Raw genomic sequence first — 55,218 nt, 5'->3', positions numbered from 1 at the left:
CGAGGCCGGCGAGCTTGCTGACGTCCGCGCGCTCCAGCTCCACCAGGACCCGGCCGTCCCAGTCCCGGACGGTCGTGACCGGCGGCGTGTCCACAGCGGACGCGGAGTCCACGAAGAACCCCTCGCCGACGGTGGCGACGTGGTCGAGCCCATCGTCGGTGAGCTTCGTGAAGCCGGTACCGTCGAGGCCGATGCGGCAGATCGTGCGACGGTACGGGTCGGACTGCACCAGCCCGGACGCCACGAAGTACACCACCCGGGCGGACGGGTCGACGTGCAGGATCTGCCGGACCGCCCACGCGCCGGACGTGATCTGCCCGTGCAGCGCGCCGGTCGCCAGCGAGTACCGGTACAGGTGCCCCCAGCCGTCGCGCTGCGAGTACCAGAGCACGTCGTCGCCGCTCACCCGCACGATCGGTGGCTCGTAGCCCCGCTGGTTCGGCTCGACGCGTGTCGCGCCCGATTCGCTCAGGACCGTGGTGACCTCGCCGGTGGTCGCGTCGAGGCGGTGCAGCGACAGCGTGCGCCGGTCACGTGGGCGATCGAGGTAGTAGACGGCCGTGCTGTCCTCGGCCCACCACGCCCAGCGGCTCGCGATCGGCGACATCAGCGGCATGTCCAGCGGCGCGGTCCTGGCGTGCACGGTCGTACCCGTGGCAAGGTCGAGGATCAGCAACTCCGCCTTCGGCAACACCGCATCCCCGGGGTACGCGAAGCGCTGACCACGCAGCTCGGGCGCGCCGCCGCCGGCCGGAGCGGCGTCGAGCAGATGGGTCCGCCGCACGTCGCGCTCGTCCGTGCGGTGGGTGAGCACCTTCGTCGAGTCCGGCGACCAGGCGAGCGTCGGCGGCAGGTGCGGGATGCCGAACGTGCGCAGCAGGCTGGCGTTCCCGAGCGCCTCCGGCCCGGTGCCGTAGCCGTAGGCGGGCGCGCCGTCCGTGGTGAGGGCCCACTCAGGACCGTCCGGCAGCGATTGTGCCCACAGGTCGTGCCCGCGCCGCGACACCGCGGTCTTCCCGTCCGGTGACGGCACCGCGAGCGGGTTGCCGACCGGCGGTGCCTCGATGCGCGCGCAGGTGTATTCGCCGAGGTGGCAGCGCCAGCGCTCGCCGAACGCGTCGAACTCGATCGCGTTCCCGGCGACCACGATGCTCCGGAACGGCAGCGCGGCCGCGTCGACCGGTGCTCCGGCCGCCGCCGCGAGCGCGACGGCGAGCCGGTCGTGGTCGAACGCGGGTGACCGCGTCCCGGCGGCCGGGTCGGCGAGCATGAACCGCTTGCCGGTGCCGGTGTGCACGCCGTACCAGAAGCGGCTTCCGCCGTCGATCCACTGTGGGCTTATCCGGTCGCCGACGACGAGCTCGCCGGGGCGGGCGGCGCGGCGGAGCAGCTTCTCCGCGGCCTGGTAGTTCCGAGTCGTACCCATGTGGCCTGATCCTTTGATCTGGTTTTGGGCATGGGGGTGCCCTGGGAAGGGGTTTTGCGGGGGTCAGGAAGCGCGGTCGAAGAGGCGCTTGGACCAGAGGTAGCCGCCGAGCGCGATCACGGCGCACCACGCGAGCGCGATCCAGACGGTGTTGCCGACCGGCGCGTCCGTCAGCAGGCCGCGCAGCGCCTCGATGATCGGGGTGAACGGCTGGTACTCGGCGAACCACCGCACCGCGGCCGGCATCGAGTCGGTGGGGACGAAACCGCTGCCCAGGAACGGCAGCAGCACGAGGACCATGGGCGTGTTGCTGGCGGTCTCGACCGTGCCGGCGGCCAGGCCGAGCGCGACGCACAGCCAGACGAACGCGAACGCCAGCACGGTCAGGAAACCGGCCGTGGCCAGCCATTCGAGCGGGCCGGCGGTGGGCCGGAAGCCGACTGCCAGCGCGACCAGGGTCACGATGCCCACCGCGAGCATCGCCTGGAGCACGCTGCCGATCACGTGGCCGGTCAGCACGGAGACGCGGGCGATGTGCATGGTGCGGAACCGGGTGATGATGCCCTCGGTCATGTCCATCGCGACCGAGATCGCGGTGCCCTGCACGGTGGACATCACGGTCATCATGATGATCGCCGGTGCCACGTAGTTGGCGTAGGCGGCACGCCCGCCGCCGTTGATGCCGGCGCCGAGCGTCTCGCCGAGGATGAACACGAACAGCAGCAGGAAGATGACGGGCATGGCCACGAGCGTCACGGTCATCGAGGGGTATCGGAGCATGCGCTTGAGGTTGCGGCGCAGCATCGTCGCGGAGTCGCGCACCGGATAGGTCGTCATGTCGGTTGTCCCGTCAGCGCGAGGAAGACGTCGTCCAGGTCGGGGGTGTGCACGGACAGCTCGTCGACCTCGACCGCGCGGTCGTCGAGCCGGTCGATGAGCGTCTTGAGCGCGCGCATGCTGCCGTCGTTCGGCACGCGGAGCGCCAGCGTGTCGGGGTCGGGAACGGCCTCGGGCAGCGCCTGCCGTGCCGCCTCCAGATCCTGCGGCGCGGCGAACGTCAGGCGCACGTGGCCGCCGGGGATGCGGCGTTTCAGCTCCTCCGCGGTGCCCTCGGCGACGATCCGGCCGTGGTCGAGGACCGCGATCCGGTCCGCCAGCTCGTCCGCCTCCTCCAGGTACTGCGTGGTGAGGAAGATGGTGACGCCGCCGGCCACCAGGTCGCGGACGATCTGCCACATGTCGCGGCGGCTGCGCGGGTCGAGCCCGGTGGTCGGCTCGTCCAGGAAGATCACCTGCGGGCTGCCGGCCAGCGTCATCGCCAGGTCGAGTCGGCGCAGCATGCCGCCGGAGTAGGCCGAGGCCGGTTTCCGCGCGGCCTCGGTGAGGCCGAACCGCGCCAGCAGATCGGTGGTGGTCCGGCGGCCCTCGGCCCGGCCGAGGTGGTGCAGGTCCGCCATCAGGCGGAGGTTCTCCTCGCCGGTGAGCAGCTTGTCGACGGCGGAGAACTGGCCGGTGACGCCGATCGCGGCGCGCACCGCGTCCGGCGCGCGGACCGGGTCGTGCCCGGCGACCCGGACCTCCCCGGCGTCCGCGGCCAGCAGCGTGGACATGATCTTGACAGTGGTGGTCTTGCCGGCGCCGTTGGCACCCAGGAGCGAGAAGACCGATCCCGGGGGTACGTGCAGGTCGATGCCGTCGAGGACGGTGTGCTTCCCGAACGACTTCCGCAGCGCGGTGACGGCGATGGCCGGAGCGCCCTTCATGCGCGGTGGATGAGGACGTCGCCGAACGCGGTGCGCCCGCGGACCTCGACGGTCCGGCCGTCGCCGGCGGGGCCGGACGTGCTGGTCAGGTCGTTGCGGACGTGACCGAAGCCGGTGTTGACCTCCAGCCACGCGGCCACGCCCTCGGCGATGCCCACGTCCAGGTCGCCGTTGCCGGAGGCGAGCGTGATCGCACCGCCGTTCACCCGGCCGAGGCGGATGGCGCCGTTCGAGGTCTTCGCGTCCACGCCGGCGCCCGCGTTCCCCACCTGGATCTCGCCGTTCGCGGACCGGACCCGCAGGTCGCCGGCCACGGTCTCGACCGTGGTGTCACCGTTGGAGTTCTTGATGACCGCGCCGCCGCCCACCGCGCCTATCCGGACCCGGCCGGTCCCGGTGTGGATGTCCGCGTCACCGGCGATCTCGTCCGCCGTGACGTGCCCGGCCGAGACGTCCACGTGCAGCGCGCCGGTGCGCTCCACCCGGACGTTGCCGGCCGACAGCTTGAGCGACGACTTCCCGAGCCGGCCCGTGCACCGGTAGTCGCCCGCGTCCACCTTCCCGGACAGGCGGGAGTCGGTCGGCAGCGCGATCGTCACCTCGACGGACCGGGTCTTGCGGGAGAAGTCGAACATCCGCTTCGGGCCGGTGACCCGCAGCGTGCCGTCCGTGTAGTCGACCCGGATCTGCCCGGCCGCCTCCACGTCGGAGGCGTCGTTCTCGTCGCTGGTCCGGACCTCGACCACGGTGTCGGTGCGGTCGGCCGCGGTGACCCGGATGTCGCCGGCGCTGAGCTCGATGATGACGTCGATCGATTCGGGCGTCTGGTAAACAGGCATGGTGGTCCCCTTGTGATGAGTGGGTTGTGGTGTTTCCGCAGGTAGTTGCGGGTGTTAGCTGACCCAGCCGGTGAAGTGCTGCTGTCCGCGCCGGGTGGCGGCGGGCGGGGCCTGATCGCGGTCCGCACGCTGCACACCGGCCGCGGCGGCCCGGACCAGCCAGGCGTTGACCGAACGTCCCTCACGCGCCGCGGCCTCCTCGACCGCGGCCTTGAGCTGCTCCGGCAGCCGCACGTTGATCCGCGCGACCGGCCCGTCCTCGGCGAACGCCGGCTCGGCGTCCGTGGTGTCCCCGGTGCGGGGGGCCTGCGGCTCGGCCGGCGCCGCGGCCACGACGAACGACGGGTCCCGTCCGCGCAGCCGCAGCTCCACCGAGCCGGGCGCGAGGTCCCGGGTGATCTCGTCGGCCGCCGCCGCCAGCGCTTCCAGCAGCGTCATCCGGATCGCCGACTCCAGCGGCCCGGTCAAGCGCTCGACCAGCGCACGCGCCTCGTCGCCACCCGATTCTGCCAGCGTGGCGAACTCACGCCCGAGGTTGTTCACATACGTGGTCAAGTTCATGGCATCATGGTGGCACACGCTTGGCACCGCCCGCAAGACATCTTGGCACCATTCTGGTGCCATCCTGGCGCATCTGCAGGTCAAGGCCATGATGGCGGGCTTCTGTCGCGTGTGGGACGGATATCGTATTGTCGGGCGGTGTCAGATCCTGAAGCCAGCCGCGTCGCTGCCAAACGTCCTGCCGGCCCCTCGCGGGGAGGCGCCACCGGCCCGCCGTCGAAGACCAAGGCGGAGAAACGGGCCGAGGCCAAGGCCGCCAGGGCACGCGCGCTGGCGAGGCGGAAGCGCCGCGCGGTGCTGACCACCGCCGGCTCCGCGGTGGCCGTCGTCGCCGTCGTCGTCGGCCTGGTCGCCTGGATCGCCTACGCGATATCGCAGACCGAGACCCCCGTCGCGACCCCGAGCGCCGACCCCGCCCCGGCCGTGACCGAGTCCACCGCGCCGTTCCCGCCGGTCCCCGCCGGCGCCGACCCCGCGCTGAGCACGAAGCCGGCCGCGACCGCCGGCACCGGCCCCGTCACCGCGCTCAAGGCGACACCGATCGTCCAGGGCGCCGGCGCGGCCGTCCAGGCCGGACAGACGATCACCGTGAACTACGTCGGCGTCACCTACGCCGACGGCCAGGAGTTCGACTCGTCCTGGAACAGCGCGCAGCCGTTCACGTTCCAGCTCGGCGCCGGCAACGTCATCCAGGGCTGGGACCAGGGGCTGGTCGGCGCCACCGTCGGCAGTCGCATCCAGCTCGACATCCCCGCCGACCTCGCCTACGGCGACAACCCCAGCGGCGGCCAGCCCGCCGGCACGCTCCGCTTCATCGTCGACATCCTCTCCGCCTCCTGACTCAGTCGTCCTCCCTCAGCTGATCCCGCAGGGCCACGGCAAGAATGTCCTGGTCCTGCGGGGAGACGCGCTGCTCCTCGTCCGCGCCGAGACAGGCGAAGACGCGCGGCCCGCGGTGCTCGACCGGAAGGCCGGGCATCCGCGGGACCACGTGAAAGTGCACGTGCGCGAACCCTTCCTTCTCCGCGAACTGCATCAGATACGTCTTCGTGCACCCGGTCACGGCCCGCAGCGCCCGGGAGAGCCGCACCTGCCAGACCCCGAGCGCCGCCGCCTCCGCGTCCGTCAGCTCCGCGATCGACTCGACGTGCCGCCGCGGCAGCAGAATCAGCCACCCCGGCAGCGCCGTGTCAAAGGCGTGGGCGACCCGCCAGTACCCGTCCGCCGCGACCAGCTCACGCGGCGGCAGCGCGTCGATCGCCCGATTGTGATGACAGGCGTAACAGTCCATTGCCGGCACGCTAATGCCCTGCGCCGGCCGTGCCGGAAACCGCAAGGAACAAAACCCTGGAAGCGAATTTTCCCACTTCGCGGTGGTGGCGGTCCGCACGCCCAGCTTCGGGCACCTCTTCCACGACTGGGGATTTGATCTTCGGTGGTCAGGCGTCCCAGGTGATCGGGAGGGATTTGACGCCGAAGATGTCGGCGGTTTCGGGGCGGAGGACGACCTCGGTGGCGGGGACGGCCAGGCGGAGCGTGGGGAAGCGGGATAACAGGGCCGTCAGCGCGACGGTCAGTTCCACGCGGGCGAGCTGCTGGCCGAGGCACTGGTGGATACCGTGGCCGAAGGCCAGGTGGCCGTGGTGTTCGCGGTCCAGCGTGAGTGTGCCGGGGGAGTCGAAGCGTGCCGGGTCGTGGTTGGCCGTGTGGTAGGAGAGCACGACCGTGGTGCCGGCCTCGATCAGGTGGCCGTCGAGTGAGACGTCCTCCAGCGCGGTCCGCATGAACGTCTTGGCCACGCTCAGGTAGCGCAGCAGTTCCTCGACCGCGCGGGCCGGGTCGGTGTGCAGCGCGGCGATCTGGGCCGGGTTCTCCAGGAGCGCGAACGTGCCGAGGGACAGCATGTTCGCGGTGGTGTCGAAGCCGGCGGCGAGCAGGAGCAGCGCCATGCCCTGCAGCTCCTCGTCGGTCAGGTCGGTGTCGGTGAGCTCGCTGAGGATGTCGTCGGTCGGGTGGGCGCGTTTGGCACGCACGAGCTCACCGAGGTAGGTCTGCGTGGCCGTGTAGGCGGCGATCAGCTCTTCCATGCCGGCCTCGCCGCCCATGAACGTGTCGATCTGCTCCTGGAACGCGTCCCGGTCCTCGTAGGGCACGCCGAGCAGCTCGCAGATCATGATGGTGGGGATGGGCTTGGCGAACGCGCTCACCAGGTCGACCGGCGGCCCGGCCTTCTCCATCGCGTCCAGGCGCTCCGCGGTGATCTGTTCGACGCGCGCGGTGAGCAGCCGCATGCGCCGCACGGTGAAGCGGCGGATCAGCGGTTTGCGGTAGCGGCCGTGGTCCGGCTCGTCCATCAGCAGGAACTCGCCGGGTGGTGCGGGCGGGACCCGGAAGTCGCCGACGTTCAGCAGGTCCTTGCGGGTGCTGAACCGGGGATCGGCCAGGACCGCGCGGGTCAGGTCGTAGCCGGTGACCAGCCAGCCGGGGCGGCCGTGCGAGTGGGTGAAGCGGCTGATCGGGCCGTGGCGCTGCGCGTCGCTCAGCTCCGGCGGCGGGTCGAACGGGCACCCGGCCCGGCGTGCGGCGGGCATGGCCGGGACGGTGTGGACGGACTCGCTCATGACGTCTCCCCGTATCGCGATAGTACGCGTTTGTTCCTGGTTGAAAGCTACGGCCCTCAAAGAACGGGTGTCAATCGCCGGAACCACAAAAGCCCAGCCCAGAGCCGTAAAACTGGAGCAATGACGGTGACACCGAACGCAATGTCGCGTTGCAATGGCTGACGCCGAAGGCAATACTGTCCGCATGCCCGGAGGACGGTTGACCCAGCAGGAACGGCACCGGATCGCGGCCGGGCTCGCGGCCCGCCTCTCCTACGCGGAGATCGCCCGGCGGCTCGGCCGCCCCACCTCGACGATCAGCCGCGAGATCGCCCGCAACGGCGGCCCGGCCGGCTACCGGCCCCAGCGCGCGCACCGGGCGACCGCGGCCAGGGCGCGCCGCATCCCGGTCGCGCCGTTCCCGGCAGGTGCGCCCGAGGGGCGCATCGACGAGGAGATGGTCGAGCTCGCGGTCCGTTCCGGGCTGCCCCGGATCACCGCGCGCGTGCACATCGACCTGCTGCTGGCCGAGGACGGCCGGCGCACCGCGGCCGAGCTGACCCGGCGGCTCAAGGTCAGCCCGGCCTCCGTGTCCGTGGCCGTGAACTCGCTGGTCGAATACGGTTACGTGCGCCGCGAGCGCGACCCGGAGCGGCGGCGGGACGTGTATGTCGTGGACGACGAGTCCTGGTACGTCTCCGTCGTGATCAGCTCACGGCAGACGCTCGAGGCGGCGCGGGCCGCGATCGACGGCGCGGAGGCGGTCGGGCCGGACACCCCGGTCGGCCGGCGGCTGGCCCGGGGCGGCGCGTTCCTGCAACAGATCATCCTGGACACGCTGGAGTCGGCCACCCGCTGGCGCGGCCTGCTGTCCGAGCCGCCGCCGGGCTCAGGCCCGCGTTAGCGCCGGGATCTCCGCCGGCCACACCGGCTTCGAGAACAGGTAGCCCTGCCCGTACGGGCAGCCCATCCGCTGCAACGTCTCCCGCTGCTCCGCGTGCTCGATGCCCTCCGCGACCACGGTCAGATCGAGGTTGCCCGCGAGCGTCACGATCGCCTCGACCAGCGCCCGCTGCTGCCGGCTCTCGATGATGTCGTCGATGAACGACTTGTCGATCTTTAGCACGTCGACCGGGATCTGCCGCAGGTAGCTCAGCGACGAGTACCCGGTGCCGAAGTCGTCGATCGCGATCCGCACGCCCAGCGCCCGCAGCACCGCCAGGTCCGCGATCACCTGGTCCGCGTCGCGCAGCACCAGGCTCTCGGTGATCTCCAGCAGCAGAGACGACGGTGCCGCACCCGCGGCGGACAGCGCCTCGCGCACCCGGTCGACGAACCCGGGCTGACGGAACTGGCGGGCGGACACGTTCACGCTGACGTAGCGCAGCGTGTCCAGGTCCCACGCGGCGAACTGGCGCAAGGCCTCGCGCAGCACCCACTCGCCGATGCCGGCGATCGCGCCGCTCTCCTCCGCCAGCTCGATGAAGTGGTACGGCCCGAGCAACCCCCGCTCCGGATGCTGCCAGCGCACCAGCGCCTCCAGCCCGACGACCGCGCTGCTGTGCACGTCCACGATCGGCTGGTACTGCAGCACGAACTGCTCCTGGTCGACCGCCTCCTGCAGCGCCTGCCGCAGCGCCAGCCGCTCGATCATCGCGGTGTGCAGGTCGTGCCGGTATCGCTTCCAGTCGCCCTTGCCCGCGCCCTTGGCCAGGTAGAGCGCCAGATCGGCGTGCCGCAGCAGCTCCGTCGGGTGCTCCGCGTCCGCGCTGGTCGCCACGCCGACGCTGGCCGCGCCGCTGACCGTGAACGTGCCGCCGATGCCGTCGCTGACCTCGGCCGGCACGCCCAGCGCCGCGATCACGGCCGCGGCGATGTCCTCCGCACCGCCGTCCTCGGCCGAGTGCTCGACCAGGATCGCGAACTCGTCGCCGCCCATCCGCGCGGCCGTGTTGTACTTCCCGGCAGCCTGCGTGATCCGGTCGGCGACCGTGATCAGCAGCTGGTCGCCGATCGCGTGCCCGAGCGTGTCGTTGACCTCCTTGAAGTCGTCCAGGTCCACGAAGAGCACGCCGATGGTGGCGCCGGCCAGCGCCGCGCGCACGTAGGCCTGCTCCAGCCGGTCGCGGAACAGCACCCGGTTCGCCAGCCCGGTCAGGCTGTCGTGGAACGCCTGGTGGGTGAGGTCGTTCTCGAGGCGGCGGCGTTCGGTCACGTCCCGGATGGTGAGCACCAGACCTCGTACCGTGGGATCGTCGTGGAGGTCCCGGACGGTGCACTCGACCTGGAGCAGCCGGCGGTCCGCGCGCACCGCGGTGAGGTCCACGCCCTCGGCGGACCGGCGGCCGCGCAGCGCCTCGTGATGGGTGTCCGCGATGATCCGCAGCAGCGGCATGCCGTGCAGGTCCGGGTAGCCGAGCAGCGTGCTCGCGGACGGGCTGGCGTAGCGGATGCAACCGTCCTCGCCCACGATCAGGATCACGTCGGACGCGCTCTGGATCAGCGTGCGGAAATACGCCTCGCCGTCGCGCCGGCTGACCTCGCCCGCGAGCGCGATCCGCTGCAGCACGGTGCCGATCTGCACGTGCAGCGCCTCCAGCGCGGGCCGCACCTCACGCAGCGCGTCCAGCGGCGCGGCCAGCTGCAGCGTGGCGGCCCGCAGCGGCGCGCCCGGCAGGATCATGTAGGCCTCGAGCTGGTGCGGGAAGTCCGTGGCCGGGACCAGCCGCAGGCCGGGCCGGAACGGGCCGCACCGGGTCGGCTCGTGCCCGATCCGGTACTTCGTGCCCGCCGGCAGGAACCCCTCCACCGTGGCCGCGACCGCGGCGGCCAGCTCCTCGTGCGTGGTGGCGGCCGCCAGCCTCTCCGCGGCCCGGCGCAGCGCGCGCTCCCGGTCCTCCGCCCGGCGCTGCGCGGTCAGCAGCCCGTGCACCCGCGCCATGGCCAGCACGAACATCAGCCCGGCCGCGGCCGCGATCACCGGCGCGTCGACCACCTCACCGTGCACGAACTCGACCAGCAGCACGGCCGGCGCGATCAGCGACGCCGCGGTCAGCAGCGCCAGCCGGCGGACCGCACCCCGCGCGCCGGAGTCCGGCACCGGCGCGGCCGGGTCGGTGAGCGTGATCATCGAGGGTTGCAGCGCGGCGAGACCGGCGCAGCCGTACATGATGATCCACCCGAGGTCTATCGGTCCGCCTATCGCCCAGTTCGCGTTGAGCCGGTTGAGGCTGAACACGACGTCCGAGAAGAGCAGCCCCAGCACGGCCACGGTCAGCAGCTGCACCGGCGCCGCCTTGCGCCCCGGCACGCTCAGCAGCCGGAGCAGAAACCCCAGAGCCAGAAGATCGCAGACGGGGTACGCCACGGAGAACGCCTTCTCCACCAGCGTCAGATCGGTCGCGCGCGCGTACGGGGCGATCAGGTACACCCAGGTCAGCAGCCCGAAACTCACGGTGGGCACCATCGCGTCCAGCAGCGCGGCCCGGTTGTGGTCGCCCGCGCGCGCCCGCACGAACAGCAGCAGGCCGCCGCCGAGCAGCAGGTAGACGAGCAGGTACAACACATCGGCGACGCCCGGGTACGGCGGCTGAACGCCGACCGTCAGGTACACGTTGTTGATCAGGTCGCCGGTGATGAACACGAGCAGCGCGGACGCGATCAGCACCCACGGCAGCCACTGGTCCGGGCGGTGCAGGCGCGCTCCGGCCAGGACCGCGGCGACCCCGGAGAGGCCGATCAGGGTCCAGAGCGCGACCCGCTGGTCCGGCCACGCGTAGTAGAGCGCGCTGAGCGCCGTCAGCCAGGCCAGATAGCCCGCGCGACCGTACCTGCTCCTCATGTACCCCTGATCGGCACCCTGGGGTCGTTCCTTTGCGTTCGTCCCGCTTCCGCGGCCCGTCAGACCGTGATCGACCGCAGCAGCTCCTCCAGGTGCCGCTCGCGGTCCGGCGTCTGGGCGCCGGCCGCGAGCGCGCCCCGGAGCAGCTTCTCCGCCGCGGGCCTGATGAACTGGCCCGCCCAGGCCTCGTGCTCGCGCCGCAAGCCGTCGGCCACGTCGTGCGGCGGCAGCGCGTGCTTCACGGCCGCGATCGTGCCCTCCGGCAGGTCCGCGACATTGCGGGCGAGCCGGTCCACGAACGCGTCGATCTCGTCCGCCGGCAGCGCGCGGTTGACCCAGCCGTAGCGGGCGGCCGTCTCCGCGTCGAACCGGTCCGCGCCGAGCACGATCTCCAGCGCGCGCTGCCGGCCGACGCGGTCCAGCAGGTATTGCGTGCCGCCACCGCCGGGCACGATGCCGCCCAGTGCCTCCATCTGCCCGAGCCCCGCGCGGCCGATCGCGGCGAAGCTCATGTCCGCCGCCGCGACGAACTCGGCCCCGCCGCCGCGCGCCAGCCCCTGCAGCTTGACGATCGTGACCTGCGGCAGCGCGCGGACGGCCTCGCCGAGCGCCTGGAAGACGTTGAGCCCGTCCGGTGCGCCCGCGGTCGGGTCGATCTCCGCGTCCACCAGCGTCATGTCGACGTGCGCGATGAAGAACTCCGGGTTTGCGCTCTCGAACACGACGACCCGCGCGGTGTCGTCCGTCCGCAGCGTGGCCAGCAGCGTCATCAGCTCGGTCATCATCGGCAGGCTGAGCACGTTGACCGGCGGATTGTCGATCGCGACGGTGACGACGCCGCGGTCGTGGGCCACGTGCAGGGTGGGCTGGTTCACGCCGGTCTCCGTTCGACGGCACGGGTTGCCGCGCCGCTAGGTATCTGATGTATACCTATCGTTGAGTGGCCGCCGGAAAGCGTCAATAACGCACTTTCACCATCGTAAGGATCGCGGAGGATACCTAGCGTGATGGAGTCCGACGACCCGGACTGGGTCTTCCGCGCCGACTGCCCCAGCCGCCCGATCCTCGACCAGATCGCGGACAAGTGGTCCCTGATGATCATGGCGGTGCTGGCCGAGCCGCGCCGCTTCAACGAGATCAAGCGCCGCCTGGAGGGCGTCACCCAGCGCGTCCTGACCCAGAACCTCCGCCGTCTGGAGCGCAACGGCATGATCGAGCGCCGTGTCCTGCCGACCTCGCCGGTCGGCGTCGAGTACTCGATGACGCCGCTCGGCGAGTCCCTCCGCGAGCCCTTCTCCCACCTGTACGACTGGACCGTCACCCACGCCGACGAGATCACCGCCCGCCAGCAGGCCTACGACGCACGGCCACCGGCCGGGTAGACGCGCGCCCACCGGCCGGAGGCGAGACGCGCGCCCGCGGGCCGGTCGGCCGCCTCCGCGCGTCTCGCCTCCGCGCGTCTCGCCTCCGCGCGTCTCGCCTCCGGCCGCTCCGCGCCCGAAATTTCGGTAAATAACGGCCCGTTGGAGAGTGCAAGACCTCAGCCTGGCGCCGAGACCTATAAATCGCGAAATTTCGGGCGCAGGGCGGGCCGGCGAGCTTGACAGTGCGAGCGGCCGCCCGTCGGCGTGACCGCGACCCGGCCCGGCCCGCGCTCGCGGCGCCCGGTCTGCCCGGCGAGGTCGCGGCTCGGTGTCGGCGCACGGACCTGACGGGCGGGCCGGCTCCTCGGCGTGCGGCGTGGTGCGGGGCGGCCGTACCGTGGCGGGATCTTGATCTTGATCTGGCCCTGCGGGCAGGACGAGGTCAGGCGGAGGCGATCGCGAGCGCGAGCGTGATCACGGCGAGCGTGGAGAGGATTGCGGGCAGGGGGATTCCCGCGGTGTCCCGGACCCGGATGTGGGCGATGACCGCGCCCGCGAAGTAGAGCGCGAGCCCGGCCGCGGCGGCGATGCCGAGGGGGCGCCACGCGATGCCGATCCACAGGCCGATGCCGCCGGCGATGTTGAGCAGGGCCAGGGGCGTGAAGAGCCGCGGGGGTACGCCGACGGTCGTCAGCACGCCGGCCACCCGGTCGACGCCGCGGATCTTGGCGATGGCGCTGCTGACGTTCATCAGGCCGTAGATCACGGCGGCGACGGTGTAGGCGACGAACATGGTGGAGCTCCCTCAATCGTTTTGTACCTGCAATCGTTGGAAGGCTACAACGATTTGATCAGCACAACAATTGAGGGCGTGGTTAGGATGTGTGGGTGACCTCGCCTCCGCGTACTGCCGTGATGGACCAGCTGGGCGTGCTGCTTGCCGGGCGCGGCGCGATCGCCGGCACCCGGGTGCGGGCCGCGCTGGCCGCCGAGGGGCTGACCATGCGGTCGCTCTACACGCTGACCCGGCTCACCGACGGTCCGCTCGGCCAGCAGGCGCTGATCGACGCGCTGGGGGTGGACCCGAGCGCGGTCGTCGCCGTCCTCAACGAGCTGGAGAACCTCGGACTGGTCTCCCGCAACCGCGACCCCGCCGACCGCCGCCGCCACATCGTCTCGATCACAGCCGGCGGCCTGTCGGTCCTGCACACCATCGAGAAGCTGCTCGACGACGCGGACAACGACCTGTTCGGCGCGCTCTCACCCGCCGAGCGTGACCAGCTCAACGGCCTGCTGCTCAAGGTCGCCGACGCCGCGAGCTGCTCCGACAAGTTCTGACTCAAGGAATGCGTGCGGTCCGCGCCGGGTTGGCCCGATCGTGACGACTATCGGATTGATCGGCAGCGGGAACATCGGTGGAACGGTCGCTCGGCTGGCGGTGAACGCCGGGTACGACGTGGTCCTCAGCAACAGCCGCGGCCCGGAGACGCTGGCGGACCTGGTCGGCGAGCTCGGCCCGAAGGCCCGCGCGGCGACCGCGGCGGAGGCGGCCGAGGCCGGCGACATCGTGGTGGTGACCGTGCCGCTGAAGGCGTACCGCGAGGTCCCGGTCGCGCCGCTGCGCGGCAAGGTCGTGATCGACACCAACAACTACTACCCGGACCGGGACGGCCGGTTCGCCGAGCTGGACGCGGAGGAGACCACCACCAGCGAGCTGCTCCAGGCGCACCTGCCGGAGTCGACGGTGGTCAAGGGCTTCAACAACATCTACTACCTGCACCTGGCCGGGCTCGCGCGCCCGTCCGGCAGCGCGGACCGGTCCGGACTGCCGATCGCCGGCGACGACGCGACCGCGAAGAAGACGGTGGCGGCGTTCCTGGACGCGATCGGCTACGACGCCCACGACGTGGGCGGGCTGGCCGAGAGCTGGCGCTTCCAGCGGGACACGCCCGCCTACGTCGCGCCCTACGGCGAGCCGGCCGGCACCGCGACCGCGGCCTACCTGAGCGAGCGCCTGGCCGAGGCGAAGCGGTAGACGGGCGCGCTACAGATCGTCCGTCGTGATCAGGCCGTCCTGGAGCGCACGTGCCACCAGGGCGGCCTTGGTCGGCGCCTCACGGCCCACGTTGGCGTACTTGATCCGCACCCGCTCCAGGCACGAGTTGACCCGGTGCACCGTGATCGTCAGGCGGCGCGCCACCATCTCCTTCGACTCCGAGTGGAACCACTCGATCAGCACCTGCTGCTCGCGCGGGGACAGCCGCGGCCGGTGCGAGCGCTCGTCCGTGCCGAACGCGCCGGACAGCGTCGGCGGAACATACGGCGCACTGGCCGCGGCCGCCTGGATCGCCGCGATCAGATGGTCCTCGCCCTCGGCCTTGGTCAGGAACGTGAACGCGCCGATGTCCAGCGCGGTCAGCGCGGTCTCCCGGTCCGCCCGCATCGTGTAGACGACCACCTGCCGTCCCGCGTCGACCAGGCGTTTCAGGTCGCCGAACGCGGGCCCGGTCGCGTCCAGCTGCAGGTCCAGCACCACGACGTCGGCCTGCGCGCCCGGGTCCGTCCAGGCGACCGCGACCGTCGGCCCGGCCGCGACCACCCGGATCGGCGGGTCGGCGAGCGCACACCAGGCGCGGACGCCGGCCACGACGACCGGATGGTCGTCCACGATCACCGCGGTGACGTCCGGCGCCTCGGGCCTGCGAAAGAGGTTCACTGATCTCCCTGCCAGGTTGCCTGTATCCAGAACCGGTCCCCGTCGGCCACCGTGGACCGCCGGACACCGTCCCGGTCCGGCGCGGGCGGCGGCTGCAAGCACGCGGCCACCACGCTCACCGTCACCGTCTCGCGGGTGCCGGTCACCGAGAGCCGGGCCCGGCCCTGCGCGGTCGCGAGCGCGGCGATGGCCGGCTCGATCAACCGCCTCCGGACCGGCGGCGTCAGCGCGGGGAACGTGCCGAACTCGGTGAACGACACCGCGACGCCGTTGCGCTCCGCCTCCTCGACGCAGGCCCGCAGCTCGTGGAAGAACAACCCGGTGTCCTCCGCCATCAGCCGGCGCATCCGGGCCGCCTCCGCCTCGCACGCGCTCCGCACCGACTCGTCACCAGGATCAAGACCACCGGAAGCCAGACCCTCCAGCAGCGGTACGGCCGTGGCCGCCAACGCCGCGAGCCGCCCGGTCCGGTCCTCGTGCAGGTGCCGGTCGACCGCCTCGGCCGTGCGCTCCCGCTCGGCCGCGTGCAGCGCCCGCGCGGACGACGCGGCCATGCCCCGCAGCACGGCCGCGATCATCGCGATCGCCAGCTGGTAGGTGAGCACGGCCCAGGTCGCGCTGATCGCGCCGGCCACGCTCAGCGCCGCGTCCCACGCCAGCGCCGCCTGCCCGAACGTCATGAGGTACTGCGCGAGCAGCACCACGGCGAAGACCGGCACGCGCGCGCCCATCATGAGCAGCACCAGCGGCCAGCCCGCATCGCCCTCGGACCAGTGCGCGGGGCCGAGCAGATATTCCGGCCGGACGGACCAGGTCGCCAGCGCGGCGAGCGCGAACACCAGCACGATCAGCGGCGTGCGCCACCGGCCGAGCGGACGGTCCCGCCAGGTGGCCGCGGCCACCACCAGCACCACCGCGACCAGGCCGGACCAGGTGACCAGCTGCGGCCAGAACTGCTCGTAGGAGGCGCGGCTGGCCAGCATCCGCGGCAGGTCGAGCAGCGTCAGGATCGCCAGGCTCATCACGATCACGGCCCAGCGCAGGCCCCGCTGGAACGAGGTGGCGATGACCTCACGGTCGCCGCTGTCCTCCGCGGGGGTGTCATGCCCCGCGGTCAGCGTGACCGTGGTGCCGTGGCCGGGGGTGCTGTCGATCCGTGCGCGGCCGCCGATCCTGGTCATGCGCTCGATCAGCGAGCGCGTCACCCCGTACCGCTGCGGGTTGATGCTGTTGATCTGGAAACCGCGTCCCTCGTCGGCGATCTCCACGGTGACCAGCGCGCCGTCCGCCCGGACCCGGATCTCCGCCCGATCGGTGCCGGCGTGCCGCGCCACGTTGGTCAGCGCCTCCCGGACACCGCGGCTCAGCGACACCGCGTCGGCCGACGGCAGGACCAGCACCTCGGGGGTACGCCAGGAGACGCGCACCTGCGTGTGCCCGGCCGCCTCGCGCAGCAGCGGGATCAGGTCCGTCGCACCCTGCGCCGCGTCCTCGGACCGGTGGATCTCCTGCAGGTCACGGCGCGCCTGCGCGGACAGCCACGGCTCCCGGCCGGCCACGATGCCGCTGCCGACCATGAGCAGCGTCGCCGCGGCCGTGTCGTGCAGCGCCGCCAGGTACTCCCGCTCGCCGGCCCGGCGCGCGCCCGCGATCTCCGCGGCCCGGCGCAGCTCCGCGGCCCGCGCGATGATCCGGTCCGAGGTGCGCGCGCCCCGCCGCACGAACCGGTACAGCCCCCACGACAGCGCCGCCTCCGCCGCGGTCCACGGCCCGAGCGTCTTGTCGACGAGCCAGCCGCCCGGGTCCGCGATCGTCGCGCCCACGTAGTAGACCGCGATGATCGTCAGCGTGGCGCCGGCCAGCGCGGGCCGGCCCAGCTGCCACGGGTAGGTGATCACGACCATGTTGATCGCGATGAGCACCCAGGTCGCGCCCGCGCGCGGATCAGGCGTGACGGTCCAGATCTGGGTCAGGCAGATCGCGCAGACGGCCGCGACATCCGCCACCGGCAGGGCTTTCGACCGCGTGCGCACCATCAACACCGCGTAGAGCACGCTCCAGGCGGTGAACGCGGCGATCACGAGGGCGGCGATCGCCCGGTCCGGCATCGGGGCCAGAGCGAGACTGACCGAACTGGACAGTCCGATCACGACGATCCGCAGCCCGAGCGCGTAGATCAGCCCCTGTTGAAGGAGCCTCTGCTCCACCGCACCCGGCACATGGTCATCGTATCGCCGCCGCGCACGATGGGGGTCGATCAACCATCACCGTTGCCGATCCGACGTCGATACGTTGCGAGGGCACGAGTGACACCACCGAAGGGGGAGGCATGGTGTACCCGGTCGCGCCGCCGCACCGGCCGCGCGCGTGGCGCCGGGTGAGCGCCGTGATCGCCACGATCACCCTGCTCACCCTGGTCGTGGTCGTCATCCTGCAGACGGTGCAGATCAGCCGGCTGCGCGACGACCTGACCCGGGCGCAGCGCGGTGCCGTGCAGACCGCGGACGGCACCGACCAGCGTCTGGACAGCGTGGACGGCCGGCTCACCGCGCTCGAGGAGCGCAGCGCCCAGATCTTCGACCCGGAGGCGGTCGCCACCGCGGTGCTGCCCAGCGTGTTCAAGGTGATCGCGGGCGACTTCACCGGCAGCGCGTTCGCGGTCGGCGCGGCCCCGGAGGACGGCAAGAGCAACGTCCTCACCGCGTACCACGTGATCGAGTCGGTCTGGAACACCGAGGACAAGACCGTCAAGCTGGAACGCGACGGCAAGCGCTACACCGCCACCATCACCAAGGTCGACGAGGCGCTGGACATCGCGCTCCTGGTGGTCGGCACCGCGTTCACCGGCCTGAGCACCGCCGCCGAACCACCCGCCTCCGGGGAGAACGTGCTGGTCGTCGGCGCGCCGCTCGGCCTCGCCCAGAGCATCACCTCCGGCGTGGTCAGCGCGGTCCGCGACCGGGACGACGGCCCCGGCACCATGATCCAGTTCGACGCGTCGGTCAACCCCGGTAACTCGGGCGGACCGGTCATCAACACCGGCAAGGAAGTCGTCGGCATCGCCGACGCGAAGGCGCGCGACGCCGAGGGAATCGGACTGGCCGTGCCGATCCAGGCCGCGTGCAAGGCCTTCCACGTCTGCTGACCGATATTGTGAATGGAGGATCCGTGTCATACCCGTCGTACGGACCGGAGGGCGCCCAGTACCGCCCGCCGGAGAATCCCGCGCCGGTCTACCCGCACGCCGTCCCGGCCCCCACCTCGGTGCCGCCCGCGACGACGCCCACGTCCGGCCCCCCGACCGTCCCCTTCACGGGCCCCTATCCGCCGGCTGCCCCGCCGCCCGCCGCCCCCTCGGCGCCGCTCGGGCGGAACGGCATGATCCTCGCCGTGCTGTGCGCCGTGCTGTTCACGCTCGCCGGCATCGGCTTCGGCCTCTACCTCAACGAGCGCGGAGAACTCGGCGACACCCGGACCGAACTGCAGGAACAGCGCGAGATCGTCACCCAGCGCGACGCGACCATCGCCGACGCGGAGAAACGCGCCACCGACCTCACCACCACCCTCGACACCACCAAGGACACCCTCGCCGAGACGACGGAGGAGCGCGACGCGCTGGTGCCGTGCATGCGGGGGACACAGGACATCTTCACGGCGCTCCGTGAGGACAACGACGACAAGCTGGGGCGTGCGTTGGATGCGGCCGAGGAGGCCTGCGGCAAGGCCGAGGCCAAGCTTGATTCCTGAGGTCGCGTTGTTGGGTCCGCACGTCTGAACGGGGGCGTGCGGACCGGCTCCAGGGCAGGATCCAACACCTTTCAGCTGCGCTGGACCCAGTTCCTCAGCTGCCGATCAGGTGTGACGTTTGTGCCAGAGAGCTCAGTAGGGTGGCGGTTCCTTGTCTACCGAGGTGCCTGGTGGCTCTTTCTTGAAGATGTACTTGACGTGTTTGCTGAGTGCGGGTTGTTCCCTCTCCTCGTCCGATCGCTGCCACCAGTTGTCGCCGTTGGTGCAGACAACGAGGCTTGCGTGTCCTCGTCGTCCGTTCTCGGAGACGCGGCGGTAGGTGAATGGTTCGAGCATCTCGCCGCCGACCATGAATTTGACCATGTCGCCATGGTGCAGTAGCTCGGTTGCGGCGGGGCTTGAACAGCAGGAATGGTGGCGAAGGGGGAGGGGCGAGCGGCTCGGCCGAGATGATCGTGTCCGGTTGCTTCGGCGAGGGACTGGTCAGGGCTTGTGGCCGATGACGCTGCGCAGGCCGACGGGGAGTGGATGGGTGGCGTCGTTGAAGGAGCTGCCGATTGTGGCGGTTACTCCGCGTTCGCGCAGGAGTGCGGGTATCGGTGAGGTGTCGATGAGGATGTTGCGGTGGTGCTCGTCCTCGCGGCGGTAGGTGCCGTCCTCGCCGCGAACGAAGGTGGTGAGGTCGCGGTCGAAACGGTCCGGCGTTGGTTGGCTGAATCTGGTGATGATGGCCCAGTCGTCGCCGATCCGGGCCCGCGCCGTGGCGTCCTGGCGGGTGGTGCCCCATTCGAGGTCGCAGAGGTCGACGGCCAGCCGCTGGCTCAGTCGAGCCAGCAGATCACGGCGTCGCCCTCCTTGGCGGCCATGGCGAAGAAGGTGCGGGCGTCGGGCAGGAAGTGGGTCACCCACGCCAGTTTGCCGGGTTGTTCCCAGCTGCCGGGGTAGATGTCGGCCTGGGCCAGCTCCGCCGGGTCGACACCGTGGACGAGATCCTCGTCGGTGAACGTGTCCAGCTGCGCGGCCGCGGCGGCCACCTGTTCCGGCGTCAGGTAGGCGGGCGGGCCGTACCCCCAGTGGTGTTCGAGGTTCTCCATGAAGTCGAGTATCTCGGGACTGTCCGGGTCGACATCCGGCAGCGCGACGAAGCTCTCCGCGCCCAGCACCAGCGGGATCTCGAACCCCAGCCGGTCCAGCAGGAAGTCAACCGCGTGCCAGGCCTGGGCCGTCCCGCTCCAACGCTCGGACCGGGCGTCACGTGCGGCTCGGGCCAGCTCAAGTCCCCAGCCCAGATCCTCGCTGACCCGTTCCCATTCGGCCGGCGTGACACGCAGCCAGTTGCCGTTGATGCTCACGCCGGCAGCCTAGACGCCGGCTACGACAACTCTGCGGTGGTCCCGCCCAGCTGTGCTGGGCGGGACCGGGCGGTTACGCCACGAAGCGGGAACGGCGGCGGCGTCCGAACAGGAAGCCGAGGCCGCCGAGGACCACGAGCACACCGCCGATGGCGGCGACGGTGGTGATGTCGACGCCGGTCTTGGGGAGCTCGCCGCCGCCCTCGCCACCGGGAACCGCGCTGGCGGAGGTGACCGGGGTCGGGGACACCGGGAAGCTGGGCGTCACGTCCGGCGTCGGCGTCGGCGAGGGCTGGGCCGCGCAGTCGAGCTCACGCGCGGCGTACAGGCCCTCGTTCAGGTAGGCCAGGTAGACGTCGGAACTTCCGCCGGCGAGCACCTTCTGCGCGGCCGCCTCCACGTTGGGGCCGGCGTCCGTCAGCGTCCGGGTCACCGTGACCCGCAGCGCCAGCGACCAGGCGTTCACCACGTCATTCTTGACGAACTCGCGCAGATCCTCCTCGGTACCGCCCAGCCGATTCTGGATCGCGTCGGGCAGCACCGGCAGCGACTCCGCGTTCGCCACGGCCAGGATCTGGTTGGCCAGGACCCGTACCTCCGAATCGGTGGCGGTGTCCAGGTCAATGGTGATGAGCTTGCGGACGTCCGAGTACACCTTGCGCTCGACCGTCTGGCAGCCCGCGTCAAGCCCCGGCTGTGCCGCCTGAGCCATCGCCGGTGCCGCCGGAATCAGAAAGGCCAGCGCCACCAGGACGCTCGCCGACATCTTCCATCGCATTTGGATCTTCCTCCCCGTGACAGACAAAAACGTGGGGAGCCTACTGCCACCGCGCAAGTGCGCCTGAGACGCGGAGGCTGCTACCGGGAAGGCGTGCGCGTCCAGGGGGCGTCCGGTGTGGTCCGGGAGGCGTTCTCGCCGGGGGCGAGGTCGAGTACGTCGAGCAGCGTGGGGTCGTGCCCGACGGCGTGGTGCAGGTGGGCGAGCTTGCCGGTGGCGGGGTCGGCGTCGCTCGCGCCGATCAGTTGCCAGAGGCCGTCGTCGGCGTCGTGGCTGACGTACAGAATCGGCTCGGTTTGCGCGAAGACCTCGCCGGTCTGGATGCTGGTCGTGCTCAGCAGCCAGTGCTTCATCCACTGCGCGCGCCGGTCGCGTTCCATGACGCGGTCCACCACCCACCAGACGAACGGCAGATCCTCATGCGCGCGGGCCTCGTTCGCGGTGAGGTCGGGGCCGCCTTCCGGAACGCGCGCGAACGGCTCGTCGGCGAGCTGGCAGGCGTAGCTGCCGCCGTTGTCGAAGACGATCGCGTGGAAGCTTGCGCCGTCCGGGTTCCCGGCCCCGATCCCGACGGTGAGCCGGGCGACGTGGCGCTCGGACCCCGTCGTCCAGCCGAACGCATACGAGGCGAGCTCACCGTGCGGCCCGACGAACTCCCCGAACGCGCGCCGTTCCGCACCCGCTTCGACCTGCACCTCGGTCAGCAGGCCCTCGATCACCTTCAGCTCCACGCGGCGAGACTACCGGGGCAGAATGGGCCTCCAGCATGATTCCACCGGAGAGGGCCCTTGCAGCCGTGTCGGAGAAGTCGGAGCGACGAGCAGCGCGTGAGATGGTGGCGGCGTATCACGAGGCCGAGCTGGTCGCGCTGGTCGACCGCGTTGGCGAGGCTGTCGATAGGTATCGGGCCGATGAGATCGATGCCTTTGACGTCGACCGCGCTCTGTTCCAGTATTCGCGAGCGGCGAAGGAGCTGTGGAAGTTCTGCAACGACGGTCAGGTGGAGCTGGCGGCAATGGTGATCAGCGAGCGGCCGCCGCACGACTGGTGGGAGCGCGGCGCGCCGAGAGAGCGGCCACGGCCGGCGTTGTAGCTACCGGCGCGAAGACCTGACCGTGCCCCACTTGCGCCGGTGGGGCTCTGGTGGGGAAGAATGCGAGGATGACCGAGGACGAGGACTTTCTCCTGGAGTCCAAAATGGACAGTACGGTTCCGCACTCGGCGCGGATCTGGAACTACTGGCTGGGCGGCAAGGACAACTTCGAGGCCGACCGGGCCGCCGGAGATGTGGTGATCGCCCACATTCCGGACATTCCGATCGGGGCGAAGTCCGAGCGTGCGTTTCTCAAGCGCGCGGTCAGCTTCCTCGTCAACGACGCGGGCATCCGCCAGTTCCTCGATGTCGGCACCGGGCTCCCGTCGGCGGACAACACGCACGAGGTGGCGCAGTCGCTCGACCCGGCCTGCCGGGTGCTCTACGTGGACAATGACCCGCTGGTCATGGCGCATGCGCGGGCGCTGCTGACCAGCACGCCGGAGGGCGCCTGCGGGTACGTCGAGGCGGACCTGCGCGACCCGGAGACGATCCTGGAGTCCGCGCGTCAGACGCTCGACTTCTCGCAGCCGATCGGGCTCATGCTGCTCGGCGTGGTCAACCACATCATGGACGACGACGTGGCGTACGGGTCCGTCGCGCGGCTGGTGCAGGCCATGCCGGCCGGCAGCTACCTCGTGCTCACCCACTCCACCGCCGAGATCCACGGCGAACCCATGCTGCGGGCGATGAGGGAAACCACAGAGCGCGGGGGTACGCCGATCCGCGCGCGGACCCGGGTCGAGCTCGAAGGCTTCTTCGACGGTCTGGACCTGCTCGAGCCCGGCGTCGTCACCTGCTCCCGGTGGCGTCCCGCACCGGACTCCGCCGAGCCGGAGGTCTACCTCTTCGGCGGCGTCGCCCGCATCGGCTGATTCACGAGAAGCAGGCTTTCGTCGTACCCCCGGGAGCTTGTGCATTGGCTCTTCCGGGGGACCGATGAGAGGAGTGGCCGTGCGGGTGGTGCTGACCGGGGCGAGCGGGTTCATCGGGTCGGAGGTGCTGCGGCAGCTGGTCGCGCGGCCGGACGTCACCGGCGTCACCTGCCTGGTGCGGCGGCCGCTGACCGAGGTGACCGCGGGCAAGGTCGACGTGGTCGTGGTGGAGGACTTCGGCCGGTACGACCGGGATTTCGCGGGGCATGACGCGGCGATCTGGGCGATGGGCAGCAGGTTCGCGCCCGGCGGGGACGCAGCGCTGCACGAGCGGCTGACGGTGGACTATCCGGTGCGGTTCGCGGAGGCGGTGGCGGGGCGGCCGTTCCGGTTCTGCTATGTGAGCGCGTGGGGGTCGAGCCCGGACGGTACGCCGCGGATCCTCGGGGCGGCGTCGGCGGTGAAGGGGCGCGCGGAGAAGGCGTTGCGTGAGCTGGAGGCGCGGCAGGACGGGCTGGCGGTGTACTGCTTCCGGCCGGGACTGGTGCAGCGGGCCGGGACGAGGTCGCGGCTCGGGCCGCTGTCGGTCGGTGTGGACGTGCTGGCGGGCGCGATGATCCACGTGGCGGTGGACGGGCCACGGGACGCGCCCCCGGTGTTCTCGAACGCGCGGATGAAGGCGGCCGTGTAGATCACGTCCGCTACCGTGACGGCCACCTTCCTGAGGAGACGGGGCCGGAAACATGGGGGAATGGCTGCTGCGCATCATCAGCAACCGCTTCGTCGCGGTGCTGCTCGGGCTGCTGTTCCTGGCGCTGAGCGCGTCGGAGTTCCTGGATCCGCGGACCTACTGCGTCGAGGCGCCGATCCAGCCCGGCGACGAATGCTTCAGGCACACCCGGGGCAACGGCACCGAGCTGCGCACCTACGACCAGATCCGGACGGAGGAGACCGTCACGACCGTCATCAGCGGCCTGGTCGGCCTGGGATTCCTGGGTTACGGCGTGCACAGGTTCACGGACAGGACTAGACCGACCGGAGCCCGCGTAACAAGAAGTCCAGCCGGCGGTGGTAATCCTCGCGGGTCTGGCGGTCGCAGGCGCGGACGATCACGCCGCGGTCGAGGATCAAATGGATCAGGTCGTCGGCGGTCACGTCGTCGCGGATGACGCCGGCCGCCTGCGCGTCCCGCAGCAACTGCCGGCCGAACGCGCACGACCGGTCGAACAGCGTGGTCATCGGCTCGGACTCGGGCAGCACGCGCATCAGCACGTCGTTCGCGGCCGGCTCGTCGAACTGCAGGAGCCAGGTGCGCAGCAGGTACTGCTCGAAGCGCGGCAGCGGGCCGTCGAGCGCGTCCACCGCCTCGATGATCTCGGCGAGGCGCGCCGCGACCAGGTCGTCCACCACGGCGTCGATCAGGCCGCGGCGGCTGCCGAACCGATGGTAGATCGTGCCCTTGCTGACCCCGGCGGCCCTGGCCACCTCGTCGAGCGGGGTGGTCAGGCCGCCGGTGCGGAACACGTCCAGCGCCGCGCGGCGGATGCCCTCGGTGTTCCGCCGGGCGTCCGCGCGCAGTCGCTGTTCCTCGGTCATGCGGGCTGGGCGGCCCGGTCCTGCCGGATCAGGTCCAGCGCGCGGCGGAACGTCTCGATCGGCTGCGCGCCGGACACGGCCCGCCGGTTGTCGAAGACGAAGAACGGCACACCGCTGATGCCCAGCTGACGGGCCTGGGCGATGTCGGCGCGGATGTCCTTCTCGTACCCGCCGGTCTCCAGGACCGTGACCGCCTCGGCCCGGTCCAGCCCCAGCTCGGCCGCGAGATCGGCGAGGACCGCGTGGTCGGCCAGGTTGAGCGTCTCGGTGAACTCGGCCCGGAACAGCCGCTTGACCATGGCGGACTCCTGGCCGTGCGCCTTCGCCAGATGGATCATCCGGTGCGCGTCCAGCGTGTTGACCATGAGGACATTGTCAAAACGATAGTCCAGACCGGAACGGGCGCCCCGCTCGGTCAGGTGCGCGTGCGACGCCTCGATCTGCTCCTTGGGCAGGTGCACCTGCGCGGCGAGGTAGTCGTCCGCGCGGATCGACTGCCCCACCTTCATGCCCGGGTTGAGCTGGAAGCTGTGGTAGCGGATCTCGACGCCGTACGGGAACTGCGCCACGGACTCCTCGAGCACGGCGTGACCGAGGTAGCAGAACGGGCAGACGACGTCGCTCCAGACGTCGATCACGATCGGCTCGGCGGCACGACCGAAGACACTGGTGCTCATGCCACCTCCTCCGCTTCGCTCCCCCGTCGGCCTGAGTTCAGGCGCCGAGTTGATGATTCGCTCGCAAGCTCGCTCATGCGCACCATCCGTCCGTGGTGCAGACGCCGGCGTCGTCCACCGGCTCCAGGAAGATCAGCGGCGAGGGGGCCGGCACCGGTGTGTCGGAGACCTGGTCATCGGTCTCGTCGATCGTCGGTTCGGCGGTACTTGACTGCATGGTCAAGAAGCTAGCGCAACTTGACCGTACCGACAAGATGTCCTCGCACACGTCAGAGCCGCAGCTCCAGCAGGTCCGTCGTGGCGCCACCGCCGCAGGTGGGAGCGCCGCCGGCCAGGAACACGCGCCCGTCGACCCGGGCCGCGCCGAACCCGTGCCGTCCGCCGTGCGGCAGCGGCGCGATCGCGGTCCATCGGTCCGCCTGCGGGTCGTAGATCGTGGCGTCGGCGAACGTGCCGCCGTCGGACGAGCACTCGCCGCCGGCGTAGAGGAGTCGGCCGTCACCGAGCGCGACCGCGGCGCCGGCGGATCGCGGGGCGGGCAGCGGTGCGGCCGTGGTCCAGGTGTCCGTGCGCGGGTCGTAGACGTCGTGGCGGGTCAGGTTCTGGTCGATGTCGTCGATGCGGCCGCCGATGAGGTGCACGCGGTTACCGTCGGTGACGGCTGCGATGTGGTCGCGGGACTCGCCGGGGATCGGCTCGGTTGCCGACCAGGTGCGCTTTTCAAGATCAAATATCAGGTGGGTACGGACGGTGCCGAACCCCATCTCGAACGGCAGGCCCGGCAGCGGCACGGTGCGGCGGGAATCCCGTCCGCCGAAGACGTGCAGCTTGCCGTCGACGACGGCGGTGGCGGGGGAGCCGAGGCGATGCGGCATGTCCGGGAGCGGGGTCCACGCGTTCGCGCGCGGGTCGTACTCGAAGACGACCGCCTGGGGGTGCATGTGCACCGGCGCGGTGAAGCCGCCGACCGCGTAGAGGCGGGTGTCGCTCGCGGCCACGCCGACGTGGGTGAGGGGTGCGGGCAGAGGAGCGATGTCAGACCATTCGCCGGTACGGGGTGAGAAGGCGATCACGGTGGTGGTGGCCCAGACGGGCTCGGCGCCGGGGCGTTGCTCGGTGCCCCCGATGATGTAGAGGCGGCCGTCGAGGGTGGCGGCGCCCACCTCGGCGCGGGCGGACGGCATCGGCGCTCTGTCGTACCATGTCATGATTTTTCTCCTTGAAGGTGTGCACCTCCGAGCCTGGCCGAGCGGGTGCGCGCGCGTCCAAGACCGATCCCGACCGCGCCATACCGGCCGGGTATCGTCGCCGGTGATGGACCTTCGTGTGCTGCGCTATTTCGTGGCCGTCGCCGAGGAGCGGCACTTCGGCCGGGCCGCGACCCGGCTGCACATGACCCAGCCGCCACTCAGCCGCGCGATCAAACAGCTCGAGGCGGACCTGGGCGTGCCATTGCTGCACCGCTCACCCGCCGGTGTCGACCTCACCCCCGCCGGCCGCACCCTCCACACCGAGGCCGTCGCGCTGCTCGCCGCCGCCGACCTGCTGCGCGCCCGCGTCGCCGAGGCCGCCGACGTCACGCTCACCATCGGCGCGCTCGGCGACGACGGCGACGCCACCACCCGCCTCGCCGAAGCCTTCCGCCTCCGCCACCCCGGCATCCCCATCCGCTTCCGCGAGGCCGACTTCACCGATCCGACCGCGGGCCTGCGCAGCGGCGTGGCCGACGTGGCGCTGACCCGCCTGCCGTTCGACACCCGCGGCCTCGGCACACGCGTGCTGCGCGAGGACCCGGTCGGCGTGGTGCTGCGCGTCGGGGACCCGCTCGCGGGCCGCGGACCGCTGCGGCTCGCGGACCTGGCCGGGCGCGCGTGGTTCCAGCTGCCCGACGGCGTCGACCCGATCTGGCGCACCTACTGGAACGGCACGGTGCCGGTCGGCGGGCGTCCCGCCGGCCCGGTGGTCCGGACGGTCAGCGAGTGCGTGCAGGCCGTGCTGTGGAACGGGATGGTCGGCATCGCACCGATGACGCACGTCCTGCCGGACGGTCTGGTGTGGTCGGAGCTGAGCGACATGCCGCCGAGCCCGCTGGTGGTGGCGTGGTCGGCGGCGCGGGTGACGCCGCTGGTGCGGTCGTTCACGCGGATCGCGCTCGAGACGTATCGGGGCTGAGTTCCCTCGCCGACGACATCTCGGACGACCCGCACGGCCGGGCGACGACGGCGATACCCGCTTGTCCACGCTGTCACGCGACGTCGTGAGACCCGGCCGTCACCGTGCTCCGCATCGTGCCCGCGCAGCGGCGAGGAACGAGTCAGGTCGGCAGGCGGAGGGTGATGAGGAGGCCGCCGTCCGGGCGAGGGGTGGCGGTCCAGGAGCCGTTGTGGGCGGTGGTGATGGCGTCGACGATGGCGAGGCCGAGGCCGGAACCGTCGGTGGTGCGTGCGGCGCCGCGGCGGAACGGCTGGTGGAGGGTGGGGACGCTGTCGGCGGGGACGTGCGGGCCGGTGTTCGCGACCTCGAGGACGGCGGCGCCGGCCTCGGCACGGGTGGTGACCCAGACCGTGCCGCCCGGGACGTTGTGGCGGACCGCGTTCTCCAGCAGGTTGCGGATCAGCAGGCCGGCGAGCACGGGGTCGGCCGTGGTCACGGCCGGCGCGAGATCCGTGCGGAGCATCGGGGCCGGGACCGTGCGGGCACATTCGGCGGCGATCTCGGCCAGGTCGAGAGCGCCGGGCGCCGGCGGCCGGTGCAGGCGGGCGAGCGTGAGCAGGCTGGCGAGGAGCCGTTCGCTGCGGTGGGCGGCGGTGACGACGGTGTCCAGCGTGGCGCGGTACTCGGCCTCGGTGCGGTGCGGGCGGGAGAGCGCGCGTTCGGCGGCGGCCTGGATGATGGTCAGGGGCGTGCGCAGCTCGTGCGAGGCGTTGGCCGCGAAGAGCTTCTGCGCCTGGAAGGCGGCCCCGAGCCGGTCGAGCATGGTGTTGAACGTGTCGGCCAGCGTGGACAGCTCGTCGCGCGGGCCGGTGGCGGTGATGCGTTCCGACAGCGTCTCGTGCGAGAGGCGGTCGGCGAGCTCGGTGATGGCACGGAGCGGGCGCAGGGCGTGGCTGGCGACGAGCCAGCAGAGCAGCAGCGCGAGTACGGCCGTGATCGCGAACACGATGCCGGACTGCAGCAGGATCGCGTGCAGGGAGTCGGAGCGGGCCTGGCCGATGGCCTGGTAGACGTGCGGCGCCCAGTCCCCGTCGGCGGGCTGCCCCGCCACGCCGGGGACGACGGCCGGGAGCGGTGCGTCCGGGGCCACGGCGAGGGAACCGACCGTGGCCATCACATCGGCGTCGGCGGAGAACAGTGAGCGGCGGGCCAGCAGGTAGACCACGGTGAGCAGGACGCCGCCGGTGATCGCGGAGACGGCCGCGTAGGCGAGCGTCAGCCGGGTGCGGATGGAGAGCCGGTAGGCGCGCACGGTCACGGCAGCCGGTAGCCGCGGCCGATGACGGTCACGATCGGGTCGGGTTCGCCGAGCTTCTGCCGCAGCGTCTTCAGCGTGGTGCGGACCGCGCCGGTGAACGGGTCGGCGTGCTCGTCCCAGACGGTGTCGAGCAGGCGTTCCGCGCTGATCAGCTCGCCGTCGGCCCGCAGCAGCGCGGTCAGCACGCCGAACTCCTTGCGGGTCAGCTGGACGGAACGGTCGCCGCGGCGTACCTCGTGCCGGCCGACGTCCACGGTGATCCCGGCCCGGCGCAGCACGGTCGGTTGCCGCACCTCGCCGCGTCGTCCGAGCGCGGTGACGCGCGCGACCAGCTCGATGAACGCGAACGGTTTCGGCAGGTAGTCGTCCGCGCCGAGGGCCAGGCCCTCGACGCGGCTCTCGACCGCGCCGTCCGCGGTGAGCATCAGCACCCGCGCGGTCGAGCCGGTGCGGACCAGCGCGCGGCACACGTCGTCGCCGTGCAGGACGGGCAGGTCGCGGTCGAGCACGATGACGTCCGGGGCGATCTGGGCGGCGCGTTCCAGCGCCTCGGCACCGTCGCGGGTCACGTCGACGACCAGGTCGTGCTCGCGCAGCCCCTCCGCGATGATCTCCGCCAACGTCGCGTCGTCCTCCACCACCAGCACCCGCATGAGGACCGATTGTGCACGGGCGATGTGGCATTCGTGTGTGGCGGCGGGACACGGGGACGCCACGGGCCGACCGGCACGGTGGCGGTCATGAAGAAGCGAGTACTCGTACTGCTGCTGGCCCTTGCCCTGAGTGGTTGTGGCACCGAGGAAACAGGGCAGAAGACCGAGAGCGACCATGACCGCCGGCTGGCGTTCGCGCAGTGCATGCGGGACAACGGCGTGCCCGGCTTCGAGGATCCGAAGCCGGCCGACGGCGGTGGCGTGGCGGCGGCACAACCGGCGTCCCCGGACGATCCGGCGTTCGCCGCGGCCGCGGAGAAGTGCGCGCCGCTGCTGCCGAACGGCGGTGAGCCGGAGCCGCTGTCCGCGGAGGAGCGTGCGTCCGCGCTGACGTTCGCCGCCTGCATGCGCGAGAACGGCATCGGCGACTACCCGGACCCGGGTGCGGACGGCCGCCCCGGCGACTTCCCGCTGCCCGAGCCGGAGGACCCCGGCTACGAGGAGACGATGGAGCGGTACACCACGGCCACCGAGGCGTGCGGCGTGCCGGCCGGTGCGATCCCCGCGGCCCCGGGCAGATGAGCCGCACCCGTCGATGGATCCTGGCGACCGGCGTGCTCGTCGGCGCCGGTGCGGGCGTGGCGCGCCTGGTCCGCACCGGGCGGCCCCGCGAGGAGGTCCCGGAGGCGCCGCGCGCGACGGCCGAGGTCCAGAGCACCACGCTGGTCGAAGGGCAGACCTTCAAGGGCCGGATACGGTACGCCGAGGCGCCTGCGCTCCTCGGCCGGCTGACCGGCACGGTGACGTCGCTGCCGCGCGTGGGCACGATCCTGAAGGCCGGCGACGAGGCCTACCGCGTCGACAACGTGCCGGTGATCCTGATGACCGGTGCCACGCCCGCGTTCCGGGAGATGTCACCGGGTCTCAGCGGCCCGGACGTCATCCAGTTGGAGCGCACGCTGGCCGCGCTCGGCCACACCGGCTTCACCGCGGACGGCGTCTACCGGTACTCCACCGCGGACGCGGTGCGCGCCTGGCAGAAGCGCCTGGGGGTGGCGCAGACCGGCACGGTCCCGCTCGGCCACGTCATCTTCACCACCGCGGAGGTACGCGTGGGCGAGCACCGGGTTCGGGTCGGCGAGCAGGCCGGCACGGAGCCGCTGTACGAGGCGACCAGCACGGAACGCCGCGTGGTCGTCGCGATGGATCCGAAGCACCTGCGGCTGGCCCCGGTCGACGGCCCGGCCACGGTGGTGCTGGCGGACGGCCGGGAGATCCCCGGCACCGTGGCCGCCGTGGCCAAGCCCACCGAGGCGGGCAAGGACGCGACCGTGACCGTGAAGATCGCGGACCAGTCGCTGCCGGACGGCGACCCGGCCGACGTGCGGCTGGTCGTCCGGGAGCGGCCGGACGTGCTGGCCGTGCCGGTGGTGGCGCTGCTGGCGCTGGACGGCGACCGGTACGGCGTGGAGGTCGTCGACGGCGCCACGGTCACGCTGCTGCCGGTCGAGGTCGGGCTGTTCACGGACGGCAAGGTCGAGGTCCGTGCGGCCGGGCTGACCGCGGGCATGCGGGTGAGCGTGCCGTCATGATCGAGCTGCGTGACGTGGTCAAGTCCTACGGCGCGGTGACCGCGCTGGCCGGTGTCACGGTCCGCGTCGAGCCCGGCGAGCTGGTCGCGATCGTCGGCCCGTCCGGGTCCGGCAAGTCGACGATGCTGCACCTGGCCGGCACGTTGGACCGGCCCACCAGCGGCAGTGTGCGCGTGGCCGGCCACGAGGTGTCCGCGCTGTCCGACCGCGGGTTGTCCGCGCTGCGCGCCCAGCGGATCGGGTTCGTGTTCCAGCAGTTCCACCTCGCGCCCGGCGTGACCGTGCGGGACAACGTGGCGGACGGCCTGCTCTACACGGGCGTGGCGAGGCGGGAGCGGCGGGCGCGGGCGGCCGAGGCGCTGGACGGCGTCGGTCTCGGGCATCGGCTGACGCACCGGCCGCACGAGCTGTCCGGCGGCGAGCGGCAGCGGGTGGCGATCGCCCGTGCGGTCGCGGGCCGGCCGTCGCTGCTGCTGGCGGACGAGCCGACCGGGAACCTGGACACCGCGTCCGGCGCGGAGGTGATGCGGCTGCTGCGGGCGCTGCACGACGACGGCACCACCGTCGTGATCATCACGCACGACCGGGAGCTGGCCGCCGGCCTGCCCCGGACGATCGCGATGCGCGACGGGCGGGTGGCCGCGTGAGGCCGGCCCGGATGCCGCCGGCGGACGTGGCCCGGGTGGGCGCGGCCGGCCTGGTCACCCGGCCGTTGCGCGCGGTCCTGGCCGCGGCCGGCATCGCGATCGGCGTGGCCGCGATGGTGGCGGTGGTCGGCATCTCCGCGTCCAGCCGCGCGGGCGTGGAGCGGGAGCTGGCCGCGATCGGCACGAACCTGCTCACGGCCGCGCCGGGCCGGACGTTCACCGGGGAGGCGGCCCGGCTGCCGGACGAGGCGGTCGAGATGGCCGGGCGCCTGGACGGCGTCACCGGCGCGTCCGCGACCGGGCGGCTGGACCTGGGCGTCTACCGCTCGGACCTGATCCCGGCGGGGGAGACGAACGGGATCGGCGTGCTGGCCGTGCGCCCGGACCTGCTCGGGCCGGTCGGTGCCAGGCCGGCGGACGGCGCCTGGCTCAACGAGGTGACGCGGCAGGGCCCGGCGCTGGTGCTCGGCGCGGAGGCGGCCCGGCTGCTCGGCGTGCACCGGGCGTCCGCGGACGTACGGCTGTGGCTCGGGAACCAGTGGTTCGTCGTGGTCGGCGTGCTCGCGCCGGCTCCGCTCGCGCCGGAGCTGGACACCGCGGTCCTGGTCGGCTGGGAGGCCGCGCGGTCGCTGCTGGGCTTCGACGGCGGCATCGGCACGGTCTACGTCCGCACCGACCCGGACCGGGTCGCGGACGTGCGCGCGCTGCTGGCCCGCACGGTCTCGCCGGCCCATCCGAACGAGGTGCTGGTGGAGCGCCCGTCCGACGCGCTGCTGGCCCAGGAGGTGACCGACCGTGCGCTGACCGGGCTGCTGCTCGGGCTCGGTGCGGTCGCGCTGCTGGTCGGCGGCGTCGGCGTGGCGAACACGATGATCGTGTCCGTGCTGGAACGCCGCGCCGAGGTCGGGCTGCGCCGCGCGCTCGGCGCCACCCGTGCGCAGATCCGCACCCAGTTCCTCGCGGAGTCGCTGCTGCTGTCCGCGCTGGGCGGCACGGCCGGGATCCTCACCGGCGCGGTGGTGACCTGGGGGTACGCGTGGTCGCGCGGCTGGCCACCGGCCGTGCCGGGCTGGGCGCAGGCGGCCGGGCTCGCGGTCACCGTGCTGATCGGCGGCATCGCCGGGCTGTATCCGGCGGTCCGCGCCGCCCGCCTGCCACCCACCGAGGCGCTCGCCGCACCCTGACGAGGCGCCCGCCGCGCCTCAGGGCGTCCCCCATGTTGTTGGAGCAGCATGGGGGACGCCCTGATCACCGGGCTGGGGGTCTGGCACGATGATGGCCTCATGTCTGTGCTGAACCGGTGGGTGCCGGTGTCGTGGCTGCTGGTCCTGTGGGACCTGGTGATCGCTACCGCGGTCGCCACGATCGCGACGATGTATCTGACCGAGTCGGTGTGGAACCCGCTGATCGGCTTCGGCATGGCGGTGACGCTGATCGCCCGCAGGCACGCGCCGTTCCCGGTCTTCGTCGTGGTGACCCTGCTGGCCGTCGCGCAGCTGTTCGTGGGCGCGGACGTCCCGGCCATCTACGACGTGGCCGTGCTGATCGCGATGGTGTCGGTGGTGACGCACACGCGGTCGTTCTGGCAGGCCTACGCCGCGGCCGGGGTGGTCTCGGCCGGGCTGGTGACAGTGACCGTGGACGACATCGGCTCCTACGCCGACGGGAACGCGTTCAGCTACCCCTACATCGGCGAGCTGCTGGCGATCTGGGCCGCGTGCGCGTCGCTGTGGCTGGGCGCCTACGTGATGCGGTTCAACCGGGAGCGCGCGGTCACGGCCGAGCGGGAGCGTGATCATCTGGCGCTGCTGGCCGCGGCGGACGAGCGCGCGTTCATCGCCCGCGAGCTGCACGACGTGGTGGCGCACAGCCTGGCCGTGATGATCGCGCAGGCGGACGGCGCCAGCTATGTGGTGACGAAGGACCCGGACGGCGCGCGCGAGGCGATGCGGACCGTGGCCGGGACCGGGCGGGACGCGCTGGAGGACATGCACCGGATCGTGGCGGTGCTGCGCGGCAGCGCGTCGGCCTCGGAGCCGGACCGGCGCCGGCGTGGTCTGGAGGAGCTGGAGACGCTGGTCGCGCGGGCGCGTACCGCCGGCGTCGGTGTTGATCTTCGGGTTGACGGCGAGACGGGCGCGCTGTCCGCGGCGGACGAGCTGACCGTCTACCGCATCGTGCAGGAGAGCCTGACGAACGTGTTGCGGCACGCGGGTCAGGGCGCCAAGGCCGAGGTGTCGCTGCGGGTCGGTGGCGGGCAAGCGGTGCTGGAGATCGGTGACGACGGCGCCGGACGGCCGGCCACCGGCGTGCGGACCGGCGGGAACGGGCTGGTCGGCATGCGCGAGCGGATCGCGGTGCACGGCGGCGAGCTCAGCGCGGGCCCGCAGGCCGGGTCCGGATGGCGGATCCACGCGGTGATTCCGATGAAGGAGGCCGGGTGAGCATCCGGGTGCTGCTCGTCGACGATCAGGCGCTGGTCCGGGCCGGGTTCGCGATGGTGCTGTCCGCACAGGACGACATGGAGGTGGTCGGCGAGGCCGGCACCGGCGCGGAGGCGCTGGCCGCGCTCGCCACGACCGCGGCGGACGTGGTGGTGATGGACATCCGGATGCCGGTGATGGACGGCATCGAGGCGACCCGGCGCATCTGCGCGGCCGGCGGGGGACCGCGCGTGCTGGCGCTGACCACGTTCGACACGGACGAGGACGCGTTCGCCGCGCTGCAGGCCGGCGCCAGCGGGTTCCTGCTGAAGAACGCGCCGCCGGAGGATCTGCTGGCCGCGATCCGCGTGGTCGCGGGCGGTGACTCGGTGGTGGCGCCGCGGGTGACCCGGGCGCTGCTGGACCGCTTCGCCGGGCAGCTGACCCTGCCGGGGCGTGCGGACGACCGGCTGGCCGCGCTGACCGAGCGGGAGCGTGAGGTGCTGGAGCTGGTCGCGGGCGGGCTGTCGAACACGGAGATCGCGGCGCGGCTGCACGTGGCCGAGGGCACGGTGAAGGTGCATTTCGGGCGGATCCTGGCCAAGCTGGAGTTGCGGGACCGGGTGCAGGCCGTGGTGTTCGCCTACGAGATAGGGCTGGTCAGGCCCGCTTCCTGACGACGCGGGTACGACCCTGGTCGTACACGCGAGGCGCAGAGATCTGCTCTGGCGCAGATGTGCGGGAACCGGTCCGCACCGTTGAATTGTCGATGTTCCCAACCCACGGATATCGGCGGTAGACATGATTCAGGACGACAAAAGGCAGAACTGGGGAAAAATCGCGGCATTTGCCGTGGTCGCGGTGCTGGTGCTGGTTGGGGTCGCCTACGGGGTGACCTACATCTGGGACAAGCGCTTCGGGCCCAGCGACGCCTCGGCCGCGGACTGCCGCCTCGCCCAGCAGCTCTTCGACCGCGCCCAGACGCCGCCCAAGGATGATGCCGCGGCCGAGACCTGGGAGCAGGAGATCCGCCAGGTCCGGTACACGCAGCTCGTCGATCAGGGCATCAGCACCGAGATCGGCCACTACGTCCGCTGGCAGCGCGCCAAGGCCACCGGCCAGGGCCACCTGCCCACGGCCGAAGAGTTCGACGACATGCTGGACCTGGCGATCGGCGGCTGCGAGAACAGCGGCGTCGACCTGAACATCCCGGCGCTGCCCCGATGAGCCCGGACGGGTTCGCCGTCACCGCGACCGACCTGGTCAAGGTCTACGGCACCGGAGACTCCGCGGTCCGCGCGCTGGACGGCGTCACGGTCGGCTTCCGGCGCGGCCGGTTCACCGCCATCATGGGCCCGTCCGGGTCCGGCAAGTCCACGCTCATGCACTGCCTCGCCGGACTGGACGCGGTCACCTCCGGGCGGATCACGATCGGCGGCACCGACCTGACCCGGCTGCGCGACCGGCAGCTGACCGCGCTGCGCCGCGACCGCGTCGGATTCGTCTTCCAGGCGTTCAACCTGCTCCCGCAGCTGACCGCGCGGCAGAACATCACGCTGCCGTCCGAGATGGCCGGCCGCCGCGTCGATGCGGACCACCTGGCCCACATCGTCGACGTGCTCGGCATCGGCGACCGGCTCGGGCACCGCCCGGCCGAGCTGTCCGGCGGGCAGCAGCAGCGGGTCGCGCTGGCCCGTGCACTGGCCACCCGTCCCGAGGTGATCTTCGCGGACGAGCCGACCGGCAACCTGGACTCCCGCTCCGGCGCGGAGGTGCTCGGGCTGCTGCGCGACTGCGTGCGCGGGCTCGGCCAGACCGTCGTCATGGTCACCCACGACCCGTCCGCGGCGGCGTACGCGGACCGCGCGCTGGTCCTCGCCGACGGCCGGATCGTGCACGACCTCGACGGCCCGACCCGGGCCACGGTCACCGAGGCGCTGGGCCTGGCGGGCGTGCGATGAACGTCAGCGTGCTGCGCACCCAGCTCAGCGGCGTGCTGCGCCGGCCGGGCCGGATCCTGATGACCGGCCTGTCCGTGCTCGTCGCGGCGCTGGTCGTCTTCGGCACCGTGCTGGCGCACCAGATCGTCACCCGGACCATGCTCGACACGTTCAGCAACACGCCGGAGGCGGTCAGCCTGGTCGTGGCCTCGCAGGGCGGCACCCCGATCACACCGGAGCAGCTCACCCAGATCCGGGACACGCCCGGCGTCACCACGCTGGCGGGCCGCACGTCGGTCTACGTCACGGCCGCCGGGATCGACCTGGACGTGCACGCGGACCCCGGGACCGGGCCGATGTCACGCGTCACGCTGGTCGCCGGCACCTACCCGGACGGCGAGCGGGAGATCGCGCTGGACCGGCGCGCGGCCGAGCGGATCGGCCTCCGGCCCGGCGGCACGCTGCGGCTGGACGGCTGGCAGGAGGGGGCGGAACCGGTCAGCGTGACCGTGACCGGCGTCGTCGACGGCCCGCAGGACGCCGCCGAGCGCGGCTGGGCGCCCGACACCGTGCTCGACGCGCTCGCCGGCCGGCCCGGCTACCCGCGCGTCGACCTGATCACCGCGCCCGGCACCGACCTGGACGCCACCATGACCCGGCTCGGCGAGCAGCTGCTGCGCGACCCGAGCGTGTACCTGAGCATCACCACCGGCGAGACCACCCGGGTCCGTGAGGCCACGGACGAGGTCCGGCAGCTCGACCAGGTGTTCGCGCTGATCGGCATGTTCGTCGGCGTCGCGGTCGTCGCGGCCGCGCTGGTCGCCACGTCCACGTTCCGGATCGTGTTCGCCCAGCGGATGCGGCAGCTCGCCCTGCTGCGCACCATCGGCGCCCAGCGCGGCCAGCTCGTCGGCGCGCTGCTGGCCGAGGGCGCGGTCGTCGGCCTGGTCACCGGCGCGACCGGCGTGCTGATCGCGCTGGCCGGCGGCCTGGCCGCCCCCGTGGTCGCGGGCTGGTCCGGGCGGACGATCACCGGGCCCGGCGTCCCGGTCGGCCCCGCGATCGCGGTCGTGATCGGCGCGGTGCTGATCACGGTCGGCGCGGTGCTCGCCCCCGCGTTCGCCGCGGCCGGGGTCGCGCCGCTGCAGGCGCTGCGCAGCTCCAGCGTGGCCGGGTCCGAGCGCGGCGTCTCCGCCGTGCGCCTGGTGCTCGGCGTGCTGCTCACGGCCTGCGCGGGCGGGCTGATCCGGCTGACGCTCGACTCGATGGACTCCCAGGGGGACGGCAACCGGGAACTGCTCTACCTGCTGGGCGTGGGCACCTGCGCCTACGGCGCGCTCATCGCGCTCGGCCCGCTGCTGATCCGCCCGGTGCTGGCCGCGGTCGGCGCGCCGCTGCGGCTGCTCGGCCCGGCCGGACGCCTCGCGGTCAGCGGCATCGGCGGCACCCCGCGCCGGGCCGCGGCCGTGTCCGTGGTCGTTGCGCTCGGCGTCACCATGCTGGCCGGCACCATCGTCGGCATCTCCGGCATGCAGACCTACACGGACCGGCAGATGGCGGTGCGTACCCCCGCGGATCTGGGCATGTTCGCCGAGGACGGGCCGCTCGGCGCGGACGTGGTCACCGGGCTGCGCGCGGACGGCCGCTTCACGGACGTCACGCCGTTCCGGACCGCGGACTTCAGCGGCGGGCAGATCAGCCACGTCGCCATCGACCTCGACCCGGCCGGGCTGCCCGCGCTGGACGTGCTCGAGGCGGAGGACGGGTCGCTGGCCGCGTTCGGGCCCGGCAGGGCGATCCTCGCCGACGTGGTCGCGGCCGACCTCGGCGCACGGGCCGGTGACACGGTGACGCTGACCTCACCGGCAGGCGGCACGGTACGCCTCGAGGTCGCCGCGATCCTCACCGGCGAGGCCCCGCTGCGGCTCGGCGCGGTGCTCACCCCGGCGGACCTGACCACGCTCGGCGGCGCCGGGCCGGAGCCGACCGGCGTGCTCGCCAACATCGCGTCCGGCACCCGCAACGACGCGCTGGCCGCGTTCCGGGCCATCGGCGCGGGCGCGGAGATCGCGGTGCTCGCGGACGAGCGGGACAAGGCCGGCGCGGAGATCGAGTCGCTGCTGTTCGCCGCGCTCGGGCTGCTCGGGCTGACCGTGCTGATCGCGGTCGTCGGCGTCGGCACCACCACCGGGCTGTCGGTCATGGAACGCACGCGCGAGTCCGGGCTGCTGCGCGCGCTCGGGATGAGCCGGGGGAAGGTCCGGCTCATGATCGGCGCGGAGGCGGGGCTCTACGGTCTCATCGGCGCGGTGCTGGGCACGGCGCTCGGCGTACCGCTGGCGTGGTTTGCCCTGGACGCGCTGCGCCTGGACATTCCGTGGACGTTCCCGGCCGGTCGCCTGCTGCTGATCATCGTGGCGCTGGCCGCGATCACGGTGCTGGCCGGCATCGTCCCGGCCCGGCGCGCGGCCCGCGTCAGTCCCGTGGCGGCGCTGTCCGTGGACTGAACGCCGTCCTCCAGGATCAGGCGCATCCGGGCCAGCGCGCGCAACGTCTGGGACTTGATCGTGCCCTCGGAACAGCCCAGGTAGCGGGCCGTGTCCGCGACGCTCTGGTCACAGAGGAATCGCAGCACCAGCACGGCCCGCTGCGCCGGGGTGAGACGGCGCAGCGCGGCCCGCAGCAGCTCCCGCTCCTCGAAACCCGTGCTGGGCAACGGATCGTCCGGGGCGACGTCGCCGGGCAGGCGGACCTTCCACCAGCCCCGGCGGCGTTCGTCCAGGAAGATCCGGATCAGCATGCGGTGGACGTACCCGTTGATGTTCTCGGCCTGTGAGACCCGCGGCCACTTCGCGTAGACGCTGGTCAGCGTCTCCTGCACCAGATCGTCGGCCTGGTGCGGATCGCCGCAGAGCGCGTAGGCCCACCGCCGCAGCACGGTCATCCGCGTGCCGGCGTAACCGACGAAGTCGAGCGTCTCCATGCGGCAGACCGTATGGAGACGCCCATAAGAGCCGGATAAGGAAAACCGTCAGGGGTGAGCCGGGACTGGCCGAACGGTCATTGCCGCCGCTTCCGGCCGGCCGCACAGTGATGCCGGGACACGGATGGAGAGGAATCGGATGGGTTTGCGGCGGTACTCGTACGTCGGGTTGCCCGTCCTGGCCGTGGTGCTCCTGCTGCTCGCGCAGGCCGGCACCGCCGCGGCCGTCCGCGACCGGCAGACCCGCGCCTGCGCGCAGCTCGCGGCGCTGCCGATGGAGAACACCACGATCACCGCGGTCACCCGGACCGCGCCGGCGCACTGCGCGGTGCGGATGGTCATCGGCACGATCACGGTCGCGGTGTGGCTGCCCTCGGCGTGGAACGGCCGGTTCCTCGGCCTCGGCGGCAGCGGCTTCCACGGCGGCCTGCGCGACAGCGTGCCGAGCGCGGAGCTGCGCGACGGATTCGCGGTCGCCACCACCGACACCGGCCACACCGGCAGCAGCCCCGCGTTCGGCCTCGGAGACCGGGTCGCCGACTTCGGCCACCTCGGCGTGCACCGGATGACCGTCGCCGCCAAGGCCGTGGTGAGCGCCTACTACGGCGACTCCGACTTCCGCAGCTACTTCAACGGCTGCTCCACCGGCGGGCGCCAGGGGCTGATGGAGGCGCAGCGCTACCCGGACGACTACGACGGCATCGCGGCCGCGTCGCCCGCGATCAACTGGACCAAGCTGCACCCCGCGCAGCTGTGGGGCCAGCTGCAGATGCTGACCGGCGGCCACCGCGTCGCGCCGTGCAAGCTCAGCGCCGCCACCGCGGCCGCGATCACCGCCTGCGACCCGGCCGACGGGCTCACCGACGGCGTGATCGGCGACTGGGAGGGGTGCACGTTCGACGCGCGCACGCTGGTCGGCACGGCCACCGCCTGCGGCCCGTTCACGGCCGCGGACGCCACGGTGATCAACAAGATCTGGGACGGTCCTCGGGATCTCGACGGCACCCGCCTCTGGTACGGCCTGGAGCGCGACGCCTCGCTCGAACCGCTGCACGGCGCCGAACCGTTCTTCATCACGGTCGAGTGGCTGCGATACTTCGTCGTGCAGAACCCCGGCTGGGACTGGCGCACCATCACCTACGACCGCTACCTGCAGCTGTTCCGGCAGTCCGTGCAGCGCTACCGGGACGTGCTGGCCACGGACGACCCCGACCTGTCCGCCTTCCGCGCGTCCGACGGCAAGATCCTCATCTGGCACGGCACCGCGGACCCGGTCGTCATGTTCCGCGGCAGCGTCGACTACTTCCGCCGCCTGACGACCGCGATGGGCGGCACCGACCGTACCGCCGCCTTCGCCCGTTTCTTCGTGGCCCCCGGCGTCGCCCACTGCGGCGGCGGCCGTGGCGCCGCCCCCACCGCGCTCCTCGACGCGGTGATCCGCTGGGTCGAGAAGGACAAAGCCCCGGCAACCCTCACCGGGGTACGCACCGACAGCACCGGCCACACCCTGCTCACCCGCCCGGTCTGCCCGTACCCGCGCGTCGCCACCTACACCGGCCGCGGCCCCTCCACCACCGCCCGCAACTTCACCTGCACCGCCACCGCCCCCGGCACCCCCGCCCAGCGCACCCGGAACGGCTGACCCAGCCGTCGACGCCGTCCGGCTGGACCGTGGTCCGCCTCGCCCAACTGATCTCCGGAGGCAATCGTTGACTGATGACACGGCCGGACTGCCCGCGAAGCGGATGGCGGCGGGGGTGCTGTTCGTCGACGACGCGGACCGGGTGCTGCTGGTCGAGCCGACCTACAAGGATGTCTGGGAACTGCCCGGCGGGAGCGTGGAGGCGAACGAGTCGCCCCGGGCCGCAGCCGTGCGGGAGATCGAGGAGGAGCTGGGGCTGGTCGTGGAGCCGGGCCGTCTGCTGGCGGTGGACTGGCTGCCGCCGCGCGACGGGCGCACCGAAGGCCTCATGATCGTGTTCGACGGCGGGGTACTGACGGCGGAACAGATCGCGGCGATCCGGCTGCCGGCCGACGAACTGCGCAGCTGGGCGTGGTCGACCCGGGAGGAGCAGGAACGGTTGCTTCCACCGGTCCTCGCGCGACGGGCGGCCGCGGCCCTCACGGCGCGAGGCGGGGCCGTCACTGCGTACCTCGAGAACGGCTATCCGACGTCCTGAAGCGCGGTCGCGGCCGGCGGCATCGTGCTCCGGTCGTCCGCCACCGGCCGATCCAGGGCGGCGTGCCCGACTTCGCGCGCCGGCGTTCACCGGGAGGGCGGCTACGCCATTACGCCATGTAGCGGAAGACGTGGCCGCCGTGGCGGGGGATCTCTGCGGGCGGGGCGGGAGGGCCCGGACGGGGTGCGGAGTGGCCGGGGTCGGCGAGGCGGGTGCGGAGGCGGGTGATCGTGGTCAGGACGGTGCCGCGGTTGGCGGCGGACTTCATCCAACCGGGCAGTGTCTGGATCAGGGACATGTCGCAGCCCCCGCTGGAGCCGCGCTCGCGCAGCTCGGCGCCGACGAACTGGGCCAGCAGGTCCAGGTGCTCGCGGTTGTAGGCCCAGAAGCGGTGGCCGCGCACGGCATCGACGAGCCAGAGCGGCCGACGGAAGAAGGGGTCGACGGTGGTGGCCCACAGGGAGGGCCCGGTGGCGGTCGTCCAGTCGGCGGTGTAGCCGCAGGCGGGGCAGATCAGTCGTCGTGACCGGCTGGTCGAGTGCCGGGTGTCGGCCGGGTCGGCGAGGATGCGGGCGTGGGCGTGGGCTGCGCATCGCGGGCAGACGACGTCGATCGGGTGCGCGGCCAGGGCGTACAGCGAGTGGGAGTGGGTCGGGTCCCGGAACCGGTTCGCCTGCGTGTGCACGCCCTGGACGGTACCGCCCGGTCCTCAATCCCGGCACACCGTATTTCCGGGCGGCAGGAGGCCGTCCACGAGGTAGGTGTCGACGGCCTCCGTGACGCACGGGTTGCGGGTGTAGGCGACGTGGCCGGTGGCGTCGCGGGTCAGCAGGCGGCCGTTCGCCAGACGGCGGGCGGTCGAGACGGACCACTCGTACGGTGTGGCGGTGTCGTGGGTGGTGCCGACGACCAGGACGGGAGCGGCGCCGGGGGCGGTGACGGGGTGCGGGCGGCCGGTCGCTCTCGCCGGCCACTGGGGGCAGAGCGTGCTGGCCATCATCATGTGGCCGAAGACCGGGCGGTCGGCGGCGGCTCGGGCGTCGTCCGCCATGACCTGGGCGGCGGTGCGGTGGTCGGGCAGGTCGAGGCAGTTGATCGCGTGGTGTGCCACGTCCGCGGGGAGATCGACCGGCATGATGTCGCCGTGCAGCGCCTCGGTCAGGAAGCCGTCGAGGTCGGGCCAGGAACCGGGTGACTTCACCAGCGACGATACGACGGTGGCCAGGTAGTCCTGGGCGGGGCCGGGTGTGCTGAGCAGCCGGCCCACGGTGGTGCGCGCCTCGGCCGGTGGCAGGCCGGTCAGTGGGCAGGCGGGGCGGGCGGCGCAGCCGGCCAGGTAGTCGTCGAAGCCGCGCTGGGCGGCCAGTGACGCGCCGCGCCAGAAGTCGGCGTTGTCGCTCGCGGGGTCCGTGGCGGCGTCCAGGACCATCCGGCCGACGCGCGTGGGGAACAGGTCGGCGTAGAAGATGCCGATCCGGGTGCCGTAGGACATGCCGGTGTACGACAGCGTCGTCTCGCCGAGCACGGCGCGCAGCACGTCGAGGTCGCGGACGGTGCTGATCGTGTCGACATGGTCGAACAGCGGCCCGGACGCGGCCCGGCAGGCGCGCGCCCACGCCGCCGTCACCCGCTCGAAGGTGAGGCGTTCGCGTACCGTGGCCGGCAGCCTCGCCTCGCGGTAGGCGGCGTCGGCGCTCTCCGGGCAGGTCAGCGGCGACGATTCCCCGACGCCGCGAGGATCCCAGCCCACGAGGTCGTACGCGTCGCGTGTGCGCTGCCCGAACCGGCTCGCCGCCGTGGCCGTGAACGCGGCCCCGGACGCGCCCGGCCCGCCCGGGTTCAGGAACAGCGTGCCGAGGCGGTTGCCGGTCGCGCGGTGCCGGGTCACCTTCAGCGTCAGCGTGGCGCCGCCCGGCGCGGCCCAGTCGACCGGCACGGTGACCCGGGCGCACTCCAGCGGCACGTCACCGGCGGGGCAGGCCTGCCAGGTCACGCGCTGCCGGTGGAAACGGTCCGGTCCGGGGGCCGCGTACGCGGTGCCGGCCGTGGTCGCCAGGGCCGCGGTCAGCGCGACGACCGCCAGGTGTCGTATCGGGATCATGATGCTCCTGTCGGTGGGGAACTGTCCTCACCAGACTCGCGGAGTATCGCGGCCGGCAGAATCCGGGCAGCGGGCCGTGCCGGGGTAGGGCCTGCCCTACCGGCGGCGCAGCGCGGCGTCCAGCAGCGCCGGCGGCTGGTACGCCTGGTCGAGCGTGCCGACGTCGGTGCCGGGCGGGACGATCTCGTCGAGGCGGTCGAGCAGCTCACCGGGGAGCGTGACGTCGAGGCCGGTGAGCAGCGCGTCCAGGTGCTCCTCGGTGCGGACGCCGATCAGCGCGCTGGTGACGCCGGGGTGCGCGACGGTGAACGCCATCGCCAGGTGCGTCATCGGCAGGCCGGCCTCCTCTGCGAGCGGGATCAGCTGCTCCACCACGTCGAGGCGGCGGGCGTCGTTGAGGTGGCGGAAGACGGCGGCGCGGCGCAGGCCGTTGTCGCCGTCGCGGCGGACGCGGCCGGTGAGTAGTCCCTGGCCGAGCGGGCCCCAGACGAGCGCGCCCATCCCGTACCGCTGGATGGCCGGAAGGATCTCTCGCTCGATGCCCCGGTTGAGGATGGAGTAGGCGGGCTGCTCCGTGTGGAAGCGCGCGAGGCCGCGCCGCTCGGCGACCCATTGCGCCTCCACGATCTCCGACGCGGGGGTGTGGGACGCGCCGATCGCGCGCACCTTGCCGCTGTGCAGCAGGTCGGTCAGCGCGGAGAGCGTCTCCTCGATGTCCGTGCTCGGGTCCGGCAGGTGCAGCTGGTAGAGGTCGATGTGGTCGGTGCGCAGGCGGCGCAGCGAGTTCTCCACCGCGGTGACGATCCAGCGGCGGGAGGCGCCGCGCTGGTTCGGGTCCGTGCCGATCGGGCGGCTGAACTTGGTGGCGAGCACGACCGTGTCCCGCCGGCCCTCCAGGGCCTTGCCGACAACCTCTTCGGAGTCACCGTACGCATCGGAGGTGTCGACGAGGTTGATCCCGGCGTCCAGCGCCCGGTGGATGATGCGCGCGGACTCGTCGGCGGTGTTGCCCATCGCGCCGGCGAGCATGAGCGTGCCCAGCGCGTACGGGCTGACCTGGATCCCGGTGCGGCCGAGCGTGCGGTACTGCATGACGTCTCCTGTACGCTAAGCGGAAAGCTCTTCCGGAACTATACGGAAAGCCTTTCCGCTTAAGCAAGGGGAGGTCTCCATGACCGCGCCACGACGGCGTGCCGACGCGCGCCGCAACGTCGACGCGCTGCTGGAGGCCGCCCGCACGGTCTTCGACACCTCCGGCGTGGACGCGCCGGCCAAGGAGATCACCGACCTGGCCGGCGTCGGTGTCGGCACGCTCTACCGGCACTTCCCGCAGCGCGCGGACCTGGTCACGGCCGTGGTCGAGACCGGCATCGACGCGGTCGCGGACGCGGGGCCGCCGCTGCTGGCCGCGCACCCGCCGGTCGAGGCGCTCACGGAGTGGATCCACCGGTTCGCGGCGCTGCTGGCCACCAAGCGCGGGCTCGCGTCCGCGCTGCACTCGGGCGATCCCGCGTTCGCGGGGCTGCCGGGGTACTTCCTGCAGCGGCTGGGGCCGGCGCTGGCCTCGTTGCTGGACGCGGCGGTGGCGGACGGGAGCGCGCGCGACGACATCGGCGCGGAGGACGTACTGCATGCGATCACGCAGCTGTGCCAGCCGGTGCCGGGCCGCTCGGCGGAGCAGACCCGCCGCGTCGTGATGGTCTTCATCGACGGGCTGCGGCGGGTCTGACCCCGCCGGAGGCCGGGTCACCCGCTGCCGCCCGCCGCCTGCCGCCACCTGCTGCCCGCTGTCGCCTGTCGCCGCCTGCTGCTCGGTTGCTGCCCGCCGCCCAGCTCGCCCGCCGGTGATCGAGGCGTGCCCCTGTCGTCCTGGCGACAGGCGCACGCCTCGATCGTGCAGGCGCGGCACGTGACCGGCGCCGGGGGCCGGCGCGCCTCAGCGGAGCTTCAGCCGCGGGACAGGTGGACCACGTGACGGTCCGACATCGTTGCCGACCACGTCTGTGGGAGGTACGAGATGGTGCAGGTGGCCGCGGCTGTGCTGGCCCTGCTGTATGCGACGGCGCCCCCGCCGGCCGTGACGCTGCTGGAGTCGTCGCCCGCCGACGGGACGACCGTGGCCGCGCCGCCGCCGGTGGTGACGCTGCGGCTGGACACGCCGCGTACGGACGTGGCCGCGATCGTGCTGGACGGCTGCGGGCGCGTGGTGCCGGGCACGGTCGTGGTGCTGGACCGGAAGGTCAGCATCCGGCTGGCGGCCACGCACCGCGCGGAGACGCACACGACCTCGCACGCGGCCGCGGGCGGGATCTGGCAGGTGGCCTGGCGCTCCGGTGACGACGCGGGCCGGCTGTCGTTCCGGCTGGCCGGCGAATCGGTCTGCGGGCAGGTCGTCGCCGCGCCGGAGGAGGGAGACATAGCGGTGGGGAACGGCCAGGGCCCGGCCATGCACCGCGTCCTCTACGTGCTGGCCGCCGCCGGCCTGCTGATGACCGCGGCCCGCCTGCTCACCCGGGCTCGGCGCACGCCTCGGCCCGCCTGACACCGGCCCCTCCGACGGGAACCGCCTGACGCCGGGCTCTCCGGCAAGGCCCCGGGGTCACCGCACGCCCGGTCGCCACGCACCCGATACACCCGAAATATCCCGACATATGAGGAGCCTGATGAGAAGAACAGTCGTCGCCGCCGCGACGGTGCTGGCCGTGAGCGTGGCCTCGCCCGCGTTCGCCGTGGTCAAGACGCCGCCGGTGCCGCGGGCGGGAGCGCTGACCCAGGTCGGCCCGCTCGCCGAGCACGGCTTCCCCAGCTGGTACCGCGACAGCAACGGGCTGCGCCTCGAGCCGTGCATCACGCTCGACGACCCGCTCTGCGCCGCCCTCGCGGACGAGATCCCGGACCCGGACGCACCAATCTCGTACCCGGACAATTTTCCGGGCGAGATGTTCTACCAGCTGGCCGGCGCGGACCTGACGCTCGCCACCGGCGCGCGGGCCACGATCGGCCTGGACCTGGAGGGCGCCTGGGCGCGCGACGAGGTGATCGAGGGCGACCAGATGGTGTTCGGCCGGGTCCGGATCCGGTTCGACGCGCCGGCCGGGCAGCGGTTCCTGATCACGCACCCGTACGGCATCGACGACCTGACCGCGACGGACCGCGGCGTCAACATGACCGAGGACATCGGCACGGTCCCGGGCGCGTTCGGCGGCGCGCTGCAGAGCCGGATCGGCCCGTTCCTGACCTGGGACCCCGCGGTCGCGCCCGCGGCCCCGGCCGGCTACGTCGGTGACCCCGGCGTGGACCACCGGATCGTGGGCAGCCCGTACGGCACGAACTTCGTCCGGATCGAGCGGCTCGACCCGGCGACCGGCGCGGTGCTGAACCAGGTGGGCTTCACGGACCTGTTCAGCGTCCAGGGCCGGCACGCGACGAACGCGGGCGTGGACGTGCAGCGCGCCGCCTACACGGTCGGCGCGGACGGCACCGGCTTCGTCGACGTCTACGCGACCAGCGAGTCCGGCCAGGCGATCCAGGTGGCCGGCAGCGACCGGCTCGGCTTCCGCGGCACCCGGCTGCGCGGCCAGGACGGACGCTACTTCGGCCGGTTCCCGATCACCGGCGGCGTGCCGGCCGGGACCACGATCGAGGTGCTCAACGCGTCCGACCGCCCGGTGGCCCGCAAGACCATCGCGCTGACCGACGTGGTGCGGGTGAGCGGCGTCGCCTACGACCCGGTCGCGGCCACGCTGACCGTCACCGCGCACTCGTCCGACCCGCACGCGGTGCTCGCGGTGGACGGGTTCGGGCCGCTGACCGGGCAGCCGTTCACGCACGTGTCCGCGCCGCCGTCCGCGGTGACCGTGACCTCGTCCGGTGGCGGCTCCGCGACCGGTGCGCTCGGCGTGTCCGGCCCGGCGTTCCTGCCCGACCCGCCGGTGGCGGCCGCGACCGTGGCCGGGACCGCGATCACCGGCCAGCGCGTGCAGCTGGACAGCACCGGCTCGACCGGCGAGATCGACGTGCGGGCCTGGACGCAGACCGGCGGCCCGGCCGTGACGCTGAGTGGTGCCGGTGACCCGGTCGCCGCGTTCACGCCGTCCGTGCCCGGCGCCTACACGTTCCGGCTGGACGTCCGCGGGCCCGGTGGCCAGGCGATTCCGGCCACGGTGACGGTGACGGTGATCGCGCCGCAGCCGCCGTCCGCGGACGCGGGCCCGGACCAGACCGTGGTGCGGGGCCGGACCGTCACGCTGGACGGCTCCGGGTCCGCCACGGCCGAGAGCGTGCAGTGGCGTCAGGTGTCCGGACCGGCCGTCACGCTCAACGGCGCGGCGACCCGGAAGCCGACGTTCACCTACCCGCTGCTGGCCCAACCGGCCGCGCCGGGCCCGAATCCGGCGTACGCGTACACCAACGAGCCCTTGATCTTCGAACTGACCGTGACGAATCCGGCCGGCCGGACCACCGACCAGGTGATCATCCGCCCGCAGGCGGAGACGATCGCGGGCGTGACAGCCCGTTACCGGACCGGCAAGGGCGAGTGGCGCATCGACGGCACGACCAACCTGGTCGCGGGGCAGCGCGTGACCGTGGTCCTGGGCAGCACGCTCAACGGCCAGGTGCTGGGCACCGCGACCGTGGACGCGGCCGGCGCGTTCGACCTGCGCACCACGACCGCGGTCGCGCCGGGCACGGTCCGCACGATCAGCCTGGTCAGCACGACCGGCGGACGGCAGCTGGCGGTGACGCTGACCGTCACGAACTAGCCCGCATGTGGGCGGCGGACGCCTGAGACACCTGGGCCGCGACCGCGTCGCGAATCAGCCCCGCACGGTGCCTCAGCCGTCCGCCGTCCTCGGTCAGCAGATGTGCGTGCACCAGCGCGTCCACGCACCCGAGCACGTCCGGTACCGGCATCCCGGTCAGCGTGGCCAGCGCCGGCACCGCGACCGGCCCGAGCACCGCCGCGATCCTCAAGATCTCCCAAGCCGAGGGCGACATCCAGCGGGTACGCATCCGCGCGGTCTCCATCGCGGCCGACATCGCCACCGCGGGCGCCTGGTGCGCCACCGACACCAGCGCCGGGATCCCGCCGGTGCGTTCCAGCAGGTCAGGCGGCAGATCCGGCGCGTCCAGCGGCTCCAGGCGCAGCACCACCGGCGTGTGCAGCGACGCGGCCGGCTGCCCGGCCAGCTCCGACGGGTAGCGGTAGGCCAGCACCACCCGCAGCGCCGGGCAGCGTGCCACCAGCCAGGACAGCTCCGCCACGCTCTGCGCGTCCAGCGCGCTCGCGTCGTCCACGGCCAGCACGACCGGCGCGCCCCGGTCCAGCGACCCGGCGATCGCCTCCAGCTCGTCGCCGCCGAGCGGCCGTTCCGCGCGCATCGCGTCGTCGACCAGACTGCGTACCGGCTCCGGCACGTGCAGGCCGGCCAGCGCGCGCCGCAGCCAGGCCAGCCGCAGCACGCCCAGCGACGACGGCGCGTCACCCACGCCGGCCCGGCCCGGCACCCTGCGGCACAGCTCCTCCAGCAGCGCGGTCTTGCCGGCGCCGCCGGGCCCGGTCACGTGGGTCACCGGCACCCGCTCCGCGCCCAGGATCAGGTCCAGCTCGGCGCGCCGGCCCAGGAACGGGCGGGCCGAGGCCGCGGGCTCCACCGGCGTGATCCGCGGCGTGGCGCCCTCGTGCCGGCTGCGCAGGATCGCCCGGTAGAGGTCCGTCGTGGCCGGGGACGGTGCCACGCCCAGGTCCGTGTCGAGCACCTGCTGGCAGCGCTCGTAGACGCGCAGCGCGTCGTCCGGCCGGCCGAGCGCGACGGCGGCGGACATCAGCGACCGGTAGGCCTGCTCCACGTACGGGTCGAGCGTGAGCGCCTCCTGGGCCAGCCGCATCGCCCGCGCCGGATCGGTCGCGTGCGCCGCGTCCGCGAGGTGCAGCAGCGCGGTCATCTTCGCGGCCCGGACCTCGTCGCGGGCGTCGATCGCCCAGGTCGCGTACGGGTCCTCCGGGAACGGCAGGTCGTCGGCCAGGTCCAGGATCTCCTGGTGCAGCGTGAGCCGCCGCGGGTTGTCCGTGACGTCCAGCTCGCGCAGCCGCGACCGCAGCCGGGCCAGGTCCAGCTCCGCCCGCGCGCTGTCGAACAGGTAGCCGCCACCCTGCGTGACGATGAAACGGTCGTCCACGGCCGCGTCCGGCTGGAGACGGCGGCGCAGCATCGACACGTAGTGCTCGACCGCGGCCGCGTGGTTGCCCGGCGGCGCGTCGCCCCAGATCAGATCCACCAGCGCGTCCTTGCTCTGGATCCGGTCGTGGCGCGCCGCGAGCACGCACAGCACCTGACGGGCACGACGGGGCAGCGACTCCGCCGGAAGCCGCACGCCCTCGTGGCCGGTCACCTCGAGCCGCCCCAGCACCCGTACCCGCGTCACGCTCCTATCTTGTCCTGTAACACCCGGCCTCAGCGGCACTTCAGCGCGAGCCCGGCAGGGCGTCAGCCGCGCCGCCCACCATGGGCCTCCCGAACTCAGCCGGAGGACCACACATGACCGCACGCAGCGTCTCCCGCCGCAGTCTCTTCGCGCTCGGCGGCGCGGCCGCGATCGTCACGGCCGGCGTCGGCCTGCCGTGGGGCGAGGACGCGCAGACCAAGTCGGCCAGCAAGCTCGCGGACAAGCGGATGCCGAGGCCGTACGCCCAGGCGTTCCGCCGCCCGCCCGTGCTCGCGCCGCGCACGGTGACGACCGGCGCGGACGGCGCGCCGCTGCGGACCTACTCGCTGACCGAGCGGGCCGGCACGGCGGAGATCGCGCCCGGCATCAGCACGCCGGTCTACGGCTACAACGGCTCGCTGCCCGGCCCGACCGTCTCGCTCGACGCCGGTACCCGGTCCATGCTGCGCGTGCGCAACCAGCTGCCGGCCGTGCACCCGTCGCTCGGCCACGACTTCCACACGTCGACGCACCTGCACGGGTCCGCGTCGAAGCCGCAGTACGACGGGTACGCCAGCGACATCACGCCGCCCGGCTACTACAAGGACTACTACTACCCGAACTTCCAGGCCGCGCGCACGCTCTGGTACCACGACCACGGGGTGCACTACACGGCGCAGAACGCGTACTCCGGGCTGGCCGCGCAGTACCACCTGCACGACGAGGCGGAGCGCGCGCTGCTGCCGCAGGACGAGTACGACGTACCGCTGACGCTCTCGGACGTGATGTTCGCGGCCGACGGCGCGCTGGCCTACGACGACAACTCGCACTCCGGGCTCTGGGGCGACGTGATCCTGGTCAACGGCGTGCCGTGGCCGGTGATGAAGGTCAAGCGACGCGTCTACCGGTTCCGCGTGCTGAACGCGTCGATCTCCCGCTCCTACCGCCCGCAGCTGTCCACCGGCGATCCGCTCACGGTGGTGGCCACGGACGGCGGGCTGATCCCGGTCGCGCAGCAGGTGCTGAACTACCGGCACGGCAACGCGGAACGGTACGAGATCCTGATCGACTTCCGCCGCTACAAGCCCGGCCAGCGTGTCGAGCTGCGGAACCTGAGCAACGACAACAACCGCGACTACGACCACACCGGCAAGATCATGGCGTTCGACGTGACGGACGAGCCGATTCTGGACACGTCGCGCAACACCATCCCCACGCTGCTGGTCAGCAGCCCGGTCATGGCGCTGACCGCGGCGCAGGCGAAACGCACACGCAAGCTGCGGGTCGAGCGCGGCAACGGCGAGTGGCAGATCAACGGCAAGACCTGGCGGGACGTGGTCGACAGCGGCTACCAGATGGTGCTGGCGAACCCGGACTACAACGACGTCGAGATCTGGGAGATCGAGAACAAGTCCGGCGGCTGGTTCCACCCGGTCCACATCCACCTGGTCGACTTCCAGATCCTCAGCCGCAACGGCAAGGCACCGTTCGCCTGGGAGAAGGGCCCGAAGGACGTGGTCTACGTCGGCGAGAACGAGGCGGTCCGGCTGATCATGCGGTTCGAGCACCAGCGCGGCAAGTACATGATCCACTGCCACAACCTGCCGCACGAGGACCACGACATGATGCAGCAGTTCAGCGTGGGTCTCGCGGCCGGCGCCCCCGACCCGGACGACCCGATCAACGCGGACCCGTGCAGGCCGGACGCGCTCGGCCCGGACGCGTGATCCTTGCCCGGCGTGCTGCCGTGCCGCGGGTGATCTCGCGTGTCGTCGCTACCGCGGTCCTGCTGGTAGCGGCGGTCGTGGCGGTCGTGCTGATCCGCACGTTCGTGGCCTGGACGGTGACGGTCGGCTCCACCAGCATGGAGCCGACCCTGCACCGCGGCGATGTGGTGTTGATCCACTACGGCCGGCCGGGCCGCGGCGACCTGGTCGCGTTCACCAGCCCCGAGGACGGCGCGCTCACCATCAAGCGGGTGGTGGCGGTGCCCGGTGACACCCTGGAGATCCGCGACGCCGTCCTCTTCGTCAACGACGCCGCCGCCGACCCGCCGTTCATCGACCACGCGAGCTTCGACGGCACCTGGTTCGGCCCGGTCGCCGTGCCCGCCGGCATGCTCTTCGTCCTCGGCGACAACCGGGCCGGCTCCATCGACTCCCGCACCTACGGCCCGATCCCGGAGACCGCCGTCCGAGGCCGGGTCACGCCGCTCTTTCAGTAAGCGGCCAGACCGGTCCGGCCGGAGCTGGTGAACTGCAGGTAGAACGTGGTGTTGTCGCGCACGTTCGTGGCCGCGAGGCTCCACGCGCCGGCCTGGACCGGGCGGTACGCGTTGCAGCTGAACTCGCCGGTGGACTTCAGGAAGCAGGTGCGCACGGACGTGCTCTGGTTCATCTTGACGTTGATGTCGGCGCAGTGCGCCGTGGTCTTCGCCCAGTGCCCGTTGAGCGGCCAGGTCGGGTCGGTGCCGGTGATCGCCTTCGCGCTGCCGTAACAGGACGGTGCCGCGGAGGCGGGGGTCACGGGCGCGATGACCGCAAGCCCGGCCACGGCCGCCGCGATCGTGACGAAACGACGAATCATCATCTGCGCTCCCCGTATCGGGCGCGATCCCTACGCGCCGTCCGGGAATCAGACTTGCAGCCCGAAACACCACATAACAACCCCCGTCCCTCGGAAGAAATGCGTCTATATCGACTTCTGGGAGCTTTCGGCGTCGAGGTCCGGACCTGCCTCGGTGGTCTGATCGTGAGCCGCGCCCACCCAGGTGAGCAACGGCGGGAATCGCGGCCTCGGGCCGACCCGCGCGAACCGGCTCCGACGGGGCGGGCAAAGCGGAGCGCCGGCGAAGTCTTTGCCCGTCCCGAGGTTTGCCCGCGGGAGCATGCGGGCCGGACCACGCCGGAAGCGGGAAAATGATCTTCTGGTTTTTGGATCGTGACGTTCGCGCCTGCCTCGGGCAGCCGGACACTATGCGCCCGAAATATCACGATAAGGCGGTTGGCGGTGTGTGCGGCACGCCTGCCGGCCGCGGGTGCCGCACGGTCGGTGCGATGTCCCGCACCGCGACCGTGTGCCCGGCGAGGGCCGGCAGCGCAGGCGGGCGCGCGTCCGGCGGGAGGCCGGAGGCGGTGAACCCGCGCCGCGGCTCATGGCTGGGCGTGGCGGGCGCGCATCGCCTCCTTCTTGGCGCGGTTGCCGCAGGTGGACATGGAGCACCAGCGGCGGGAGCGGCCGCGGCTGGAGTCGAGGAAGACGGCGTTGCAGTGGTCGCCGGCGCAGACCTTGATCGTGCCGTCGTGGGTGCCGCCCAGGGTGTCCACGGCGTCGGCGGCGATCACGGCCAGTGCGGAGCGGGCCGCGGGTGGCGACGCCAGGCGCCACACCGCGTCGCCGGTGCCGGTGAGTGTGCGGGCCGCGTCGTTGCGTGACGCCCAGGTGTTGATGTGGTCGCGGTCCGCGGTGGGCGGTGCCGTGCCGGCGGCGACGGCGCGGGCGGCCCGGTAGATCGACTCCCGCAGGTCGCGCGCGTCCTGCAGGGATGCCGGGTCGGCCGGGGCGGGAAGGCCGGCCGCGGCCAGCCAGTCGGTCAGATCGGCCGGGCTGCGCAGATGCTCCTGCGGGACCGGCTCCAGGCGGTGACGCAGCGTCTTCGTGAGCAGGAGGCAGAGCGGCTGGGACTCGGTCACCGAACCACCCTAGCCGGTTCACCGCGCGGTCCGCTATGGTGAACCGCCTTAGGTGGTTCAGTGCGACAAACCAGGAGGAAGAACCATGGGCCTCGACGTGCGGGCGGTGCCGCAACTGCCGGACGGATTCGGTGAACGGTTCCGCAGCGGCCGCTACGACCTGGGCGACGTCACGCTGCACGCGGTGACCGGCGGTGACGGGCCGCCGCTGCTGCTGGTCGGTGGGTGGCCGCAGTTCTGGTGGCAGTGGCGCAAGATCATGCCGAGGCTGGCGGAGGACTACACCGTTATCGCGGTCGACCCGCGCGGGTTCGGCGACTCGGACAAGCCGGAGACCGGCTACGACAGCGTCACCGCGGCCGGCGACCTGGCCCGGCTGATGACCGTGCTCGGGCACGAGCGGTTCCGCGTCGTCGGCCATGACGTCGGCATGATCATTTCCTACGCGCTCGCGGCCGACCACCGTGACCGCGTCACCGGTCTCGTGCTGGCCGAGGCCGCGCTGCCCGGCATCTCGGACGTGCCCAGCATCATCCCGGCCGCGAACCGTCCGGTGGAAGCGTTGTGGCACTTCATGTTCAACCGCCTCGACTCCCTCAACGAGCGGCTGGTCGAGGGGCGCGAGGATCTCTACTTCGGCGAGCAGTTCCGGACGAAGGGCACGATGCCCGAGGACGTCATAGCCGTCTACGTCGACGCGCTGCGGCGGCCCGGCGCGCTGCACGCGAGCTTCCAGTACTACCGCGCGCTCGACCGGACGATCCCGCAGAACGTGGAGCGGGCACGGACACCGCTGGCGATCCCGGTCCTGGCCGTGGGCGGCGCCGGATCGCGCGGCGCGAGCGTGGCGGCCGACGTGCGCAAGGTCGCCGGCCAGGTCACCGAGCTGGTGATCGACGACTGCGGGCACTACGTCGCGGAGGAGGCGCCGGAGAACTTCACGGCCGCGATCCTCGACTTCCTCGCGTGAACGGACGGGACGGCCGGGCAGCACGCCCGGCCGTTCCCCGTGACTACCTCAGTACCAGCGCTGATTCGCGTTGCCGTGGCAGGTCCACGTGATCAGGCGCGCGCCCCGGTTGTAGTCCCCGCCCTCGATGTCGAGGCACAGGTTGTTGAGCGTGCTGCGGATCTCCTGACCGTTCCAGTACCAGCTCTGGTTCGCGTTGCCGTGGCACGGCCAGGTGATGATCCCGGCGCCGCGCTCGTAGTTACCGCCCGCGATGTCCAGGCACAGGTGGTTCAGATCGCTGCGGATCTGATCACCGTCCCAGTACCACTGCTGGTTGGCGTTGCCGTGACAGGTCCAGGTGATCACGCGGGCGCCGGGCGCGTAACTGCCGCCCTCGATGTCCACGCAGAGGTTGTTGAGCCTGCTCCGGATGTCCCCTGACGGATCCGCGCTCGCGGCGGCCGGGGCGGTGAGCACCGCGGCGGCGACGGCTACGACGAACAGAAGCAGACGAGCCTTTCGAGAGCCATTCATGACCAATCCTTGTGCGATCGTGTGCGTGAAATCGGCATGCCAGGCCCGGCAGGACTCACCCTAGGCCGCCGTCACGCCCACCGCCGATGATCGGTGAAAGGCCTGGTAGAGAGCGGTTTGCGCGCTGCTGCGGGATTCCGGCCGATCGCACGCCACCCAGGAGCCGAAAGCACGATCACAAGCAGAAGATCCAGATGTACCCGCTTGGTCACACATCACCTTCCGCCTGCTCGCGCGGCCTCATGTCCGTGGGTGGTCACGAATCCCGCGTGCGGCCGCGGCCACCGGTCGTCGCCGGCGCTCCTCCCTGCCAGTTTGTGGGCTTTTCCGAGCGCCGCGTGTGCGGGAAAATTGCGGGTGTGGCCGTTCGTTGACGTCGCCGGAACATTGGTCTT

At 72.3% G+C, this 55,218-nt stretch carries 58 protein-coding genes and 1 pseudogene (1 of these 59 only partly in view); 28 read left to right on the top strand and 31 right to left on the bottom strand.

All coding sequences use genetic code 11. The features are described from left to right. The 5 genes from OP04_RS06920 to OP04_RS06900 all read right to left on the bottom strand — a co-directional run. Positions 1-1,426, bottom strand: the 5' portion of a protein-coding gene (locus tag OP04_RS06920) for a S9 family peptidase (protein WP_033338706.1). The gene continues 836 nt to the left of window position 1, outside the view; the window shows 1,426 of its 2,262 coding nt (coding positions 1-1,426); the start codon lies at positions 1,424-1,426; its stop codon lies off the left edge, out of view. Positions 1,427-1,489: 63 nt separating this feature from the next. Beyond that, positions 1,490-2,263, bottom strand: a complete 774-nt coding sequence (locus OP04_RS06915; protein ID WP_033338705.1) for an ABC transporter permease — start codon at positions 2,261-2,263, stop codon at positions 1,490-1,492. Continuing rightward, positions 2,260-3,189: a daunorubicin resistance protein DrrA family ABC transporter ATP-binding protein gene (locus tag OP04_RS06910; RefSeq protein WP_033338704.1), complete on the bottom strand. Its 930-nt coding sequence runs from the start codon at positions 3,187-3,189 to the stop codon at positions 2,260-2,262. Before OP04_RS06910 ends, OP04_RS06915 begins: the two co-directional genes overlap by 4 nt. Beyond that, positions 3,186-4,028 (bottom strand): DUF4097 family beta strand repeat-containing protein, encoded by an 843-nt coding sequence (locus OP04_RS06905; protein ID WP_033338703.1) that lies wholly within the window; start codon positions 4,026-4,028, stop codon positions 3,186-3,188. Before OP04_RS06905 ends, OP04_RS06910 begins: the two co-directional genes overlap by 4 nt. A gap of 54 nt (positions 4,029-4,082) precedes the next feature. Further along, entirely contained in the window at positions 4,083-4,589 is a 507-nt protein-coding gene (locus tag OP04_RS06900) for a ribbon-helix-helix protein, CopG family (protein ID WP_033338702.1), read from the bottom strand. A 138-nt stretch (positions 4,590-4,727) separates the two neighbouring features. On the opposite strand from OP04_RS06900, the gene OP04_RS06895 reads away from it, so the two are divergent. Beyond that, entirely contained in the window at positions 4,728-5,429 is a 702-nt protein-coding gene (locus OP04_RS06895; RefSeq protein ID WP_051797219.1) for an FKBP-type peptidyl-prolyl cis-trans isomerase, read from the top strand. 1 nt (position 5,430) lies between these two features. Here the strand turns inward: OP04_RS06895 and OP04_RS06890 are convergent, their stop codons facing one another. Both OP04_RS06890 and OP04_RS06885 read right to left on the bottom strand, forming a co-directional pair. Then, positions 5,431-5,880, bottom strand: coding sequence for an HIT family protein (locus tag OP04_RS06890; RefSeq protein WP_033338701.1), 450 nt, complete (start codon positions 5,878-5,880; stop codon positions 5,431-5,433). Positions 5,881-6,028: 148 nt separating this feature from the next. Further along, positions 6,029-7,210: a cytochrome P450 gene (locus OP04_RS06885; RefSeq protein ID WP_033338700.1), complete on the bottom strand. Its 1,182-nt coding sequence runs from the start codon at positions 7,208-7,210 to the stop codon at positions 6,029-6,031. 184 nt (positions 7,211-7,394) lie between these two features. On the opposite strand from OP04_RS06885, the gene OP04_RS06880 reads away from it, so the two are divergent. Next, complete coding sequence (locus tag OP04_RS06880; RefSeq protein WP_033338699.1) at positions 7,395-8,093, top strand: GbsR/MarR family transcriptional regulator; 699 nt, start codon at positions 7,395-7,397, stop codon at positions 8,091-8,093. Here the strand turns inward: OP04_RS06880 and OP04_RS06875 are convergent. Continuing rightward, the gene (locus tag OP04_RS06875) at positions 8,079-11,030 is read right to left on the bottom strand and encodes an EAL domain-containing protein (protein WP_033338698.1); all 2,952 of its coding nucleotides are present in this window, start codon (positions 11,028-11,030) and stop codon (positions 8,079-8,081) included. The two genes, OP04_RS06880 and OP04_RS06875, sit on opposite strands and share 15 nt — an antisense overlap. 59 nt (positions 11,031-11,089) lie before the next feature. Then, positions 11,090-11,905 (bottom strand): enoyl-CoA hydratase/isomerase family protein, encoded by an 816-nt coding sequence (locus OP04_RS06870; RefSeq protein ID WP_033338697.1) that lies wholly within the window; start codon positions 11,903-11,905, stop codon positions 11,090-11,092. A 132-nt stretch (positions 11,906-12,037) separates the two neighbouring features. Between OP04_RS06870 and OP04_RS06865 the strand changes: the two genes are divergently transcribed. Further along, positions 12,038-12,412, top strand: coding sequence for a winged helix-turn-helix transcriptional regulator (locus tag OP04_RS06865; RefSeq protein WP_033338696.1), 375 nt, complete (start codon positions 12,038-12,040; stop codon positions 12,410-12,412). A 424-nt stretch (positions 12,413-12,836) separates the two neighbouring features. Here OP04_RS06865 and OP04_RS06860 read toward each other — a convergent pair whose 3' ends face one another. Beyond that, complete coding sequence (locus OP04_RS06860) at positions 12,837-13,187, bottom strand: DoxX family protein (RefSeq protein ID WP_033338695.1); 351 nt, start codon at positions 13,185-13,187, stop codon at positions 12,837-12,839. Positions 13,188-13,282: 95 nt separating this feature from the next. Between OP04_RS06860 and OP04_RS06855 the strand changes: the two genes are divergently transcribed. Next, positions 13,283-13,732: a MarR family winged helix-turn-helix transcriptional regulator gene (locus OP04_RS06855; RefSeq protein WP_198153755.1), complete on the top strand. Its 450-nt coding sequence runs from the start codon at positions 13,283-13,285 to the stop codon at positions 13,730-13,732. 40 nt (positions 13,733-13,772) lie between these two features. Further along, entirely contained in the window at positions 13,773-14,429 is a 657-nt protein-coding gene (locus tag OP04_RS06850; protein WP_033338693.1) for an NADPH-dependent F420 reductase, read from the top strand. Between the two features lie 9 nt (positions 14,430-14,438). Here OP04_RS06850 and OP04_RS06845 read toward each other — a convergent pair whose 3' ends face one another. Next, a complete protein-coding gene (locus OP04_RS06845; RefSeq protein WP_051797217.1) occupies positions 14,439-15,110 on the bottom strand; it encodes a DNA-binding response regulator in 672 nt (223 codons plus the stop codon). Continuing rightward, positions 15,107-17,317, bottom strand: coding sequence for a sensor histidine kinase (locus OP04_RS06840; protein ID WP_157239403.1), 2,211 nt, complete (start codon positions 17,315-17,317; stop codon positions 15,107-15,109). The genes OP04_RS06845 and OP04_RS06840 overlap by 4 nt, the downstream gene beginning before the upstream one ends. A 122-nt stretch (positions 17,318-17,439) precedes the next feature. Here OP04_RS06840 and OP04_RS06835 point away from each other — a divergent pair, with 122 nt between their 5' ends. Together OP04_RS06835 and OP04_RS49260 are read left to right on the top strand one after the other, a co-directional pair. Continuing rightward, positions 17,440-18,255, top strand: coding sequence for a S1C family serine protease (locus tag OP04_RS06835; protein ID WP_085066282.1), 816 nt, complete (start codon positions 17,440-17,442; stop codon positions 18,253-18,255). A 23-nt stretch (positions 18,256-18,278) separates the two neighbouring features. Further along, a complete protein-coding gene (locus tag OP04_RS49260) occupies positions 18,279-18,857 on the top strand; it encodes a hypothetical protein (RefSeq protein ID WP_051797216.1) in 579 nt (192 codons plus the stop codon). A 132-nt stretch (positions 18,858-18,989) separates the two neighbouring features. Here OP04_RS49260 and OP04_RS53045 read toward each other — a convergent pair whose 3' ends face one another. The 5 genes from OP04_RS53045 to OP04_RS06815 all read right to left on the bottom strand — a co-directional run bounded on the left by OP04_RS53045 (position 18,990) and on the right by OP04_RS06815 (position 21,718). Further along, positions 18,990-19,220 (bottom strand): hypothetical protein, encoded by a 231-nt coding sequence (locus OP04_RS53045; protein ID WP_157239401.1) that lies wholly within the window; start codon positions 19,218-19,220, stop codon positions 18,990-18,992. A gap of 120 nt (positions 19,221-19,340) precedes the next feature. Further along, a complete protein-coding gene (locus OP04_RS53040; protein WP_157239399.1) occupies positions 19,341-19,766 on the bottom strand; it encodes a hypothetical protein in 426 nt (141 codons plus the stop codon). Further along, positions 19,679-20,209, bottom strand: a complete 531-nt coding sequence (locus tag OP04_RS06825; RefSeq protein WP_033338691.1) for a DUF1877 family protein — start codon at positions 20,207-20,209, stop codon at positions 19,679-19,681. Before OP04_RS06825 ends, OP04_RS53040 begins: the two co-directional genes overlap by 88 nt. Before the next feature lie 73 nt (positions 20,210-20,282). Beyond that, positions 20,283-20,987: an ALF repeat-containing protein gene (locus OP04_RS06820; RefSeq protein WP_033338690.1), complete on the bottom strand. Its 705-nt coding sequence runs from the start codon at positions 20,985-20,987 to the stop codon at positions 20,283-20,285. An 80-nt stretch (positions 20,988-21,067) separates the two neighbouring features. Beyond that, entirely contained in the window at positions 21,068-21,718 is a 651-nt protein-coding gene (locus OP04_RS06815) for a hypothetical protein (protein ID WP_033338689.1), read from the bottom strand. Positions 21,719-21,819: 101 nt separating this feature from the next. Here OP04_RS06815 and OP04_RS06810 point away from each other — a divergent pair, with 101 nt between their 5' ends. From OP04_RS06810 to OP04_RS49255, 3 genes are all read left to right on the top strand, one after another. Then, positions 21,820-22,080, top strand: coding sequence for a hypothetical protein (locus OP04_RS06810; protein ID WP_198153754.1), 261 nt, complete (start codon positions 21,820-21,822; stop codon positions 22,078-22,080). Between the two features lie 68 nt (positions 22,081-22,148). Further along, the gene (locus OP04_RS06805; RefSeq protein ID WP_033338687.1) at positions 22,149-22,955 is read left to right on the top strand and encodes an SAM-dependent methyltransferase; all 807 of its coding nucleotides are present in this window, start codon (positions 22,149-22,151) and stop codon (positions 22,953-22,955) included. A gap of 79 nt (positions 22,956-23,034) precedes the next feature. Then, positions 23,035-23,646, top strand: coding sequence for an NAD(P)H-binding protein (locus tag OP04_RS49255; protein WP_198153753.1), 612 nt, complete (start codon positions 23,035-23,037; stop codon positions 23,644-23,646). A gap of 335 nt (positions 23,647-23,981) precedes the next feature. Here OP04_RS49255 and OP04_RS06795 read toward each other — a convergent pair whose 3' ends face one another. From OP04_RS06795 to OP04_RS48375, 4 genes are all read right to left on the bottom strand, one after another. Further along, positions 23,982-24,551, bottom strand: a complete 570-nt coding sequence (locus tag OP04_RS06795) for a TetR/AcrR family transcriptional regulator (protein WP_033338686.1) — start codon at positions 24,549-24,551, stop codon at positions 23,982-23,984. Next, positions 24,548-25,228 (bottom strand): DsbA family oxidoreductase, encoded by a 681-nt coding sequence (locus tag OP04_RS06790; protein ID WP_051797213.1) that lies wholly within the window; start codon positions 25,226-25,228, stop codon positions 24,548-24,550. The genes OP04_RS06795 and OP04_RS06790 overlap by 4 nt, the downstream gene beginning before the upstream one ends. Before the next feature lie 73 nt (positions 25,229-25,301). Beyond that, complete coding sequence (locus OP04_RS53035; RefSeq protein WP_157239397.1) at positions 25,302-25,445, bottom strand: hypothetical protein; 144 nt, start codon at positions 25,443-25,445, stop codon at positions 25,302-25,304. A 52-nt stretch (positions 25,446-25,497) separates the two neighbouring features. Further along, positions 25,498-26,436, bottom strand: coding sequence for a Kelch repeat-containing protein (locus tag OP04_RS48375; RefSeq protein ID WP_198153752.1), 939 nt, complete (start codon positions 26,434-26,436; stop codon positions 25,498-25,500). Positions 26,437-26,542: 106 nt separating this feature from the next. Here OP04_RS48375 and OP04_RS06780 point away from each other — a divergent pair, with 106 nt between their 5' ends. Next, positions 26,543-27,400 carry a LysR family transcriptional regulator gene (locus OP04_RS06780; protein WP_033338685.1) on the top strand — a complete coding sequence of 286 codons (858 nt, stop codon included), beginning with the start codon at positions 26,543-26,545 and terminating at the stop codon, positions 27,398-27,400. 142 nt (positions 27,401-27,542) lie between these two features. On the opposite strand, the gene OP04_RS06775 is transcribed toward OP04_RS06780, so the two are convergent. Next, entirely contained in the window at positions 27,543-28,700 is a 1,158-nt protein-coding gene (locus OP04_RS06775) for a sensor histidine kinase (RefSeq protein ID WP_033338684.1), read from the bottom strand. After that, the gene (locus OP04_RS06770; protein WP_033338683.1) at positions 28,697-29,353 is read right to left on the bottom strand and encodes a response regulator transcription factor; all 657 of its coding nucleotides are present in this window, start codon (positions 29,351-29,353) and stop codon (positions 28,697-28,699) included. Before OP04_RS06770 ends, OP04_RS06775 begins: the two co-directional genes overlap by 4 nt. 87 nt (positions 29,354-29,440) lie before the next feature. On the opposite strand from OP04_RS06770, the gene OP04_RS49250 reads away from it, so the two are divergent. The 9 genes from OP04_RS49250 (at position 29,441) to OP04_RS06725 (ending at position 38,462) form a co-directional block, all read left to right on the top strand. Further along, complete coding sequence (locus OP04_RS49250) at positions 29,441-29,935, top strand: hypothetical protein (protein ID WP_157239395.1); 495 nt, start codon at positions 29,441-29,443, stop codon at positions 29,933-29,935. Further along, positions 29,932-30,945 (top strand): peptidoglycan-binding protein, encoded by a 1,014-nt coding sequence (locus OP04_RS06760; RefSeq protein ID WP_157239393.1) that lies wholly within the window; start codon positions 29,932-29,934, stop codon positions 30,943-30,945. The genes OP04_RS49250 and OP04_RS06760 overlap by 4 nt, the downstream gene beginning before the upstream one ends. Then, on the top strand, positions 30,942-31,592 hold the full coding sequence (locus tag OP04_RS06755) for an ABC transporter ATP-binding protein (protein ID WP_033338682.1): 651 nt from the start codon (positions 30,942-30,944) through the stop codon (positions 31,590-31,592). Before OP04_RS06760 ends, OP04_RS06755 begins: the two co-directional genes overlap by 4 nt. An 11-nt stretch (positions 31,593-31,603) precedes the next feature. After that, positions 31,604-32,776, top strand: a complete 1,173-nt coding sequence (locus tag OP04_RS06750) for an ABC transporter permease (protein ID WP_033339032.1) — start codon at positions 31,604-31,606, stop codon at positions 32,774-32,776. 99 nt (positions 32,777-32,875) lie between these two features. Next, entirely contained in the window at positions 32,876-34,036 is a 1,161-nt protein-coding gene (locus tag OP04_RS06745) for a sensor histidine kinase (protein WP_063746570.1), read from the top strand. Further along, entirely contained in the window at positions 33,994-34,692 is a 699-nt protein-coding gene (locus OP04_RS06740; protein WP_408606707.1) for a response regulator, read from the top strand. The genes OP04_RS06745 and OP04_RS06740 overlap by 43 nt, the downstream gene beginning before the upstream one ends. 124 nt (positions 34,693-34,816) lie before the next feature. Beyond that, positions 34,817-35,242, top strand: a complete 426-nt coding sequence (locus tag OP04_RS06735; protein WP_157239390.1) for a hypothetical protein — start codon at positions 34,817-34,819, stop codon at positions 35,240-35,242. Then, positions 35,239-35,976, top strand: a complete 738-nt coding sequence (locus tag OP04_RS06730) for an ABC transporter ATP-binding protein (protein WP_033338679.1) — start codon at positions 35,239-35,241, stop codon at positions 35,974-35,976. The genes OP04_RS06735 and OP04_RS06730 overlap by 4 nt, the downstream gene beginning before the upstream one ends. Then, a complete protein-coding gene (locus OP04_RS06725) occupies positions 35,973-38,462 on the top strand; it encodes an FtsX-like permease family protein (protein WP_033338678.1) in 2,490 nt (829 codons plus the stop codon). The genes OP04_RS06730 and OP04_RS06725 overlap by 4 nt, the downstream gene beginning before the upstream one ends. A gap of 29 nt (positions 38,463-38,491) precedes the next feature. On the opposite strand, the pseudogene OP04_RS51445 reads toward OP04_RS06725, so the two are convergent. Then, positions 38,492-38,899, bottom strand: a pseudogene (locus OP04_RS51445) (SigE family RNA polymerase sigma factor); the annotation flags it as partial. Between the two features lie 178 nt (positions 38,900-39,077). Between OP04_RS51445 and OP04_RS06720 the strand changes: the two are divergent. Both OP04_RS06720 and OP04_RS06715 read left to right on the top strand, forming a co-directional pair. After that, entirely contained in the window at positions 39,078-40,580 is a 1,503-nt protein-coding gene (locus OP04_RS06720; RefSeq protein WP_051797209.1) for a tannase/feruloyl esterase family alpha/beta hydrolase, read from the top strand. Positions 40,581-40,647: 67 nt separating this feature from the next. Next, on the top strand, positions 40,648-41,118 hold the full coding sequence (locus OP04_RS06715; RefSeq protein WP_063746563.1) for an NUDIX domain-containing protein: 471 nt from the start codon (positions 40,648-40,650) through the stop codon (positions 41,116-41,118). 109 nt (positions 41,119-41,227) lie between these two features. Here the strand turns inward: OP04_RS06715 and OP04_RS06710 are convergent, their stop codons facing one another. The 3 genes from OP04_RS06710 to OP04_RS06700 all read right to left on the bottom strand — a co-directional run bounded on the left by OP04_RS06710 (position 41,228) and on the right by OP04_RS06700 (position 44,311). Beyond that, positions 41,228-41,803: a hypothetical protein gene (locus OP04_RS06710; RefSeq protein ID WP_051797208.1), complete on the bottom strand. Its 576-nt coding sequence runs from the start codon at positions 41,801-41,803 to the stop codon at positions 41,228-41,230. Positions 41,804-41,827: 24 nt separating this feature from the next. Next, positions 41,828-43,219 carry an alpha/beta hydrolase gene (locus OP04_RS06705; protein WP_051797207.1) on the bottom strand — a complete coding sequence of 464 codons (1,392 nt, stop codon included), beginning with the start codon at positions 43,217-43,219 and terminating at the stop codon, positions 41,828-41,830. Between the two features lie 96 nt (positions 43,220-43,315). Next, positions 43,316-44,311: an aldo/keto reductase gene (locus OP04_RS06700; protein ID WP_033338676.1), complete on the bottom strand. Its 996-nt coding sequence runs from the start codon at positions 44,309-44,311 to the stop codon at positions 43,316-43,318. Positions 44,312-44,390: 79 nt separating this feature from the next. On the opposite strand from OP04_RS06700, the gene OP04_RS06695 reads away from it, so the two are divergent. The 3 genes from OP04_RS06695 (at position 44,391) to OP04_RS06685 (ending at position 47,982) form a co-directional block, all read left to right on the top strand. Next, positions 44,391-44,948, top strand: coding sequence for a TetR/AcrR family transcriptional regulator (locus tag OP04_RS06695; protein WP_051797206.1), 558 nt, complete (start codon positions 44,391-44,393; stop codon positions 44,946-44,948). 288 nt (positions 44,949-45,236) lie between these two features. Then, positions 45,237-45,761, top strand: a complete 525-nt coding sequence (locus OP04_RS06690; RefSeq protein WP_033338674.1) for a copper resistance CopC family protein — start codon at positions 45,237-45,239, stop codon at positions 45,759-45,761. A 121-nt stretch (positions 45,762-45,882) separates the two neighbouring features. Beyond that, positions 45,883-47,982 carry a PKD domain-containing protein gene (locus OP04_RS06685; protein ID WP_157239388.1) on the top strand — a complete coding sequence of 700 codons (2,100 nt, stop codon included), beginning with the start codon at positions 45,883-45,885 and terminating at the stop codon, positions 47,980-47,982. Here OP04_RS06685 and OP04_RS53030 read toward each other — a convergent pair. After that, the gene (locus OP04_RS53030) at positions 47,972-49,645 is read right to left on the bottom strand and encodes a BTAD domain-containing putative transcriptional regulator (RefSeq protein WP_198153751.1); all 1,674 of its coding nucleotides are present in this window, start codon (positions 49,643-49,645) and stop codon (positions 47,972-47,974) included. The two genes, OP04_RS06685 and OP04_RS53030, sit on opposite strands and share 11 nt — an antisense overlap. A 113-nt stretch (positions 49,646-49,758) precedes the next feature. Between OP04_RS53030 and OP04_RS06675 the strand changes: the two genes are divergently transcribed. Both OP04_RS06675 and lepB read left to right on the top strand, forming a co-directional pair. Beyond that, the gene (locus OP04_RS06675; RefSeq protein ID WP_033338671.1) at positions 49,759-51,372 is read left to right on the top strand and encodes a multicopper oxidase family protein; all 1,614 of its coding nucleotides are present in this window, start codon (positions 49,759-49,761) and stop codon (positions 51,370-51,372) included. Positions 51,373-51,401: 29 nt separating this feature from the next. Next, positions 51,402-51,869 (top strand): signal peptidase I, encoded by a 468-nt coding sequence (gene lepB / locus OP04_RS06670; protein WP_033339027.1) that lies wholly within the window; start codon positions 51,402-51,404, stop codon positions 51,867-51,869. Here the strand turns inward: lepB and OP04_RS06665 are convergent. Both OP04_RS06665 and OP04_RS06660 read right to left on the bottom strand, forming a co-directional pair. Beyond that, entirely contained in the window at positions 51,863-52,234 is a 372-nt protein-coding gene (locus OP04_RS06665; RefSeq protein ID WP_033338670.1) for a hypothetical protein, read from the bottom strand. The genes lepB and OP04_RS06665 overlap by 7 nt on opposite strands. 563 nt (positions 52,235-52,797) lie before the next feature. Beyond that, positions 52,798-53,337: a CGNR zinc finger domain-containing protein gene (locus OP04_RS06660; protein WP_033338669.1), complete on the bottom strand. Its 540-nt coding sequence runs from the start codon at positions 53,335-53,337 to the stop codon at positions 52,798-52,800. Between the two features lie 85 nt (positions 53,338-53,422). Here OP04_RS06660 and OP04_RS06655 point away from each other — a divergent pair, with 85 nt between their 5' ends. Further along, positions 53,423-54,307, top strand: coding sequence for an alpha/beta fold hydrolase (locus OP04_RS06655; protein ID WP_033338668.1), 885 nt, complete (start codon positions 53,423-53,425; stop codon positions 54,305-54,307). A 48-nt stretch (positions 54,308-54,355) separates the two neighbouring features. Here OP04_RS06655 and OP04_RS06650 read toward each other — a convergent pair whose 3' ends face one another. Further along, entirely contained in the window at positions 54,356-54,823 is a 468-nt protein-coding gene (locus OP04_RS06650) for an RICIN domain-containing protein (protein WP_051797205.1), read from the bottom strand. Positions 54,824-55,218 lie beyond the last annotated feature (395 nt).

This window comes from Catenuloplanes japonicus (assembly GCF_000717135.1).
Lineage (GTDB): Bacteria > Actinomycetota > Actinomycetes > Mycobacteriales > Micromonosporaceae > Catenuloplanes > Catenuloplanes japonicus.
The sequence above is the reverse complement of the archived record's forward strand: the minus strand, read 5'-3'. Positions and strand labels throughout refer to the sequence as shown.

Coding starts and splice junctions, on each gene's coding strand:
- OP04_RS06755 (WP_033338682.1), top strand. CDS start 30,942: ATGATCGAGCTGCGTGACGTGGTCAAGTCCTACGGCGCGGTGACCGCG.
- OP04_RS06655 (WP_033338668.1), top strand. CDS start 53,423: ATGGGCCTCGACGTGCGGGCGGTGCCGCAACTGCCGGACGGATTCGGT.
- OP04_RS06885 (WP_033338700.1), bottom strand. CDS start 7,210: ATGAGCGAGTCCGTCCACACCGTCCCGGCCATGCCCGCCGCACGCCGG.
- OP04_RS06740 (WP_408606707.1), top strand. CDS start 33,994: ATGGCGGATCCACGCGGTGATTCCGATGAAGGAGGCCGGGTGAGCATC.
- OP04_RS06760 (WP_157239393.1), top strand. CDS start 29,932: ATGAGCCGCACCCGTCGATGGATCCTGGCGACCGGCGTGCTCGTCGGC.
- OP04_RS06890 (WP_033338701.1), bottom strand. CDS start 5,880: ATGGACTGTTACGCCTGTCATCACAATCGGGCGATCGACGCGCTGCCG.
- OP04_RS06730 (WP_033338679.1), top strand. CDS start 35,239: ATGAGCCCGGACGGGTTCGCCGTCACCGCGACCGACCTGGTCAAGGTC.
- OP04_RS06780 (WP_033338685.1), top strand. CDS start 26,543: ATGGACCTTCGTGTGCTGCGCTATTTCGTGGCCGTCGCCGAGGAGCGG.
- OP04_RS06820 (WP_033338690.1), bottom strand. CDS start 20,987: ATGCGATGGAAGATGTCGGCGAGCGTCCTGGTGGCGCTGGCCTTTCTG.
- OP04_RS06805 (WP_033338687.1), top strand. CDS start 22,149: ATGACCGAGGACGAGGACTTTCTCCTGGAGTCCAAAATGGACAGTACG.
- OP04_RS06835 (WP_085066282.1), top strand. CDS start 17,440: ATGGTGTACCCGGTCGCGCCGCCGCACCGGCCGCGCGCGTGGCGCCGG.
- OP04_RS06705 (WP_051797207.1), bottom strand. CDS start 43,219: ATGATCCCGATACGACACCTGGCGGTCGTCGCGCTGACCGCGGCCCTG.
- OP04_RS06750 (WP_033339032.1), top strand. CDS start 31,604: ATGCCGCCGGCGGACGTGGCCCGGGTGGGCGCGGCCGGCCTGGTCACC.
- OP04_RS06795 (WP_033338686.1), bottom strand. CDS start 24,551: ATGACCGAGGAACAGCGACTGCGCGCGGACGCCCGGCGGAACACCGAG.
- OP04_RS06700 (WP_033338676.1), bottom strand. CDS start 44,311: ATGCAGTACCGCACGCTCGGCCGCACCGGGATCCAGGTCAGCCCGTAC.
- OP04_RS06770 (WP_033338683.1), bottom strand. CDS start 29,353: ATGCGGGTGCTGGTGGTGGAGGACGACGCGACGTTGGCGGAGATCATC.
- OP04_RS06880 (WP_033338699.1), top strand. CDS start 7,395: ATGCCCGGAGGACGGTTGACCCAGCAGGAACGGCACCGGATCGCGGCC.
- OP04_RS06725 (WP_033338678.1), top strand. CDS start 35,973: ATGAACGTCAGCGTGCTGCGCACCCAGCTCAGCGGCGTGCTGCGCCGG.
- OP04_RS06675 (WP_033338671.1), top strand. CDS start 49,759: ATGACCGCACGCAGCGTCTCCCGCCGCAGTCTCTTCGCGCTCGGCGGC.
- OP04_RS06685 (WP_157239388.1), top strand. CDS start 45,883: ATGAGAAGAACAGTCGTCGCCGCCGCGACGGTGCTGGCCGTGAGCGTG.
- OP04_RS06650 (WP_051797205.1), bottom strand. CDS start 54,823: ATGAATGGCTCTCGAAAGGCTCGTCTGCTTCTGTTCGTCGTAGCCGTC.
- OP04_RS06910 (WP_033338704.1), bottom strand. CDS start 3,189: ATGAAGGGCGCTCCGGCCATCGCCGTCACCGCGCTGCGGAAGTCGTTC.
- OP04_RS53045 (WP_157239401.1), bottom strand. CDS start 19,220: ATGGTCAAATTCATGGTCGGCGGCGAGATGCTCGAACCATTCACCTAC.
- OP04_RS06790 (WP_051797213.1), bottom strand. CDS start 25,228: ATGAGCACCAGTGTCTTCGGTCGTGCCGCCGAGCCGATCGTGATCGAC.
- OP04_RS06860 (WP_033338695.1), bottom strand. CDS start 13,187: ATGTTCGTCGCCTACACCGTCGCCGCCGTGATCTACGGCCTGATGAAC.
- OP04_RS06905 (WP_033338703.1), bottom strand. CDS start 4,028: ATGCCTGTTTACCAGACGCCCGAATCGATCGACGTCATCATCGAGCTC.
- OP04_RS06695 (WP_051797206.1), top strand. CDS start 44,391: ATGACCGCGCCACGACGGCGTGCCGACGCGCGCCGCAACGTCGACGCG.
- OP04_RS06690 (WP_033338674.1), top strand. CDS start 45,237: ATGGTGCAGGTGGCCGCGGCTGTGCTGGCCCTGCTGTATGCGACGGCG.
- OP04_RS06810 (WP_198153754.1), top strand. CDS start 21,820: ATGGTGGCGGCGTATCACGAGGCCGAGCTGGTCGCGCTGGTCGACCGC.
- OP04_RS48375 (WP_198153752.1), bottom strand. CDS start 26,436: ATGACATGGTACGACAGAGCGCCGATGCCGTCCGCCCGCGCCGAGGTG.
- OP04_RS06900 (WP_033338702.1), bottom strand. CDS start 4,589: ATGAACTTGACCACGTATGTGAACAACCTCGGGCGTGAGTTCGCCACG.
- OP04_RS06865 (WP_033338696.1), top strand. CDS start 12,038: ATGGAGTCCGACGACCCGGACTGGGTCTTCCGCGCCGACTGCCCCAGC.
- OP04_RS06735 (WP_157239390.1), top strand. CDS start 34,817: ATGATTCAGGACGACAAAAGGCAGAACTGGGGAAAAATCGCGGCATTT.
- OP04_RS49250 (WP_157239395.1), top strand. CDS start 29,441: ATGAAGAAGCGAGTACTCGTACTGCTGCTGGCCCTTGCCCTGAGTGGT.
- OP04_RS06915 (WP_033338705.1), bottom strand. CDS start 2,263: ATGACGACCTATCCGGTGCGCGACTCCGCGACGATGCTGCGCCGCAAC.
- OP04_RS53035 (WP_157239397.1), bottom strand. CDS start 25,445: ATGCAGTCAAGTACCGCCGAACCGACGATCGACGAGACCGATGACCAG.
- OP04_RS06720 (WP_051797209.1), top strand. CDS start 39,078: ATGGGTTTGCGGCGGTACTCGTACGTCGGGTTGCCCGTCCTGGCCGTG.
- OP04_RS06875 (WP_033338698.1), bottom strand. CDS start 11,030: ATGAGGAGCAGGTACGGTCGCGCGGGCTATCTGGCCTGGCTGACGGCG.
- OP04_RS06665 (WP_033338670.1), bottom strand. CDS start 52,234: ATGATGATTCGTCGTTTCGTCACGATCGCGGCGGCCGTGGCCGGGCTT.
- OP04_RS06745 (WP_063746570.1), top strand. CDS start 32,876: ATGTCTGTGCTGAACCGGTGGGTGCCGGTGTCGTGGCTGCTGGTCCTG.